Below are 44753 nucleotides of genomic sequence, written 5' to 3' on the forward strand. Positions count from 1 at the left end.
CCACCGGCGCCTCCACCTGCGATCTGGCCATCATCCTGATCGACGCCCGCAAAGGGGTGCTGGATCAGACCCGCCGCCACAGCTTTATCGCGAGCCTGCTCGGCATCAAGCAGTTCGTGGTGGCAGTGAACAAGATGGACCTGGTGGAGTTCAGCCAGGAGGTGTTCGATCGCATCAGCGCCGATTACCGCGAATTCGCCAAGAAACTCAGCGTCGACACCATCCACATCGTGCCGGTCTCGGCCCTGGACGGCGACAACGTGGTGAACCCGAGCGACAAGCTGGCCTGGTACCAGGGCGAGACCCTGCTCTCCTTGCTGGAGTCTGCCGAAGTGGAGCGCGAGCTGGAGCGTCACCCGGTGCGCCTGCCGGTGCAGTACGTCAACCGCCCCAACCTCGATTTTCGCGGCTTCGCGGGCACCCTGGCCTCCGGCATCCTGCGGGTGGGCGACAAGCTTGCCGTGCTGCCCTCCGGCAAGGAGAGCACGGTGACCCGCATCGTCACCTTCGACGGGGATCTGGAGTACGCCCTGCCGGGTCAGGCCATCACGGTCACCTTCGCAGACGAAATCGACATCAGCCGGGGCGACCTGCTGGTGGATGCGGCGAAAAAGCCCCAGGTGACCCAGAACGTGCTGGCTCACATCGTCTGGATGGGGGAAGAGTCCCTGCAACCGGGCCGGGTCTATGACGTCAAGCTGGCCACCAAGAAGAGTCGTGGCCAGGTGGAGGCCATCCGCCACCGCATCGAGATCAACAAGCTCGACGAGCTGCCCGCCTCCGAGCTCAAGCTCAACGAGATCGGCCTGTGCGAATTCAGCCTGACCGACCCGGTGGCGTTCGACCCCTACAAGGAGATCCGCGACACCGGCAGCTTCATCCTCATCGACCGGCTGACCAACGTCACCGTGGGCGCCGGCATGATAGTGGAAGGGCTGGCGGCCAAGGTGATGGCAGGGCAATACAGCGAGTTCGAAGTGGAGCTCAACGCCCTGGTGCGCAAGCACTTCCCCCACTGGCAGGCGCTGACCATCAGCAACGATTCCGGCAAGGAGTAAGCCCATGACCTGGCAACAATCCCTGGTGCTGGGTCTGCTGGCTGCCCTCGTCGCCCTGCTGATCCAGGGCAAACTCCGGCCGGCGCTGCTCTTCTCGGGCGCCGTGCTCATCACCTACCTGAGTGGCCTGGCGGACATCAACGCCGTGGTGGCGGGCTACACCAACAGCGCCCTGCTGACCCTGGTGTTGCTGCTGCTGGTGTCGCTCGCGGTGGAGAAGACCCGGGTCATGAGCTGGTTTGCCAACCTGGTGGGCACCGGCTCCTTCAACAAGGTGCTGGTGAAGGTGTGGTTTTCCACCGCCTTCCTGTCGGCGTTCGTCAACAACACCGCCGTGGTGGCGTCCATGCTGGGGGCGGTCAAACGCAACCCCAACCATGCGCCCTCCCGGCTGCTGTTGCCCATGTGCTTCGCGGCGACCTTTGGCGGCGTGCTGACCCTGATCGGCACCTCCACCAACCTCATCGTCAACAGCTTCCTCATCAAGATGGGGGCCAAGCCGCTTGGCATGTTCGACTTCTTCATGGTGGGGGCGGGGACCCTGCTGACCGGCCTCATCGCCGTGCTGCTGTTTGCCCGCCACCTGCCGGAGCAGGACACCGAGATGAGCCGGGAATCCGGCTATTTTCTCGAGGCCAAGGTGGGCCCCGGCTCGCCGATGGCCGGGCGCAGCGTCAAGGAGAACGGCCTGCGCAGCCTGAAAAGCCTCTATCTTGCCGAGATCATCCGGGGCAACCAGGTGATCTGCCCGGTGCAGCCGGAACACGAGCTGCACGAGGGGGACATGCTGCTGTTCTGCGGCGACGTGGAGAGCGTCGGCGTGTTGCAGGAGCTCAAGGGGCTGGATCTCTACGGCCAGCACCGCCTCAACGGCCAGCACTTGGTGGAGGTGATCGTCAGCCACAGCTCGCGCCTGGTGGGTCAGACCATCAAGGATGCGGAGTTTCGCACCCACTTCGATGCGGTGGTGCTGGCGGTGCGCCGGGGCGAGACCCAGCTCACCGGCGGCCTCGGCCAGATTGAACTGCACGCAGGGGATACCCTGCTGCTGGCCCCCGGCCCCAAGTTTGCGGGCAACAAGTCCCTCTCCCGGGAGTTCGTGGTGGTGAGCGGGCTGGAGGCCTCCACCCGGCTTGATGCCACACGCAGCGCCGCCGTGGTGGCGGGGTTCCTCGGGGTGCTGACCCTGTCGGTGCTCGACCTGGTGCCGCTCTTCAAGGGGCTGCTGGTGATGCTGGTGGTGCTGCTCTTCTCCCGCATCCTGACCCTGGACGAGATCCGCCGCCGCTTTCCGCTGGATATCTGGCTGGTGGTGGGCGGGGCGCTCGCCATCGCCGATCAGCTGGAGAAGAGCGGCCTGGCCAAGCTCATCGCCGACTGGCTGATGGGGGAGTTCAACGGGGCCAGTCCCTTTATCGCCTTCGTGGGGATCTATCTGTTTACCCTGGTGCTGACGGAGTTGATGAGCAACAACGCAGCGGCGGCGCTGGCCTTCCCCATGGGATTCCAGCTGGCGCTCAGCATGGACGTCTCCACCATGCCGTTCATTCTGGCGGTGCTGTTCGGGGCGAGTTCCAGCTTTATCCTGCCCTACGGCTACCAGACCAACCTGATGGTCTATGCGGCGGGCAACTACAAGATGCCGGATTATCTCAAGCTGGCCCTGCCTGTCTCCCTCGCCTACAGCATCGGGGTGATCGTCATGGTGCCCCTGCTGTTTCCGTTTTAAGGTCTGATACCGGGGAATGTGTTAAGGGCTGCTTATGTTAACGCGGCTTTTATCAAGGCTGCTTATGATACAGGGGAGTGCCAGGGCACTGGTATCCAGGCGTGAGCGCCAATCAGGGGGTGCTGCATGCGCAATAGCAGGGCATCAGCACCTTGCCGCCTCATGGTGCGAGGCGGCTCCCCGCTGTAGCGGACAGTTTTCAGTATTGCGGCGTGAGCGCCAATCAAGGAGTGTTGGATGAGCAATATCGTGTGGCATGCCCATGCCGTCGACAAACAGAGCCGGGCCGAGCAGAAGGGGCAAAAGCCCCTGGTGATCTGGTTCACCGGGCTCTCCGGGGCGGGCAAGTCCACCCTGGCGGGGGCACTGGAGCAGGCGCTGGCCGCCTCGGGCAAGCACACCTACCTGCTGGATGGGGACAATGTGCGCCACGGCCTGTGCGGCGATCTCGGCTTCGATGACGCCGCCCGCCAGGAGAATATCCGCCGGGTCGGCGAGGTGGCAAAACTCATGGTGGATGCGGGTCTTATCGTGCTCACCGCCTTTATCTCGCCGTTCCGTGCCGAGCGGGATCTGGTGCGCAATCTCCTGGGTGCCGACGAGTTCGTCGAGGTATTCGTGGATGCGCCGCTCGCCGTCTGTGAAGAGCGCGACCCCAAGGGGCTCTACAAGAAGGCGCGGGCGGGGGAAATTCGCAACTTTACCGGCATCGACTCCGCCTACGAGGCCCCGGAGCAACCCGAGGTCCATCTGCTGAACGCCGGCAAGCCGGTGGAAGCCTTGGTGGATGAGCTGCTGACGGCTCTGCGGCAGCGGGGGTTAATCGATTAAGGTCGATTGTCTGCGTTGAGTGTTGATAAACAAGGGGGGCGTTTGCCCCCTTGTTTATTGTCTACCAACTATGTAGTGGTCTAACCATCACGGACACCATTTTAGGTGGTACAGTCGCCACCATGACCTAACGTTGAGTTAATCGGCGCACGGAATACCGCGAAGCGATATGTAGGGCGTCGGTGTTGAGCGCAGTGTTCGGCGTCATAGGCGATGTGGGCCAGTGGCTAATCAAAAGGTCACCCTTGCGGGTCGCGTGATTTCAGGGTTTCCCAATTCCCGGCATGAAAGTGGGAGCCAACCTGTTTTCTGATCGCGGGAGAGAGGCGTTTGATAATGTCGGTAGCCTTTCGCTTGGCGGTGCTAAGACGGTCCTCTTCCGCTGTAGCGATCGGGACAGCTTCCCATGCTTGCGTCAGCACTCGTTCAATGCCAGCTTTGACTCGATCCTCAAAACTACTAGAAAGCTGCGCCAGTACGTGCCCCGCCTCAGCGATTGATCGGGCTTGTGGAGCAGGTGTCGGTACGTATGGCTTAGCGCGCGGTCTAGGCGGCGGGGCGGGGTTGAGGAATTCGCGGAGCATGTTGAAGGAGACTTGCTCAGGCCTGAGCAGGGCCTTCAGGAACGGGTCTTGTAGTTCGCGACCTGCTTGGACGACAGCGGTCGTCAGCCAAACGACAGCTTCTTCGAAGTTCTTCGGATGAGGCGTGCCGATCTTGTCGGCCTCGCGGTCATACTTTTCGAAGTAGCCGAGGGCTTTGGAGTCAGAGGTTGTGAGCCGGCCAAGATACGCAGCGGCACGCCGGGCGCGGGCAAACGGACAGTCGGGCAGAGGTTTCGAGAGCTTGCCGAAGGCGACACCGAGGCCCGCACAACTCAACTTGGTTTGCTCGGTGGTGATTGGCGCTGTCTTTAGGTGATCCGCGAGTGACAAGCCCTGTAGCCATGCATCAGCGGCGCGGCGTGTGGCATCGTTCCCGGCTGAGCCTTCAGCCACGCCCCACTCATACCAATAGCCTCGCACATCGGACTGAAAATCGACCTTGGACGAGAGGGAGCCGATGTTTTGCCGGAACATCTCCACGGCAGCCGGACGGTCGCCCGCATTTCGGTAGATCTTGCCGAGGTCAACAAGAGCGCAAAGCCGGTCAGGCTCCGCTGTGGTACGCGCCTTCGCCGCCGCGACGGCTATTTCCTTTCGGCGTTGCTCGGTGAACTGCTGCGGTAGTTCGCGTTGTAGCCGTGGGCCCGCGTGAACAATCTTGGCGTGTGTTTGACGACTGACTCCACCGTCCTTGCTCGTTTGCACAGTCTGCCTGACAATGGCACGCCAAACCTCCGCAATATCCACGCCGATATCTTGTTCTGCGGCTACCAAAATGGTGGCGGCCACCTTGGTATGTCGGGTCAGCACATGGCCCGCACTTCGGACGGCGGCGGCTTCTTCGCCGAGTGGAATGACGACAAGCGTCTGAACCCAATCCCGCTCAACACCAAGCAAGTCAGCGAGAACATTTTCATCAATGCCAGGGATACCGACCGCGTGACACGCAGCGACGTAAAGGAGTGCGTCGAACAAGCTGCGGTTGCTGTTCGCAATCTGAACTTCCCTCAATCGGCTAAGCAAGGCGACAACGTGATTCCTCAAACCGACTGGCCCGAAACGCACGGCGAGCAATCCACCAAAGAATGAGCCTTCGTCACGGGCGCCAGCGGCTCCATGAACAGCGGCAAGGAGTGCGGCAATCTGCCGCTCGGGACTCGAAAGGGTTGCGAGCTCGCGCAATCCGTCGTTGCCATATTTTCGCCACGCTTCAATCAGAATGTTCGCGTCGCCGTCCCGCAATTCACGAAGAAGGATGTCGGGATGCTGCTTCAGCAATGTGCCCCAAGACTGGCGGTCACCGTGGAAGTGGCGCCAGTCGGTGTCGCGGGAGGCGAGGAGGAAGTGGACATGGGAGCGTCCCGCTTCGTGGAGGAGGCGGGATGCTTCGCTGAGGTCATGAATTAGATTTTCAGCATCATCGGCGACGACGAGCCAGTGTTTGGTCGGATCCAAAGTGTGGATGTGCTCAGGGGGCAGGCCGACACGAGGAGTCGTGCGCCACAGGACATTCCACCCACCGTCCTTCGCCGCTGCGGCAGCCGATTGCAGGAGAAGCGTGGTCTTGCCTTCGCCTCCGGCGGCACGAATGAGTTGAAGCGAACAGGCGGCTTTGGAACTCCGGGCTTCCGCGAGGCGGCGTCCGATTTCTGCGACTGCGGCCCGGCTAGGAATGTCTGCGCAAGTCGCGTGCCGCCAAGTGGGTGTCGCGCCGTCGAAGTATCGGACGACCTCTTCAGGTCTGAGCGGTGGCAATATTCTCAGGTAAGCGGCATCTACGAGTTCCCATCCGGCTAGCGGCGAAACGACCGAGGGAACGGCGACAGCTGGCGTCATGCCCCGTAACGTCGAAAGGATTTCACCGAAGATGCTGTGGCAATCGATGCCTCCGAATGCCCGGAAACGATTCATGACGGTGGCGGGTTCGACGGCAGCGAGCAGCTTCCCGTATTTGGCCTTCACCTTGTCGACGTCGGACTCATAGAAGCACCAGATAACATCAAGCGGTGCCTGCTCGTCGTTCATGAGTTCGATGAGCGCCTGGGTGAAGACGTCATCCCAACCACCGTAGGCAGCGACGATGAGCGTGCGTCTTTGGAGGAGGCGTTGCAGGGATTTTGTCAGCTTTTGTCGAGGGTTGGTTAGTTGCGCCTGAGTATGTAGCGTGTCTGAGTCGCGCCAGTAGCCATGTAGATGAACGACAGTGCACATGCCGAGCTCATCCTCGGCAGCACCAGCTAAGGTTCCGTCAACAGCCAGAACGCGCCGACCAGATCGGCCGCCAGCGTTCCGAACTGCCAAGGATATGAGCGGATCGAAGTTGGTGGTCAGAATAGGACCAAGGAAGCGCTCGTTTGCTCTAGCCACCATCTCACCGAGGCTCGCCGTGCCCAAAGGAATACTCCATTCGTCTGGCTGTCCGTCCGTTCCCTTCGGTGGTTCGCCGACTCCAGCCTTTCGGGCTTTTAGGACAGCGGTCTGGATAACGTCGTTGATGGCATCTTGTCCTGCGTTCTTGCCGAGCCACTTCATCGCCTCTTGGTAAGCGTCACCACCCGTTTTGCCAGCCAGCGCAGTCTCAAAACGCGGTAGGGCAAAGGCAACTCGGTCACGAATCTCAGCTCGAACAAAATCGAGGATTTCGGTGACGCCCGGCACCCCGATACCGTCCTTCAGCGAAAGAGGCGATCCAACAAGAAACGCCACAGGACGCTTCGTAGCGAGGGCGGCGGTGAGCAGCTCCTCTTTTGTGAGTAAATCAAGTGACATCGACGTCCCCCGCGATTGGATATTGGTGTCTATTTGGTACAAGTTTGATTAACGCTACTTCAGTCGTATCTAGGCAACACGCGATGATTGGGCCAGACGACAGGCGCAGTGAGACGGTTCAAGCGAGCTTTCATTGATTCATTGGGGTTTGGCAGATACCTATGACGCCGAACAGTGATTAGATGGAGGATACGGTACTAACACATTAATACCGCCTTCCATCTAACTCCATTTCGCTCTGATAGGGAATATGAGAAATGACATTTTAAATCAATTGATTGCATGAGAGTCTTTGAAGCTGAACGTGTTCGCTTGACGTCCTCTATTTGCGTAACCATTGCCACTGTTTAGAAAGACAGCGAATGCATTGGCCTAGCTCATGGTTGACTCTAATGAGAGGCCTCCAAGCGGCTATGTTACCGAACGGAACTTGGTAAGGAAGGGGGAGATTGTAGCTTTCTGAGCAAGATCAATAAATTAATAAATAACGCACGGTGATATAACCGCTTAACCGCAGCGGCCCATCAACACAGAGGAAAATCGGACGTTGAAGCAGCAGTGTCGTCTCTTGTTGGCGGGCATTAAAAAAACCTATGGGCCTGCTGGTCCATAGGGTTTTGCTGCGGTGATGGTTTGTGTAGTGGTTATCTGGCTTGGCGCACCGGAACGGCACGGGTGGCAGCCACTTCGTAGCGGCTTTGGCTCGCCGGGGCGGTTTTCTGGAACTGGCGTACCAGCCGCTCCAGATCCCCGAGCTGCTTCACGAGCGCAATAATGCCCTGCACGGCGTGGCGGCTGCCCTGGCTGGAGTCGTCGGCCAGACGCTTGATGTCCAGCACACTGTGGTGGATGTCCTGGGTGACCAGGGATTGCTCCTGCACCGCCTGGGCTATCTGGTTGCTGCCTGCGGTCACCTGCAACAGGCGTTCGCTTATCTGTTGCAGGATATCACCGGTGGCGGCGGCCTTGAGGCGGCAACTGGCGGAGAGCTGCTCCCCTTGCGCCATGGCCTGCTGGGCATCGTCGGCGCTGGCCTGCAAGAGGCTTATCATCTGCTGGATCTCGCCGGTGGAGGATTGGGTCTTGATGGCCAGGGTGCGGATTTCGTCCGCCACCACCGAGAAGCCGCGACCGGACTCGCCTGCCCGGGCCGCTTCGATGGCCGCATTGAGGGCCAGCAGGTTGGTCTGGTTGGCGATGTTGTTGATGACGTCCAGGATGCCGTCGATGGCGCGGCACTGGCTGGCCAGCGCCTCTATCACGGCGCGGGAGGTGAGCAGCTCGCCGTGAACCCCTTCCACCGCCGCCACGGTATCGAGCACGCTGCGATTGCCCTCCCGAAACAGCACGGCGGTGTTGTCCAGGCTGTCCGAGGAAGCGCTCGAGCTGTGGGAGACTTCGCGAATGGACGCCGTCATCTCGGTGATGGCGGTCGCCACCTGGTTGGTCTGGGCCTGCTGTTGCTGCAGGTTGCCGGTGATGGACTCGGCATTGTTCAGATCCGTCTGCGCCGCCTGCACGATCTGCTGGCAGGTCTGCTGGGTGCGGGCCAGCACCGCATTGAACTCGGCCTGATTCATCTTCATGGCGAGCTCGACGGCAGCCAGACGATCGACCCGGCCGGTATACAGCAGTTGCATCAAGGGGTTGTCGAAACGGTGGCGGGCTAGGGTCTCCAGCCGGGCGAGGCGCCGGGAGAGGGTCTGGCAGATGACGAGCGCAACCACCAGGGGCAGGGCGCCGATGAGCAGAGGCCAGCCCGGGCCGTGCTGATAGCCGAGGGTGACCAGGCTGGCCAGCAGCGCCATCAGGCAGAGGTGGATCCCCAGGGTGTGGCAGCAGGGGGGCAGGCGCAGGGCCCGGGGGGTCTTGCCGCGGCGCATCTCGTCATAGACCCGCTCCGCACGCTGCTTGACCGCGTCGTCCGGCGCCGTGCGCACCGACTGGTACTCCACCACCTTGCCGCTTGCGTCCTGAATGGGGGTGACGAAGGCGTTGACCCAGTAGTGATCCCCGTTCTTGCAGCGGTTCTTGACCGGGCCCATCCAGCTTTTGCCTTCCCGCAGATGGCGCCACATGTCGGCAAACGCCTGGGGCGGCATGTCGGGGTGGCGGACCAGGTTGTGGGGTGCCCCTTGCAGCTCCTCCAGGGTGAAGCCGGCTATCTGGCAGAACTCGTCGTTGGCATAGGTGATGCGGCTCTCCAGATCCGTGGTGGAAATCAGGTTCTGGTGCGACGGGTAGAGGCGCTCACGCTGGGTAACGGGTTGATTGACTCTCATGGTACTTCCTGCCTGACAGGGGAAAGAGAGTCTGGTTGCAATTCGTACACCAGAGTGCCCCAAAACGCTTAAATTGCGTTCTATATGTCTCTTTTGCGCTCAAAACCCGCAGAGGGCCGTACATGGCCCGGGCTCGCGTCTGTCCCAGCCGTCAGGATTCGCTTTTTGGGAGCCGTTTTGGCAATGGCGGGGCGGGTTTCGCAATTTGGCAAGGCGGGGCCTGGGCCTCCGCCAGCCTCAGGCGGGCAGATCCGGCTCGCTGACCGGGGCCGGTATCTGGGTCTCTATCTGCAGGTGGGTGGAGAGCAGGGTCTTCAGATCCTGCAGGTACTCCTCCAGGGGGGGCTCGTCCAGCAGCAGGGCAAGCTCGTTGCCGATGGGGGTGAGCCGGTAATAGAGCAGGGTGAGGTTGCTCTGGCGTTGGCGCAGACGCCAGCGCTGGTTGCCAAAGGCCAGCTCGACCCCGTCGGCGGGCAGGGGACCGGATTCGAGCTCGCCACGGTGCAGCAGCCCGAGATCGCACAACAGCAGCAGGGCGCTGTAGGGCACCCGGTATTTGCCGAGCCCCATTCGGGTGACCTTGGCGCGACTGAGCAGGCTGGCCCCCTTGTGCATGCCCAGCAGCAGACGCTGCTCGTCGCTGCCCTCGTAGTGGCAGGAGAGGGCGCAGATGCGCTGGAACAGCTGGGCTTCGCGCTGGGTCATCTCCTTGAGGGTGTTGAGGGCTCGGATGGAGAAGCGGCCCGGGGTGGCGACTTCCAGGGCGAAGATGCGGCCCCACAACTGCTGCATGGGGGTCATGCTGATGTCTTCGGCCAGTTGCAGGAAGCGGGTGAGCCAGTCGCTGTCTATCTCGCCGCCGGCGGCGGTCTCTTCGCAGTGGCGCGCGGCCATCACCATGATGGATTCCAGATTGCGCTGGCGGGTAGCCTGCTCCGCCAACTGGCGAAAGGTGGCGCGCTGCTCGAAGGTGCTGTCGCTGTTGCGTGTGAGCATGCCATCGATGCCGCGGCTGCGGGCCAGGCGCAGGGTCTGCTCCTGGCTGCTCAGGATGGAACTCTCTTTCTTGGGGGGCAGGTCAGCCATGCTGGCTCCGTGATGGCAAGGTCTGGTAGTGAATGTTACTCCAACCAGATCCATGAACAATCCCTTTGCCGGGGTCGTCACGGGATAAAAAATGGCCTCCCGGGGGAGGCCATCAGGGGCTCACTCTTCGTAGACGCTGACCTCGACCGCGTCCATGGAGTAGGAAGCGGTGGCCATCTCGTGGCTGGAGCTGACGGTGTGCATCTTGCCCTTGACCCAGATGGCGTCCCAGAGGTCATCCACCGGCGCCCCCTTGGGGTAGCTCACGTAGATCACCTGGTTGGTGGGCGGGGGCGGCACGTGAATGCAGGCGCCAAAGTAGGGGACCAGCAGGAAGGCGGTGATGGTCTTGGCATCCCCTTCCAGGGGCACCACGAACCCGGGGATCCGTACCTCCTGATTATCCAGCTTCTTGTTGACGCCCCCCACCGGCTGTGGCACCGAGGAGAAGTCGCCATCATGGCTGACCTGGGGCGGTGGCAGCAGTTTTTCCCCCTCCGGGATGAGGATATCCCAGTCGATGGTCTTGTAATCTGCGGCCATGGCAGGCAGCACCAGCAGGCTGGCCAGCAGCGCCACTATTTTCCACTTCATCATCTGTTCTTCTCTCTTGGTCGGATGCGTCGGGTCAGACGCGAATGCTCATGCCGTCGCTCAGGCTGTAGCGGTAAGCGCGGGCGGCAGGCAGCAGCCCGATCACCATGCCCGCCAGCCAGACCAGGCCCAGCAGTTGCCACTCATAGGCGCTCGGCAGACCCAGGCTCATTTGCAGGCCATAGTGGCTGAGCAGCCAGGGGCTAGCAAGCCCCTGACCGAGATAGAGCGCGGCCACCCCGAGGGCGATGCCCGCCGTGGTGAGTGCCATCGCCTCCAGCGCCAGCAGCAGGAAGAGGTGGGCAGGGCCCGCCCCCAGCGAGCGCAGAATGGCGAGCTCGCGGCGCCGCTCGTTGAGGCCGGCGAGCAGGGTGGTCAGCATGCCGATGAGGCCCGCCACCACCACGAAGCCCGCGATCACCGACAGGGCGGTCTCCGCCACGCTCATCAGCCCCCAGAGCTCCTGCAGGGCGGCTCCCGGCAGGATGGCCATCAGGGGCTCCTTGGGATAGGTGTTGACGCTGCGCTGCAACTGGAACGCCAGGATCCGGTTGCTCAGCCCCACCATGAAGGCGGTGATGGTCTTGGGGGTGAGATCCAGCGCCATCGCCTGTTCCGGGGTCACGTTCTTGCTGTGACGACCGGTGTCCCAGCCCAGGTGGATCGCCTCTATGCCCGCCAGCGGCACATGAATGGTGCGATCGATGGGGGTGCCGGTGGGGGCCAGGATCCCCACCACTTTGAACGGCATGTTGTCATGCTGGCTGAACGAGGTGTTGCCGGCGCCATGGGCGATGACGATGGATTGATCCAGGTGATAGCCGAGCTTTTCGGCCACCTGGGCACCCAGCACCGCTTCAAACGGTGTTTCGAAGGGGCGACCTTCGCGCAGGACGAGCGCCTGCTGCTGGCCGTACTTCAGGTGGGTGAAGTAGTCCCCGTTGGTGCCGAGCACGCGAAACCCCTTGTGGGAGTCGCCAAGGGAGAGGGGGATGGTCCAGGCGACGCCTGGCTTTGTCTTGATCGCCTGGTAGGAGTCCCAGCCCACGTTGTTGGTGGGGTTGCCGATGCGAAACACCGAATAGAGCAGCAGGTTCACCTGACCGGAGCGGGCGCCGACGATGAGATCGGTGCCGGAGACGGTGTTGGCGAAGCTGTCCCGTGCCTGACTGCGCACCCGCTCCACCCCGAGCAGCAGGGTGACGCTGATGGCGACGGCCAGCAGGGTGAGCCCGGCGGTGAGGCGACGGGCCCAGAGACTTTGCAGGGCGAGTTTCAGCATGAAAGCCTCCGCAGTGAAGGGGAGATGGCTGGACGGGCTGCGAGATGATGGCGTGTGGTCATGCCGCGCTCCGGTTGAGCTGTTGCAGGTTCTCCACCCGGGGGAAGAGGGGCTCCAGATAGGGATCGTGACTGACGAAGACCAGGGTAGATCCCTGCTTGTCGCACTCCTCGAACAGCAGCCGGATGAAGGCGGCCCGGTTGTCGGTGTCCAGGGCCGAGGTGGGCTCGTCGGCGATCACCAGAGGAGGGGAGCCTATCAGGGCGCGGGCGGCGGCGACTCGCTGCTGCTGGCCGATGCTGAGGGCGTGGACGGGGCGATGGAGCGCCTCATCCGGCAGTTGCAGTTCTGCCAGCAGGCGGCGCGCCTCCTGCTCGGGGCTCCCTGTCAGGCGGGCCCGCTTGGTGGGTGAAAAGGTGAGGGCAGCGGTGACGTTGTCCTGCACCGAGAGAAACGGCAGCAGATTGAACTGCTGGAAGATGTACCCCAGATTGGCCGCCCGGAACTGGTCACGGGCGCGGCCGGAAAGCCGGGCCAGGGGCTGGCCCAGCACCTCCAGGGTGCCGTGGTTGGCGGTCTGGATACCGGCCAGCAACCCGAGCAGGGTGGACTTGCCACAACCCGATGGGCCCTTGATGAAGACGCGCTCACCCTCGTGGATGCGAAGGGCGGGCAGATCGAGGACTGCTTCGTGACCCGGCCAGGCAAAGGCCAGATCACGGATCTCAACCACGGCATGTTTCATGGTGTTACCAGCCCAGTTTGTTGGCGGACGGAGTCAGTTCGGCGGCGGTCTGGCCGGTGGGCAGTATGCCCTGCACGCTCAGCTTCTCCAGGCTCGGGTAGAGGCTGAACAGGGTGGCCTCGAGACCGGTGAGCTTGGCCGGGGTAGCGCAGGTGTAGGTGTACATGGCCCCCATGTCCGCATGGCCCGCGTCGTCGTGATGGTGTTCATCGTGAGCGCCATCAGCCTTGTCGTGCTCGTGCTCGTGCTCATGGTCATGGTCATGGTCATGGTCATGGTCATGATCTTCCTTGGCGGCCTGCAGCTCCTGCTGGGTCAGCTTGCAGCCGGCGGCCGGGTCGAAACGGAAGAGGGCGTCGGGCTGCTGGAGGCGGGCCACCGCCTTGGCATACTGTGCTTTCTCCTCATCGGTGTTGGCGGCATGCTCGAAGCCCACCAGATCGGCGGCAGGGGCCTGCAACTCGATCATCAGCTGGTTGCCGTCGAGTACCAGGTTGAGGTGGCCGTGACCGTGCTCATGGGCACCGTGGCTGTGGCTTTCGTGTTCGTCGTGATTGGCCTGGGCGCCGAAGGCGGCAGCGGCCAGCAACAGGGTGACTGCTTTCATCGTTAATCCTTTTGAATAAATAGAGAAAAGATTGGTTCAAAAAAAGAAACAATGAAGGGGCGGCGGGGCGCGGATACGGCGATGTCCCGTGGTGCCGGTGGCCGCCCTCGGTTGGGGAGTGCCGATATACCGGTCGATGCCAGAGGAGAGGGGAGGGAGAACGGGGGTCGGCGTCAGTGCCAGCTTGCCATCCAGATGCAGGATGCAGAGGGTGCAGGCATGACCGTGATCGGGCAGGGCAGCTTCAAGAGGGTGCTGTGCCAGCGCCGGTTGCATCCACAACCAGCCCAGCAGCAACACCCAGATTGTCAGTGTGGAACGACCCATAGACCCTTGTGGAAAGGGCGCCATCAGCGCCCTTCTCTCTGATTCAGAGATGGGACTGGATGAGCCCCATCACCTTGGTTATCTCGGCGGCATCGAGCTGGCCATCTTTGGCAAACAGCACCTTGCCCTCTTTATCCAGCAGTATGATGGCCGAACTTTCCGGGGTGAGCGCCCAGGCGTTGCGGGCCATCCCCTTGGCATCCAGCACCATGGCGGACCAGGGGAACTCCTTCTTGCTGTCCTCGGCACTGCTCTTCACGAAACCGGACGTGCCCCAGATGGCGTCATTGCTGTTGATGATGGTGACGGTCTGGTACTTGTCGTGGGGCAGCTTGGCCGCCTTGATCGCCTCGATCATGGGGGCATTGAGCTCCTTGGCGCTGGAGCGACCCGCAATGTGCTGGATCAGGAAGACCTTGCCGGTCAGGACCTTGCTCTGCCAGGGCTGATAGCTGATCTCCTTCTCCTTGAGCACCAGCTCCCCCTTGTCGCTGATGTTGACCAGCGGCACCTGGGTTGATTCCTTGATGTTGTGGGCCATGACCAGGGTTGGCAGCAGCGCCAGAGTAAGCACGAGATGTTTCATCCGGATGACACTCCTTTGTGATGTTATAACGATTTTTGGGTCGAGGGAATGGGACCCTGAACATCCTAAACTGATCGGATCTGTTTAAAAAGTGTTAAATAATGCAGGGTGCGACGGTGATCTTGTCAACATGGGCGCCATCCCCCAATGATGGCGGCAAGGATGGCATGTCATCCATCAAAAGCAAGTGATGGTCAGAAGAGGCTAGTAGAGCGGTTCGCTGATCAAGGGAATCTGGGCCATGGTCATCTGCTGGGCCAGCAGGGGAGAACCGGTGAGCAGCACGTGGCGCTGATTGCCGATCACCAGGGTGTCTCCCTCAAGGCCGCTGTCGGCCGTGATGGCGAGCCAGGCCGGCGAGACGCTGCCGATGCTGATGTTCGGATAGATGATGCTGAGACTGTACTGGGGCGCCAGCTCCGCCAGCAGACTGGCCATGAGCAGCGCCTTCTCGTCGCTGTCGGCCTTGTTGTCCTGCAGGGCCTGCAAGGGCGGAGCGAAGTGGTCCATCTGCTCGGGCGGGGTGGGGATGCCGCTCAGCCACTCCTGCAGCAGGGTGACGCTGGTGGCGAGATCCTTGGCCGAAAACTGCTGTGCCAGGGGTTTGAGGTCTCCCTTGAACTGATAGAACAGCTGGGAGTAGTTGGGGCGCACACAGGGCAGCTTCTGGTTGGCCGGGTGCACGCAGGGCTGGACCCGCATCTCGTAGAAGGCGTCCTCCTGATATTGCCGGTAGGCCTGCCAGAACTGGGCGGATTCGAGGCTGCTGTCGTGCAGGGTAAAGGCCTGTTCCAGGTTGCGGAACTTGGTGGCCGTCTCCGGGCTGTGCTGGTTGATCTGGTTGATGCTGTTGTAGAGGCGCGGACTGATGTAGGAGTAGAGTGTTTCCAGCGGGAAGTTGAGGGCGGTGTCGAGCTGTGTCATCTCGTGACGGCTGGCTGAAAAGGTGCGCTCATCCGCCGTCAATTGCAGGTGCTTTTGCTGACCATCCGCAGATTGCCACTGCCAGCTCAGGTTGATCTCGTTGGCCTGCGCCATGGTGCCGAAGAGCAGACTGCACAGAAAGCCTTGTGCCAGTTTCATGGTGCGCCTCCGCCTGGGTTGATAATAAACAACTAGGTGAGTGACCGGCATTTGGATTGGTCTGGTGACAGATATATTGGTAATTATCTGATCTGACTTTAAATTTAATTCAGGAAATAAGTCATGGGGGAAATCATCATGAAGCTTGTTTCACGGTTTCTGCTGATATTGGTGGCCACGCCGGCGCTGGCGGGGCAGGTCATCGTCAATCAGGGATTGTCCAGCGCGGATACCTTCGCCCTGCGGGATCAACTGGCCCGGGAGCATGAATGGCAGGAGTGGCTGCGCTTCCAGCAGGCCATCAAGTGGCTGGAGGTGCTGCCGGTCAACTGCGATCTGGTGGGAGGTGCCGGTCAGGAATATCGCTGCGGTGATGACTATTACCGCCCCTATCGGCAAAACGGGCGCGACCTCTATATCCAGGGGGATCCCCCCGGAGCGTCCCCGCAACGACCAATAAAAAAGGCGCCATAAGGCGCCTTTTTTGCGAGGAATACGCTTATTTTGCAGCGTAACGCTCGGCAGAGGTCTTGATTTCGGCTTCGGCAGCGACCTTGTCGCCCCAACCTTCCACCTTGACCCACTTGCCCGCCTCCAGCTCTTTGTAGCGCTCGAAGAAGTGCTGGATCTGGGCTTTCAGCAGCTCGGGCAGATCGTTCACATCCTGGATGTGATCGTACTGCTTGGTCAGCTTGGAGTGGGGAACGGCCACGATCTTGGCGTCTTCGCCAGATTCGTCGGTCATCTTCAGCACACCGACCGGGCGGCAGCGGATGACGGAGCCGGCCAGCAGCGGGTAGGGAGTCGGAACCAGCACGTCGACCGGATCCCCGTCCAGGGACAGAGTGGCGTTCACGTAACCGTAGTTGCACGGGTAGAACATCGGGGTGGACATGAAACGGTCAACGAAGATGGCGCCGCTGTCCTTGTCGACTTCGTATTTGATCGGGTCGGCGTTCTGCGGGATTTCGATGATGACGTAGATGTCGTCAGGCAGGCTCTTGCCGGCCGGTACCAGGTTCAGGCTCATGACGTTTCCTTTGAGTGTTGGAGTCAAGTTTGCAGGCCGACATTATAGCGATGTCCCGTCAAATGACCATATTTCAAGGGCCGGGTGGCGTGCTGGAGGGTGGCTTTTACCCGCGCTTGCCCGATTTCTGTCGTCTGCGGGCGCCGATGCCTTCGCTCCCCATGGGCGCGGCTTGTGCCACCGGGTCAACAGACCCTAGAATGCGCACTCCCTTTACTGGAAAAGGCAGCGGTATGCACATTCACATTCTCGGGATCTGCGGCACCTTCATGGGTGGTCTGGCGGTGTTGGCAAAACAGCTTGGCTATCGGGTGACCGGCTCCGACGCCAACGTCTATCCCCCCATGAGCACCCAGCTCGAGCAACAGGGCATCGAACTGACCGAAGGCTACGACCCCTCCCAGCTCGATCCGGCGCCGGATCTGGTGGTGATCGGCAATGCCATGAGCCGTGGCAACCCCTGTGTGGAATATGTGCTGGACCGCAATCTGCCCTATATCTCCGGCCCCCAGTGGCTGCTGGAGCACGTGCTGAAAGATCGCTGGGTGCTGGCCGTCGCGGGCACCCATGGCAAGACCACCACCGCCAGCATGCTGGCCTGGGTGCTGGAGTATGCCAAGCTGGAACCCGGTTTCCTCATCGGCGGCGTGCCGGGCAACTTCCCGGTTTCCGCCCGTCTCGGCTCGGCTCCCTTCTTTGTGATTGAAGCGGACGAATATGATTGCGCCTTCTTCGACAAGCGATCCAAGTTTGTCCACTATCACCCGCGCACCCTGGTGATGAACAACCTGGAGTTCGACCACGCGGACATCTTCCCGGATCTCGCCGCCATCCAGCGCCAGTTCCACCACCTGATGCGCACCGTGCCGAGCAACGGCCGGGTGCTCTTCCCCAAAGGCGATGACAACCTTACCGCCGTGCGCGAGATGGGCTGCTGGAGCGAGGTGGAGCTGGTTGGTCAGGACGACGCCAAGTGGAAGGCGGTCAAGCTGGCGGACGACGGCTCCGCCTTCGAGGTGTGGCTGGATGGGGTCAAGCAGGGGGAGGTGCACTGGGAGTGCATCGGAGAGCACAACGTCAACAACGGTCTGATGGCCATCGCCGCCGCCCGTCATGCCGGTGTCATGGTGGAGCACGGGATCAACGCCCTCTGCCAGTTCAAGTCCCCCAAGCGGCGCATGGAGCTGAAAGGGGAAGTGGCCGGCATCAGCGTCTATGACGACTTCGCCCACCACCCCACCGCCATCGAGACCACCCTGGGTGGACTGCGCGCCAAGGTGGGCAAGGCCCGCATCCTGGCAGTGCTGGAGCCCCGCTCCAACACCATGAAGCTCGGGGTTCACAAGGAGGAGCTGGCCGGTTGCTTCGACGGTGCCGACGAGGTGTTCTTCTTCCAGCCCCCCAACATCGGCTGGGATCTGGGGGAGGTGACGGCCCACATGACCCGGCCTGCCCGGGTATTCGAGGCCCTTGATGCCCTGATTGGCGCCCTGGTGGCCGAGAGCCGCCCAGGGGATCATATTCTGATCATGAGCAACGGCGGGTTCGGCGGCATTCACGACAAGCTGATCGCCCGCCTCAAGGAGCTGCAGAGCGCATCATGAACAAGGCCATCACCCTGGCGCTGACCGGCGCCTCCGGCGCCCCCTATGCCCTGCGCCTGCTGGAATGCCTGGTGCAGGCGGACTATCGGGTCTTCCTGCTCGCCTCCTCGGCGGCCAGGGTTGTGCTCAAGACCGAGCAGCAGCAGGATTGGCCGGGCTCTCCCAGGGAGCTGTCGGCGTACCTCTGTCGCCAATATGGTGCCAAAGAGGGTCAGATCGTCGCCTGCGGCAAGGAGGAGTGGTTCTCGCCGGTGGCTTCCGGCTCGGCGGCCCCCAAACAGATGGTGGTCTGCCCCTGCTCCATGGGCACCGTCTCGGCCATTGCCAACGGCACCTCGGACAACCTGCTGGAGCGCGCGGCGGACGTGGTGATCAAGGAGCGGGGCCAGCTGATTCTGGTGCCCCGGGAGAGCCCCTTCTCGGCGATCCATCTGGAGAACATGCTCAAGCTTGCCCGTCTTGGCGTGACCATCATGCCGGCGGCGCCAGGGTTCTACCATGAACCCAAAAGCATCGAAGATCTGGTGGACTTCATGGTCGCCCGCATCCTCGACCACTTGGGTGTCGAGCATGAGTTGACCAGTCGCTGGGGTTATGCAAACCACTGATACGGCGGGGAGCGGACAAAAAAGCGGCGCCGGGCTGNCGCCGCTTTGTCAACATCTGCACGAGTCAGCTGGCCTGGATGGGGGCCGTCACGTACTTGAACAGGAAATCCGTCACCTCTTCCCGGCTCGGACGCTGCGGCTGATTGATCATCTGCATCATCACATAGCCAAAACCGGTCAGGGAGCGGGCCAGATCCTGCGCCGACAGCACGCTCTGAATCTCGCCGTTGTCGATGGCCCGTTGCAGGTGGGGGGCAATGCGCTCCAGCGCCTTGTCCAGCAGCCGGGTGTAGCGAGGCCACACTTCTTCCCGCACCGAGGAGCTCCACTCCAGCCAGATGCTGGCGTGATCGGGCTTGTCATAGGCGGCGTCAACGAACAGCTTCACGTGGCGGTGAATGCTCTCCCTGGCGGAGCCCTGACCGTTGTAGGCCTGTTCGAGGATCTGCTGTACGAAGGCTTCGATTTCTGTCAGCACTTCGTCGACCAGATCTTCACGAGTATTGAAATAGTTAAAAACGGTCGCAACCGAGACCTTTGCCTGTTCGGCTATCTCGGCATGCCCCGCACGGCCGATGCCGCGACGGGAAAATACCTCGACGGCACACTCCATCAATTGATCACGGCGAGCCTCCGGCGAAAGCCGGGTTCGACGTCTTATTTCTGCGCGTGGTTCCATAGTTTTTTCATCTAATAGTTATTGATTATGGTGTTTATAGTATTGTCACCGATAATGCCCGAAGGCTTGCTAACTCTATCAATTAAAATAAGCCGATAAAAGCATCACGTATGCCTGACGCCCACTGGTTGGAGTGGTAGAATCCTCGGTTTTGACGTTAATGAACGGCCAATAACCCTTTGGTCTTTATTGGAGTATGTGATGAAACACATTGTCGAGGTGATGATCCCCGAGGCCGAGGTTGCAGCCCGGATCGCCACGCTGGGTGAAGAGATTACCGCCCGTTACCAGGGCTCCGAGGAAGTGGTCATGATCGGCCTGTTGCGCGGCTCCTGCGTCTTCCTGGCTGATCTCTGCCGTCAGTGCCAGTTGCCCATCACCCTGGACTTTATGACTGCCTCCAGCTATGGCTCCGGCATGCACAGCACCCGTGACGTGCGCATCCTCAAGGATCTGGATGACGACATCAAAGGCAAGGACGTGGTGATCGTCGAGGACATCATCGACACCGGTTACACCCTCAACAAGGTGCGCGAGATCCTCTCCCTGCGCGAGCCGAAATCCCTGGCCATCTGCACCCTGCTGGACAAACCGTCCCGCCGCGAGGTTCAGGTGCCGGTGGACTGGCTTGGCTTCTCCATCCCGGACGAGTTCGTGGTGGGCTGTGGCATTGACTACGCCCAGAAGTACCGTAACCTGCCTTTCATTGGCAAGGTGGTACCGCAAGAGTAAGCCGGGTCCGAAGTAGCAAGGCAGGCTGGCCGGCCCGCCATCGACTGTCTTCAGGCGGCGTCACAGCCGCCTTTTCTGTCTCGAGATGGGCTCATCCATCACAGGGGTTGCAATGAACGCATTGGAAATCAGCGGTCTGAAGAAGACCTATCAGGGGGGCGTCGAAGCCCTCAAGGGCATCGATCTCACCGTCAAACAGGGGGATTTCTTCGCCCTGCTCGGTCCCAACGGGGCGGGCAAATCCACCACCATCGGCGTGATCAGCTCACTGGTCAACAAGAGTGCCGGCAAGGTGAAGGTATTCGGTCATGACATCGATACCGATCTGGAGCTGGCCAAGTCCCAGCTCGGCCTGGTGCCCCAGGAGTTCAACTTCAGCCAGTTCGAGAAGGTGAGCCAGATAGTGACTCACCAGGCCGGTTTCTATGGAGTGCCGCGGGCCGAGGCCAAGGTGCGCGCCGAGAAGTACCTGCGCCAGCTCGATCTGTGGGACAAGCGCGACATGGCGGCCCGCACTCTCTCCGGTGGCATGAAGCGCCGGTTGATGATTGCCCGCGCCCTGATGCATGAGCCCAAGCTGCTGATCCTGGATGAGCCGACCGCCGGGGTGGACATCGAGATCCGCCGTTCCATGTGGAGTTTCCTCAAGGATCTCAACGAGCAGGGGGTGACCATCATCCTGACCACCCACTACCTGGAAGAGGCCGAGATGCTGTGCCGCAACATCGGCATCATCGACAAGGGCCGTCTCATCGAGAACACCAGCATGAAGAGCCTGCTCGGCAAGCTGGGTCGCGAGACCTTCCTGCTGGATCTGGTGCCGGGTTCCACCGTACCGGCCTTGCCCGAGTTCAACGGCCGGATGCAGGATGAGAACACCCTGGAAGTGGAGCTGGAGAAGAGCCAGTCCCTCAACAGCCTGTTCGAGCAGCTCTCCGCCCAGGGGGTGAAGGTGCTCAGCATGCGCAACAAGGCGAACCGGCTGGAAGAGCTGTTCGTCAATCTGGTAGAGGAGGGTCGCAAAGCATGAACCCCATGACCTATTACATCGCCTTCAAGAGCATTCTGGCCAAGGAAGTGAGCCGCTTCACCCGGATCTGGATCCAGACCCTGGTGCCGCCCGCCATCACCATGAGCCTCTACTTCGTCATCTTCGGCAACCTCATCGGCTCGCGCATCGGTGACATGGGTGGCTTCAGCTACATGGAGTTCATCGTGCCCGGCCTCATCATGATGTCGGTCATCACCAACTCCTACTCCAACGTCGCCTCCTCCTTCTACAGCGCCAAGTTCCAGCGCAACGTGGAGGAGCTGCTGGTGGCGCCGGTGCCCAACTACATCATCATCGCGGGGTATGTGGGCGGTGGTGTGGCGCGCGGCCTCTGTGTCGGCCTCATCGTCACCCTGGTGTCGCTGTTCTTCGTGCCGCTGCAGATCCATCACCTGTTCAGCGTCTGCGTGACCGTGCTGCTCACCTCCATCCTCTTCTCCCTGGGGGGACTCATCAACGCGGTGTTCGCGAAGTCGTTCGATGACATCAGCATCATCCCGACCTTCATCCTGACTCCCCTGACCTATCTGGGGGGCGTCTTCTACTCCATCACCCTGCTGCCGCCGTTCTGGCAGGGGGTTTCCCAGGTGAACCCCATCATCTACATGGTGAACGCGTTCCGCTACGGCTTCCTCGGGATCTCCGACGTGCCCCTCGGCACCGCCTATCTCATCATCATCGGCTTCATCCTGGTGCTCTACGGGATGGCCTGGTGGCTCATCTCCCGCGGCACCGGTCTGCGCCACTGAGGCGCACACCCGCCAGCAAAAAGGCGCCCTCGGGCGCCTTTTTATTTGCACGTTTCGGCCTCAGAGGGCCGGGGCATCGTAGTCCGCGGGCTCGTCGCTGTAGACGCAGACGTTCCACTTGGCCGCGAGGCCATCATCCGCGAGGCAGTAGCGCTCGAAGAAGGCCTTGATACCGGCGCGCTGGCAGTGGGCCTCGAAGCTCGCCATGTCGCGCCAGATCTCGTTGAAGACGATGGGGAAGCTCTCCCCCTCGGCAAAGGGGCTCTGGATGTGGCGGGTGACGATGTACTGCAGGCAGCCATCTTCACGCAGGGTGTCGGGTTCGAGCCCTTGCAGGACGCGGAACAGGGCCTGCTCCTGGCCCGGCTTGGGTTGGAACTGGGCGATGCAGTAAACCTTCTTGGACATCGTGGTCTCCTTGCCGTGTCTCAACCCCTCAGGGCGACGACCCGGTTGTCGATGAGGCGGGCCTTGCCCAGATAGGCGGCCATCAGGATCACCAGGCGCTGGCTCTCGGCGCTGGCGGATTCCAGGGTGTCGGCATCGACGATGTCGATGGCATCCGTCCTGAATCCCGCGTTGTCGAGGCGCTGGCTGGCCTGGGCAACCAGGGAGGGGAGGTGACTGTTCCCCGCTTCAATCTGCCCGGCAATCCAGTTCATGGTGCGCGCGAGCTCGGGGGCGATGGCCCGTTCGGCAGCGGTCAGATAGCCGTTGCGCGAAGAGAGGGCCAGCCCGTCTTCGGCCCGCACGGTCGGCACGCCCACGATCTCGATGGGCATGGCCATGTCGGCCACCATCTTGCGAATGAGCGCGAGCTGCTGGTAATCCTTCTCGCCAAAGCAGGCCACGTTCGGCTGTACCAGATTGAACAGCTTGGTGACCACGGTGCTGACCCCGCGAAAATGTCCCGGACGCAGTGCCCCTTCCAGCAGGCTGGAGATGCCGGGCACCTCGACGAAGGTCTGGCTGGCGAGCCCCTGGGGATACATGATCTCCGGCGTCGGGGTGAAGACCAGGTCCACACCGGCGTCCTCCAGGGCGGCGCAATCCTGCTCCAGGGTGCGGGGGTAGTTGGCGAGATCCTCGGCCTTGTCGAACTGCAAGGGGTTCACAAAGATGCTGACCACCACCTTGTCGCCATGGCGGCGGGCCTCCTCGACCAGGGTGAGATGACCCTGATGCAGATTGCCCATGGTGGGCACGAATGCGATGGCGCGGCCTTCGCGATGCCATTGACCGATCTGCTCGCGCAGCGCGGCGGGATTGTTCACAACCAACATCGTCAGTTCACCTTCAGATGAATCAATAAAAGAGGGGGTCGTCAGGGGGAGGGCGAGACGGGGGCACAGGCCCCCGCGCTCATGACGACAGAAAGTCAGTTGAAGCAGTGCTCGGGGCCGGGGAAGGTCCCCTCGCTCACCTGCTGCACGTAGAGACGAATGGCGGCACGCATGTCACCGGTCTCGGCCAGGAAGTTCTTGGTGAACTTGGGCACATAACCCGAGGTGATGCCGAAGGCATCGTGCATCACCAGGATCTGGCCGTCGGTGGCAGGGCCGGCACCGATGCCGATCACCGGAATGCGCAGCGCCTTGGTGATGCGCTCTGCCAGAGAGACGGGCACGCACTCGAGCACCAGCAACTGGATGCCGGCCGCTTGCAGCTCCAGTGCCTGGCGGTAGATCTCCTGGGCGTGGAATTCGTCGCGCCCCTGCACCTTGAAGCCGCCAAACACGTGGACGGATTGCGGGGTCAGGCCGAGATGGCCGCACACCGGCACCCCATTACGGGTCAGGTGGCGGATGGAGTCGCACAGCCAGTCCCCCCCTTCCATCTTCACCATGCGGGCACCGGCCGCCATCAGGCGCGCCGCGTTCTGGTAGGTCTGCTCTGGGGTGGCGTAGCTCATGAACGGCATGTCGGTCACCACCAGGGCATTGGTGGTACCGCGCACCACGCAGCGGGTGTGATAGACCATCTCGTCCATGCTGACCGCCAGGGTGTCGTCTCCGCCCTGCAATACCATGCCGAGGGAGTCGCCGATGAGCAGCACCTGGGCGCCCTCGTCGTCGAACAGCTTGGCGAAGGTGGCGTCATAGGCGGTGATGGCGGTGATTTTCTGTCCGTCCTGCTTCATCTTCTGCAGGTGGGTAATGGTGATCTTGCTCATTACGTTGTTCCTACTCTTCTCTACTCGCCTGCTGCACCAGTCAGGATCGCGAGTCCATTGCGCGGGCAGCGGGCAACCAGTTCGGTGAGCGGGGTGCCGCAGGGCAGCACCAGGGAGGGGGCTATCTCGGCAAGGGGCAGCAGGACGAACTCCCGCTCCTTCATGCCATAGTGAGGCACCGTCAGGCGCTCATGTCGGATGACTTCGTCACCGTACAGCAGCAGATCGAGATCCAGGGTACGAGGGCCCCAGCGCTCATCCTTGCGCACTCGCCCCTGTGCCTGCTCGATGCGCTGCAGTTCGTCCAGCAGCGCCAGGGGGCTGAGGCGGGTGGCAAGGTGCGCCACGGCATTGACGTAGTCCGGCTGATCCGCAGGGCCCATGGGGCGGCTGCCGTAAAGGTGGGAGGTCTGCAGCAGCTCGGACTCGGGCAGGGTTGCCAGCGCGGCGATGGCGCGACGAGCCTGGCCGAGGGGGTCGGCCAGGTTGGAGCCGATGGCGACGAAGACCTCGATCATCGGCGGATCCTTACTCTGCAGACTTCGGCTTGCGGCGACGGGGGCGACGGCGGTTGCGGCCATTGCCGCTGCGCTTCTCGCCATCACCGCTGCGGGAGTCGGCGCGCTCGCCGCTCGCCGGGCGGCGGGTCGCCTCCCGTTGCAGTTGCGGGCGCACATCCGGGTTGGAGGCCACATAGCGCTCCCACCAGCTCGCCAGCTCGCCGAGGCCGCGCTCGACCCGGTTGCGCAGCAACAGGAAGTCGAAGGCCGCACGGAATTTCGGGTGTTCCATGGCGCGCTCGGGGTGCTTGCCCTGGCGGCGGGTCAGGCGCTGTTGCAGGGCCCAGATGTCGCGCACGTCCGTGGTGAAGCGGCGCGGCACGGCGATGATCCGCACCTGGTTGTCCAGCACCTCGTTGATGGCCAGCATGAAGGCATCGTACCAGGGCAGGCCGCTCTCGTTTTCCAGCACGCGGCCGCGGGCCTCGACGGCACCCCACAGCAGGGTGGCGTAGAGGAAGGCGGGGGTGACGCGCTTCTCTTCACGGACCCGGGCATCGGTGTCCATCAGCGCCTGCTCGATGAACTGCTCGTAGGGCGAGTTGCCGTGGGGCGTGAACAGGGCGGCTACCTGGGGGAACAGCGGCTGGAACAGCCCGTATTCCCGCAGCAGCTTGTAGGTGGCCAGCCCATCCCCCGCCAGGAACAGCTTGAGGGTCTCCTCGAACAGGCGGGCGGCCGGGATGTCCTGCAGCAGCGGGGCCAGCTCCCGGATGGGCGCGGCGGTGCGCGGGCTGATGGTCATGTCGAGCTTGGCGGCGAAGCGCACGGCGCGCAGCATCCGCACCGGATCTTCCCGGTAGCGGGTCTCGGGGTCGCCAATCAGCTCCAGTCTGCGCGCGGCCAGGTCTTCCAGCCCACCCTCGAAATCGTGCAGGGTGAAATCCTTGGCGCTGTAGTAGAGGGCGTTGACGGTAAAGTCGCGACGCTCGGCATCCTCTTCGATGGTGCCGTAGACGTTGTCCCGCAGCAGCATGCCTTCATCGGACTGGGCCGACACATGCTTGCTGGTATTGACCTGATGGTGGTGACCCCGGAAGGTGGCCACTTCGATCACGTCACGACCAAAGACGATGTGGGCCAGGCGGAAACGGCGGCCAATCAGGCGGCAGTTGCTGAACAGTGCCTTGATCTGCTCCGGCGTTGCGTCAGTGGCGATGTCGAAATCCTTGGGGGTCTTCCCGAGCAGCAGGTCACGGACGCCGCCGCCGACCAGGTAGGCCTCATAGCCCCCCTTGTTCAGGCGATAGAGCACCTTGAGGGCATTCTCGCTGATCTCTTTGCGCGAAATCGGGTGCTGGTCACGGCTCAAGGTACGGCGCTGTCCGGCGACACGTGCCGGAATGGGGGACTCCACCGACTGCTCGCCGTCTTCCTTGCCGAGCACTTTGCGGCAAAAGTTTGCGATCTGGGAAAAAATGGTACACCTCGTTATGACTTCAAATTGACGGGAGGCCAAAAAAATAGCGGCCTATCATAGCTCAGCCCCAACCAAATGAGAAACGGTGTGGCCTGCTTCCCCTTGATTGGTCCTTTTGGGGCAAGAAATGCAGCCGGGGCTAGCTTTGCCCTTGCGGGATCTTCTGCTGGCGGGGCACCCGGACCAGCTGCCAGTGGGCGATGCCCCAGCCTATGATCTCGTCGATCCGACTCGCCATCAGCTCGGGCGGCGGGCACTGACCGAGAAAGTGCAGCGCCTGCCACAGGGCCGGTCGTACCTCGTCCTGCGACAGCGCCGGCGCATGGTTCTGCTTGGAGAGCTTGTTGCCATCCGCTTGCACCGCCAGCGGCAAGTGCACCCAGGCGGGCACCTCTGCCCCCAGGGTCTGGTAGAGGGCAATCTGGCGCACAGTGGGCTCCAGCAGATCGGCGCCGCGGACGATCTCGGTGATGCCGCTGTCCATGTCATCTACGACCACCGCCAGGTTGTAGGCGTAGAGCCCGTCCCGGCGGCGCACGATGAAGTCCTCCTCCGCCAGCGCCGCGGGGACGGTGATCTCTCCCTGAAGCGCATCCTCGAACCGATAGACCGGGTGGTGCTGGCGCAAACGGGCGGCACACCCCTCGGCGGTCAGCCCCAGGGTGCGGCAATGACCGTTGTAGAACCCCCCTGCGGCCATGATTTCGCGTCGGGTACAGTAGCACCAGTAGAGATCCCCGGCCCGATAGAGCTGATCGATGATCTCGTCATAGCGGCCATGGCGCGCGCTCTGGAACATCACCTCCCCATCCCAGCCAAGACCGTGTGCCTCCAGGGTGGTGAGGATAAGGTCAGCCGCTCCCGGCATCTCCCGCGGGGGGTCGATGTCTTCGATGCGCACCAGCCAGCGTCCCTGCTGCGCCCTGGCCTGCAAGAAGCTGCCAAGGGCGGCGACCAGGGAGCCGAAGTGGAGCGGGCCGGACGGTGAGGGGGCGAAGCGGCCCACATAGGGGCGTCGGGAGGGGGATGTCATGACCATGGCAATTCGGGTAGGCGATGCATTGAGGCTGCATTCTGGGACGGCCCGGCCAAAAGCTCAATAAAAAAGGGAGCCTGGGCTCCCTTTTCGTTTCTGTGGATGGGCGGCATCAGCCAGCCATCTGTTTTTCCTTGATCTCGGCCAGCGTCTTGCAGTCCACGCAGAGGTCTGCGGTCGGACGGGCTTCCAGACGGCGGATGCCGATCTCGATGCCGCAATGCTCGCAGTAACCGAAGTCATCTTCTTCGAGCAGCAGCAAGGTTTTCTCGATCTTCTTGATCAGCTTGCGTTCACGGTCGCGGGTGCGCAGTTCGAGAGCAAACTCTTCTTCTTGCGCGGCGCGATCCACGGGATCCGGGAAGTTGGCAGCCTCATCCTTCATGTGGTCGACGGTGCGGTCAACTTCCTGCATCAGTTGGTTGCGCCAGGCTCCCAGGATCTTGCGAAAATGTACCTTCTGTTGGTCATTCATGTACTCCTCACCGGCTTTCATCTGGTAAGGCTCTACACCCGCAATGGCCAGGGGGCCCAGAGATTTCCTGTTTTCGCCTGTTGGCATGCCCTGTCTCCTAATTCAGCACGCTACCCGTGCCATCCATAAATTGAGGGCGACATCTATAGCAGAAGGGTCAACGGGAGGCAAACAAGCCTTATCAATAATGTTACCCACTTCTGCATTTATTCTCTGCCCTCGGGTAGCATATGGTCAGATTCAAATGGGATAAAATCCTGAGCCACCATGCCCTGCACCCCAACATGGGGGCGATAGCATAAAATTTCAACCCCTGCCGCCATCGCCTGTTCAACAAGCTGACTATAGTGCGGATCGATATGGGCTGCAGGGCGCATTCTCGCGATGCCGGAGTGCAATACCATGAACAGCAGCACGGCCCGGTGCCCTGCCGCCTTCATGGCCATCAATTCACGCAAGTGCTTGGCGCCGCGGGTGGTGACCGCATCGGGGAAGTACCCCATGCCGGGTTGCTCCCGCTCGTCGAGCAGGGTGACGGATTTCACCTCGATGTAACAATCCGGTCTGTGGTCATCTTCCAGCAGCAGGTCGATGCGGCTGTTCTCTTCCCCGTATTTCACTTCGGTGCGCAGTCTGGCATAGCCTGCCAGGGGAGCGAGAGCGCCCTGTTCGATGAGCTCTCGGGCGATCTGGTTGGCACGGGCCGTGTTGACGCAGATGAAGTGACCCGCCGGGCTCTCGGCGATTTCCCAACTGTTTGGCAGCTTGCGCTTGGGGTTGTCGGATGTGGAGTACCAGACCCGGGTGCCCGGCAGGGCGCAGCCGGTCATGGCACCGGTATTGGCGCAGTGGATGGTGAGCACCTCGCCGTTGTCGAGCGCGACATCCGTCAGGAAGCGCTTGTAGCGGGAGATCAGCTGCCCGGACTGCAGGGGGGGATCGAAGATCATGGGGTGAGCTCCTCGCGGTGCGGGTTTTTGACGCGGGCCCGCAGGGGCCAGCAGGCGAGCGGTTCGTAGTGGACGCCGTCCGGCGTGCTGACGGATTGATAGAGGCAGAAGCGATCGGCCCTGAGCAGAAAATCCGGCGCAGGCAGCTCGCCGGGGGCCTCGCCCGCCTTGCGCGACAGGGTGACGTGGGGGCGATAGCCCTGCTCGCCGTTGCCCAGCCCGAGTTTTTCACCGTGGCGGCGCAGTGCCCTCGCGAGCACGGTCAGCTCGTTCGGCCACTCACCGGGTCCCACCCAGGCGGCTTTGGCGCGCTGAAACCAGCCGGTCTGATCCAGATGGACGCTGAAAGGGGGGCAGTGCTGTCGCTCGGCGGCCGCGATCAGGCGAGCCTGGGTCGTTTCGTCGGCCTCCCCGAGAAAGGCCAGGGTCAGGTGCAGGTTGCTCTCGGGCACCGGTTGGCCGGGCCAGGGGCGCTGGTCTCGCCAGGTCGCAAGCTCGGGGGCAAGCTCTGGCAGGGGCAGGGCAAAGAAGAGTTTGGGCATGCGGCGTGTTGGTCCTCGTGATGGGCATCGGATAAGGGCCATTCTATGGCAGCCGCTCCCGGGATGTCTTGCCGTGTTGCACCTGACGCTTCCTGCCCCTGCCCGGCAGGGGCGCTTACGATGGCCGGGAGGCTGTGGCAGAATGGACCCCTTTTCAGAAGTGTCACAGAAGGTGCCCATCGCTTTGTCTTCCCTCCCCATCGTCCCGGTGTTGCCCGAACTCTTTGCAGCCCTCGACAGCCATACCAGCGTGATCCTGCAGGCGCCCCCCGGCGCTGGCAAATCGACCCTGCTGCCCCTGGAGCTGGTGCGCCAGCACCGGCTGCCCGGGCGCATCATCATGCTGGAGCCCAGGCGCCTCGCGGCGCGCAACATCGCGAGCTTCCTCGCGCGTCAGCTGGGGGAGAAGGTGGGCGAGCGCATCGGCCTGCGAGTGCGCGGGGAGAGCCGCACCAGCAGCCAGACCCGGCTAGAGATCGTGACCGAGGGGGTGCTGACCCGGATGCTGCAGCAGGATCCTGAGCTCAGCGGCGTGTCGCTCGTCATCTTTGACGAGTTCCACGAGCGCAGCCTGCACGCCGATACCGCGCTGGCCTTCGCCATCGAAAGCCAGCAGGGGTTGCGCGATGATCTCAAGCTGCTGGTGATGTCCGCCACTCTGGATGGCATGGCCCTGGAGCGCCTGCTGCCAGGTGCCCCCGTGGTGCGCTCCGAGGGGCGCGGCTTTCCCATCGAGTACCACTATCGCCCCGCCAACCGTCAGCTGTGGCTGGAACCCCAGGTCGGCGCTGTGGTGCTGGAGGCGCTCGCCAGTCAGGCTGGCAGTGCCCTGGTGTTCCTGCCGGGACAGGGGGAGATAGAGCGGCTGGCACAGTGGTTGGAAGGGCGGTTGCCAGGGGATGTGACCCTGGCTCCCCTCTATGGCCGTCTTGACCTCGCGGCCCAGCAAGCGGCCATCGAGCCTGCGCCTGCGGGTCGCCGCAAGCTGGTGCTCACCACCAACGTGGCGGAGACCTCCCTCACCATCGAGGGGATCTCCGTGGTCATCGATAGCGGATTGGAGCGGCGCGCCACCTTCGATATCAAGAGCGGCGTTACCCGGCTGGAGACCCGGCCCATCGCCAAAGCCTCCGCCACCCAGCGGGCGGGGCGGGCAGGGCGGCTTGGCCCCGGCGTCTGCTACCGGCTCTGGAGCTGCGAGGTGCAGGAGCGCCTCGCCGAGCAGAGTCCCCCCGACATCCTGACGCAAGAGCTCACCGGCCTGCTGATGGACGCCGCCCAGTGGGGGGCCCGGGTGGAGGCGCTGCCCCTGCTGGACATGCCGCCCCCTGCCGCCGTGGCCAGCGCCCGGCGGTTGCTGGTGGCCCTGGGCGCCATGGCCCCGGAGGGTGAGCAACAACTTACCCCGGCAGGCCGTGCCATGGCGGCCTTCGGCACCCATCCCCGCCTCGCCCGCATGTTGCTGCGGGCCCGGGAGCTGGAATCCGAGGGTCTGACAGGGATTGTCGCCGATGCGGCTTTCCTGGTGGCGCTGCTGGAAGAAGATCTGCGAGGATCGGAGCGCCTGTCCGTGCTGTTCCACCGCCGTCAGGGCGCCCTGCGCCAGGGGGCGGCCCGCTGGTTCGAGCGGCTCGGCGTGCGGGCAAGCAGCCCGCAGGGTCAATGGCTGGGGTTGCTGTGCGCCCTCGCCTGGCCCGATCGCATCGGCAAGCTGCGCAGTGGCAGCCGTTATCAGCTCAGTGGCGGGGTGAGCTGCGATCTGGTAGAAGGGCATCCCTGCCAGGGGCAGGGGGCCATCGTGGCCGTCGAAATGGGTCAGAACGAGCGCGGCAGCCGTATCTTCATCGCCGAGCCGGTGGTGCTGGATGAGCTGGTGCGCCAGCTGCCCGAGCTGGTCGGCGAGCGCCAGTGGTTCGACTGGGACGATCGGGAGGAACGGGTGCGTGCGGAGCGCCAGCAGGTGCTCGGCGAGCTGGTGCTCGGCCAGCGGCCGTTGACGGATCTCTCCGATGAACAGAAGGGGCGCTGCCTGCTGCAAGGCATTCGGCGCAAGGGGCTGCACGTGCTGCCCTGGGACGAGAGCAGCGAGGGGCTGCTGGCCCGCTTGCGCTGCGCCCGCGACTGGCTGCCCGACGAAGCCTGGCCCGCCATGGATGAGGAGAGCCTGCTGGCCGACCTCGAGCAGTGGCTGCTGCCGGCGGTGAGCGGCATGACCCGGCTGGAGCAGTTGAAGCGGCTCGACATGAGCGACATCCTGCGCCAGTCTCTGCCCTGGCCCCTGCCAAGGCGGCTGGACGAGGCGCTGCCGAGCCACTTCACCGCACCGACCGGCAGCCGGGTGCGGATCCGCTACCAGCCGGGTCAGGCGCCGGCGATCCCGGTGCGCATCCAGGAGATGTTCGGGCTGGGCGCCACCCCATGCGTGGCCGATGGCCGGGTCCCCCTGGTGGTGGAGCTGCTCTCCCCGGCCCAGCGCCCCTTGCAGATCACCGCGGATCTCGCCGCCTTCTGGGCGGGATCCTATGAGCAGGTGAAAAAAGAGATGAAGGGGCGCTACCCCCGTCACTACTGGCCGGACAACCCGCTGGAGGCGATGCCGACCCGGGTGACCAAGAAGAAGATGGGATTGCAGGAGTAGCCGACGGGACAGTGATCGGTCGGTACGATCAGAACAAGATGGCGGTGGCACAGTCCCCCTCCACAACAGGCATCGCAGGCCGCTCGCATCAGCGGGATGGCGAAGAGAACGACAAGAGGATTTATGGCAACCCAACGACGCAAGCGCACGCCCAAGAAGGCGGCGCCCAAACGCACCATCTGGCGCACCCTGTTCTGGCTGGGCTTCAAGCTCTCTCTGGTGGTGGCGGCCTTCATGGTGGTGTTTGGCATCTATCTCGACACCAAGGTGCGCGAGCGCTTCGACGGCGAGAAGTGGCAGTTGCCGGTGATGGTCTACAGCCGCCCGCTGGAGCTCTATCCCAGCCAGCGGCTCTCCCAGACCCAGATGCTGCGCGAGCTCAACATGCTGAGCTACAAGCAGGTGCGTCAGCCCCATACCCCGGGTGAGTACGCGGTGAGCGGCAATCGCATCGAGCTGGTGCGCCGGCCGTTCGAGTTCCACGACGGTGCCGACGGTGCCCGTGGCCTGCGCCTCACCTTCAACGGGGCGCGCCTCGAGGGGATCCAGTCCCTGGAGAACCAGCGCCAGCTCGGCTATGCCCAGATGGACCCGGTGCTGCTCGATCGCCTCAACACCGAGGATCGGGAAGACCGCCTGCTGGTACGTCTTTCCGAGGTGCCGGACAGCCTGCTGGTGACGCTGCTCACCACGGAAGACAGGGACTTCTACCAGCACGGCGGCGTCTCGCCGGTGGCCATCATGCGCGCCATGGCAGCCAACCTGCTGGCGGGGCGCACCGTGCAGGGGGGCAGTACGCTCACCCAGCAGCTCGCCAAGAACTTCTTCCTGACCCGTGAGCGCAGCCTGTGGCGCAAACTGCAGGAAGCCTACATGGCGGTGCTCATCGACTACCGCTACAGCAAGGACGAGATCCTGGAGGCCTACCTCAACGAGGTCTATCTGGGGCAGAACTTCTCCCAGGGGGTCTACGGCTTCGGGCTCGCCTCCTACTTCTACTTCGGTATTCCGGTCAACGAGCTGGACATCGATCAGGTGGCCCTGCTGGTGGGCATGGTGAAGGGCCCCTCCTATTACGATCCCTGGCGCTTCCCGGACCGGGCCAAGGCGCGCCGGGATCTGGTGCTGAAACTGCTGGCGGATCACGGCAGCCTGACCCAGGCCGAGTATGACCTGGCCAGCAAGCAGCCCCTTGGCATCATCGCCCGCGGCCAGATGAGCTATGGCCGTACTCCGGCCTTCATGGGGCTGCTCAAGCGGGAGATCCAGAACCGCTTCGGCCCGGATCTGCTCAAGCAGTCCGGCCTCAAGATCTTCACCAGTCTGGATCCCATCGCCCAGCACGCCGCCGAGCAGGCGGTGGAGTCGGGTCTGGCCACCATCGAGAAGCAGCGTGGCAAGAAGAAGCTGGAGGCGGCCATGGTGGTCTCCGACTGGCACAAGGGCGAGGTGGTCGCCATGGTGGGGGGACGGGATCCCCGCTACGCGGGCTTCAACCGGGCGCTGGATGCCCGCCGTCAGATTGGCTCCCTGGTCAAACCGGCGGTCTACCTGACCGGCCTCTCCAACGGCCTGACCCTGGGCACGCCGCTTAAAGATCAGCCGATCCGGATTCGCGGCCAGGATGGCCAGATCTGGACGCCGCAGAACTACGACCGCAAGTTCCGCCAGAGCGTGCCCCTGATGGAGGCGCTCGCCAGCTCCCTCAACGTGCCGACCGTCAACCTCGGGATGCAGATAGGCCTGGACAAGGTGGTGGACACCCTGCACAAGCTGGGGGTGCAGCAGGAGATCCAGCCCTATCCGTCCCTGGTGCTGGGGGCGGTGGCGCTCTCGCCCATGGAGGTGAACCAGATGTACCTGCCCATTGCCAACCAGGGGTTGACCCAGCCCCTGTCGGCCATCCGGGCCGTGGTGAATGGCGAGGGGCGCCAGCTCTACCAGCATGACGAGGCGGCCAAGCGGGTGACGGATCCCCAGGCAAGCTGGCTGACTCTGTTCGCCATGACCAAGACGGTGAGCCAGGGGACGGCCCGTGCGCTCGGTGCCAAGTTCCCCGGGGCCACCATGGCCGCCAAGACCGGTACCACCAACGAGCTGCGTGACTCCTGGTTTGCCGGGATGGACAACAACGAGCTGGTGAGCGTCTGGGTCGGCCGTGACGACAACACCCCGGCCGGCTTGACCGGTGCCAGTGGCGCCTTGCAGCTGTTCAGCGGCTACATGAGCCAGCGAGGGGTCAACAGCCTGGGGCTGAAGATGCCCGAAGGGGTGAGCTGGGCCAACTTCTCCCGCTCGAGCGGTGCCCGGGTGGCCAGCGATTGTCCCGGCAGTCTCCAGGTGCCGGCCAAGCTGGCCGGTCTGGCCGAGCCCATGAGCTGTGCCAGCCCGGTCTCGGACCCGGCGAATGCCCTGGACAACTGGTTCAACGGTTTCTTCAACTGACGAAGACGGGCAGCGCAGGCTGCCCGTTTTGCAAGGATTGCCATGACCCATCCCCTGTTTGAGGCCATCCATCACGTGGCCATCATCGCCAGCGACTATCCGCGCTCGCGCCACTTCTATCACCAGGTGCTGGGGTTGCCCATCATTGCCGAGACCCTGCGGGCCGAGCGTCAGTCGTGGAAGCTGGATCTGGCGCTGCCGGACGGCAGCCAGCTGGAGCTGTTCAGCTTCCCGACGCCGCCACCGCGCCCCTCCCGGCCGGAGGCGTGCGGGTTGCGCCACCTGGCGTTTCGGGTGGCGGATCTCGACCGGGTCATCGCCCACCTGGAGCAGCACGGGGTGGAAGTGGAGCCGGTGCGGGTGGACGAGCTGACCAGCAAGCGCTTTACCTTCTTCGCCGACCCCGACGGCCTGCCGCTGGAGCTGTACGAGGCAGCGAGTTAGGCTGCCTGTTGCAATCTGGGTGATCGGTTTGACCATGAAAAGGCCGCCCTGGGAACAGGGCGGCTTTTTTCATGGGGTTGGAGAGGGGATCATGCTGTGGTCAGCAGGGCGACCGCCACCGCCATCACCACCATGCCGAGCCAGCCGACGGGTCTGAGGCGTTCGCCGAACAGCAGCAGGCCCCCGAGGGCGGTGCCCAGGATGCCGATGGCGCCCCAGGTGGCATAGGCCACGGCCAGATCGATCTTGCCGGTACTGACCGCCTCGCTGAGCAGAGTGAAGGCACAGAGCACCAGCAGAATGCCGAGGACGCCCCACCCCTTGTCACGAAAACCGATGGAGCGGTTGATTGCCATGTTGGCGCCGATATCCAGCAGGGCGGCGCCCAGTACGATGATCAACGGGTGCATGGGGCTTCGCTCCTCTGGCGGGTGGGGGCTGGTGCATCATGGGTCTCGCCCAGGGTCACCATGACAATCCCCACTATGGCCAGCGCCAGTCCGATCCACTCCTGAATGCTCAGCTCGTAGCCGAGGAACAGGACGGAGACGGCGGTGATGAGGGCGATCCCCAGCCCTTCCCACAGCGCAAACGCGATACCAATGGAGATTGTCCTGGCGGCCTTGGCGAGCAGCAGGTAGGAGAGGGTGATGAGGATCCACATCGGCAGATAGTGGATCCAGCCGCTCTCGCTCTTTGGGATCAGGGCCATGGAGGAGGTGCCGGCGACCTCGGTCAGGATGGCCCCCGTCAGGAAGAGGCGGGCCAAAAGCAGGGGACGGGATGACATGCAGTTTCCTTCTGTTGCTGCGACGAAGAGAGGATAACGGCACCCGAAACGGGCAAGGTTATCGCTGAGCGTCGAGAAAGCTGTCGCTGCCTGTTTGCCTTGGGGGCGGGCCAGGGGATAAGGTGGTGATGGAATAATCTGCCGCCAGTTTGAAGCCATGAAGCTAAATCAGATACAACTCTTTGTAGAAACAGCAGACAGTGGTTCGATAGCCAATGCCGCCAGACGACTTGGCAAGAGTCGCAGCGCCGTGAGCTCGGCGATAGCAACCCTGGAGGTGGAGCTTGGCGTCGAACTTTTCGAACGAGGGGCGAACCAGAGCCGGCTGACCGAAATCGGCGAGCAAGTGCTGGACGACTGTCGGCGGCTGTTGCAGGCCGCCAACAGCCTGAAGCTCAAGTGCGAGCACCATGCCTCCGGTGCCGAGGTGGCGCTGCGGGTAGCCCGGGACGACGCCATTCCCGAGGTGGTATGGCGCGAGATGCTGGGGGCGCTGCGTCGCCAGTTTCCGGGCACCAGCATCTCCCTGGTGCTGGCCTCACCGCCGGAGCTGCCGGCCCTGGTGGAAGAGGGGTTCGTGGATGCCGCCTTCGGCCTCATCACCGAGGAACAGGAGCGCAGCGGTCTTTGCATCGACGTGCTCAACCCGATCCGCACCCTGATGGTGGTGGCGCCAAGCCACCCGCTGGCTGGGCTTAAGCGGGTGTTGCAGCAGGATCTGACCGATCACACCCAGGTCACTCTCTCCTATGTGGACGCGTTTTCGGTCAAGAGCCTGCTGCCCATCGGAGGGCAGCATATCGGGTTGTCGAGTTTCGAACTGATGCGGGATGCGGTGCTGGATGGTCTGGGCTGGGCGGTGCTGCCTTCACCCCTTATCCAGAGCCAGCTGCGCCAGGGGGAGCTGCTGACCCTGAAGCACAAGTTCAGCCTGCAGTGGCGCGATTACGGAGTCTATCTGTCGGAGAACGCCCATCACGGCAAGGTGTTGGCCTGGCTGAAGAAGGCCATAGAAGCCTATCTCGAACCCTTCGAGTAGCCGCCAACCGGGGCGGGCACCCCGGTTGGCAGTGGGAGGGGATCAGCGCAGGCCGTGACGGGGGACACGCTGACGGGAGCGAAATGGCAGCAGCAGGAGGCCGAGCAGCAGATCCCCCGCCAGGGAGGTCAGCAGACCCGCCGCCACGCCGCAGAAAATGGCGGCCTGTTTGAGGGGGACCACATAGCCGTAGTTGCGCAGGGTATCCTGCCAGAGGGCGGGATCGGCGCGCAGCAACAGGTGGGAGAGCTGCTGGTACCAGGGGCTCTCCCGCACGGCGATCTCCCCCTGAAGGTGCTGCTGCTGGTTCACCAGTTGCTGGAGGCTGGTGGCATCCTGGGTGAAGACGGGATCCTGGCTGGCACCGTAATGGGCGACCAGCGCCTGCAGATCGCCATTGAAGTGCTGGTCCGCCGTGCGCTGGAAGGGGGCCAGCGCCAGACCTGCCTGCTGCAGCCGGGCATCCAGCCGCTGGAAGTAGAGATCGACCAGCCCGGGGATCTGTACACCTGCCAGCAAACCGAGGGCAAACAACATCATGCGAAGGTAGCTGCGCATCATCATCATCCTGAACGAAGGGAGCGCCCATACTAGCCGCAACCGGTGGGAGAGCCAAGGAGAGGGCGCGCTTGCCCACCTGGTCGGCGGCGCCAAAAGAAGAGCCGATGGAATACCTTTGTTACACGAATTCTTACACTTTTGTGATGCAAGTCATCTTGCGGCTGGCCTAGAATGAGCGTTTTTCGAAGGACACGTCGGCATGAGCAAGTTCATTCCTTTCTATCTGGCCGGGGGCCTCATCGCCTTCAGTTGGGGCGCCCTGCCTGAGCACGGCCCCTGGGATGGGTGGGATCTCGCCCTCTTCCAGCTGGTCAATGGCTGGATTGGCCACTCCCCCCGTTGGGCCGATCTGGTGGCCATCACCAACAACCGCCTGTTCGATCTGGTCGCGCTGGCCTGCATGGGCGGGATCCTTGCCAGTTGCTTCTTCCGTGCCGACGGGCAGGAGCGCCGTCGTCTGGTGGCCATGGGGGTCGTGATGCTGCTTGGAGCCCTGGTGATCAATCAGCTCGGGCATCTGTTGCCGGTCAGCCGTCCCAGCCCCACCTTGATGGTGGACGGGGCACTGCGCCTGACCGAGATCAGTGCGATTCCCACCAAGGACTCCGCCGGTGACAGCTTCCCCGGTGATCACGCCCTCTTCCTGATGATCTTCGCCGGTTTTGCCCTGCGCTATCTGCCGCGCTGGGCCGGGGTGATTGCGGTGGTGATGGTGCCCCTGTTTTCTGCGCCCCGCATCCTGGCTGGTGCGCACTGGATGACGGACGTCTATGTGGGCGCTCTTTGCCTCTCCCTGATCTGCCTGCCGCTGCTGTTGCTCACTCCCGTGTCGGATCGCCTGATCGACCGCCTGGCTCCCCGGCTGCCACGCTGGATTGCCTGACGGAGAATGAAAAAAGAAGGCGGGTTACCCCGCCTTCTTTCGTTTACGCCTCACCGGTGCTGTGGTCGTCGCGAAATGACCAGGACTACGCCCGATGAGCCCGGGCTGTCGCCCTCCCAACCAGTATGGATAGCCCCATTCGGGTTCTGCCAGCCAAAATAGTCGCGGCCAAACGTTTGCACCCGTCGTCTCATGATCCTGGCCAGGATTTTTTCCCTCCGCTGCCTTAGAATCGCCGCCCGTTGTTGGAGGTCTCCCCATGCTTGTCACTTTTCTGCGTCTCTTGTTTATCGGTTGTGCCCTGGTCTTTCTCTTTATGCTGGTCCGTGCCTGGTGGCACAAACGGCGTCATGGCCAGCTCGAAGCCACCCCTTTCTGGCCGGTGGCGGCCATCGGTTTTGTGGCCAATTTTCTCGATACCCTGGGGGTGGGGAGCTTTGCGGTGAAGACCGCCTGCTACAAGCAGTTCAGGTTGATCGATGATCGGGTGCTGCCCGGTACCCTCAACGGCCAGTGCGTGCTGCCGACCGTGACCCAGGCTCTCATCTTCATCGGCGTGGTCAACGTGGATCCCGTCACCCTCATCAGCATGATGGCGGCTGCGGCGGCCGGTGCGGCCTGGGGCGCCCGTTACGTGGCCTCCTTTGATCGCCAGACCATCCGGCTGGTGATGGCGGTCTCCCTGCTGGTGGTCGCCGGTCTCATCTTTGCCGGTCTGCTCGGGCTCTTCCCCCTCGGTGGCGAGGCCATGGGGCTGAGCGGTTACAAGCTGGGGATCGCCCTTGCCGGCAACTTCCTGTTCGGAGCTCTGATGAACGTCGGTATCGGCCTGTTCGCCCCCTGCATGACCCTGGTCTATCTGCTCGGCATGAACCCGCTGGTGGCCTTCCCCATCATGATGGGATCCACCGCCGTGCTCAGCGTCTTCTCGGCGGGGACCTTCATTCGCAAGGGGGCTTTCGATGCGCGGGCCGTGCTGGCGGTGGCCATCTTCGGCCCCATCGGCGTGGTGCTGGCGGCCATGCTGGTCAAATCCATGGAGATGGAGATGGAGATGCTCAAATGGCTGGTGGCCTTCATCGTCATCTATACCTCCTGGACCATGTACGCCTCCTGGCGGGCGGCGCGGCGACAGCCAGCGCCCGCGCTGGCAGAGGCGACGAGCTAGCTGGCGTCGGCGAGGCCCGCCTGCACGGGCACCCCGCGTTGGTATGTCATCCCGCTCGCCCGGTCCTGGCGCGTCTTCTGATGCCCCTGGCAGCCCCCTCCGAGTGGGCAGTCTGCTGGCTGGAGGCGACCAGTGCGGCTTCCGCCCTGGCACCGAGAAACACATAGAGCCCCAGCGCCAGCAGCAACCCCACGGCGCACCCCATCACCCCCACCGCAGGCCAGAGCAGTTCGCTCTGGCCGAGGGATCCCTTGAACAGCAGCAGCAACCCCTCGATGGAGACCGCGATCAGGATGGCGGCGATAAAGCGGGTAATGGTGCGCCGGATGGCGCTGTGGCGGAAGATGTCCTTATGCAGCAGCACCTCCTCTTCGAGGATGGTCTTGCCGAGATCGAACACCGCCAGGGCGAGCGTGAGGAAGATGATGGCGCTGAAGGCCCCCAGCCGGTTCTGCTGGGTGCCGCACAGGAGCAGATAGAGCTGTTCCAGCCCGTGCCAGATGAGGGTGCCGACGATGAGAAACAGGGCCAGACTCAGGACGACGTAGACGGCCCTGAACCAGGGAATGGCGCGCCGCCGCTCCCTGTCCCCCATCAGCCAGGCGATCAGCTGGTGCAGGTTGATCTCCAGCTCCCGGCCATGGCCCTGCACCAGCAGGCGCAGCTGCCCCTGGGCCGCCGGAACGGGCGCCAGTATGGCTGGCCTGATCTGGGGGGCCAGGCTCTTCACCTCCTCGACGAAGGCATAGGTCTTGAGAGACGCCTCGGGGAGGGTGAGCAGCCCCAACAGCAGGGGGGCCAGCTCGGTTTCGTACTCCTGATAGCGCCGCAGCACATCGATGGGGCTCATCTCTGCCATATACACCTCGGTCCAATGGGCTCCTGAAGCAGGGGCCTGCAAATTGTGGGCCCGATTTATGACAGCCCGTGTACGGCGCGGCGCACCAGCAGGTGGCAAGGTTCCGGTGAGGGACTTAAGGATGCACCACTATGGTGCCTTGTCGGGACGAGCAAACAAAAAAGGGCCCCATCGGGGCCCTCTGCACATCTTGCGGCTTGTCAGCCAGCCAGCTTGGCGAAGCTGCGCTCGGCGGCCGCCAGAGTGTGTTCGATCTCCTTGTCCCCGTGGGCAAGCGACAGGAAGCCCGCCTCGTAGGCGCTCGGAGCCAGATAGACGCCCTCTTCCAGCATCAGGTGATAGAAGCGCTTGAAGCGTTCCATATCGCAGCGAGTGACCTGCTCGTAGCGGGTGATCTCGGGCTCGTCGGTGAAGAAGAAGCCGAACATGCCGCCCACGTAGTTGATGGCAAGCGGGATGCCGTGCCTGGCGGCGGCGGCTTTCAGCCCCTCGGCGACACGGGCGGTCTTGGTGCTCAGCTGCTCATAGAGGCCCGGCTCCAGCAGCAGGTCCAGCATGGTGAGGCCGGCGGCCATGGCCACCGGGTTGCCGGAGAGGGTACCAGCCTGATAGACGGGGCCGGTCGGGGCGATGTGCTGCATCACCTTCTTCTTGCCGCCGAAGGCGCCTACCGGCATGCCGGCACCGATGATCTTGCCGAGGGTGGTGAGATCCGGATCGATGTTGTAGTGGCCCTGGGCACCGCGCAGGGAGACGCGGAAGCCGGTCATCACCTCGTCCAGGATCAGCAGGGCGCCGAATTCGTCACAAATGGCGCGCAGCCCTTCCAGGAAGCCGGGCACCGGCGGGATGCAGTTCATGTTGCCGGCTACCGGCTCGACGATGATACAGGCGATCTCGTTGCCGTACTGGGTGAAGGCTTCGCGCACCGAATCCAGATCGTTAAAGACACAGGTGAGCGTGTGTTTGGCGAAATCGGCGGGTACGCCCGGGCTGTTGGGCTGACCCAGGGTGAGGGCGCCGGAACCGGCCTTGACCAGTAGGGAGTCGGCGTGGCCGTGGTAGCAGCCTTCAAACTTGACGATCTTGTCGCGGCCGGTATAGCCGCGGGCCAACCGGATGGCGCTCATGGTCGCCTCGGTGCCGGAGTTGACCATCCGCACCTGCTCCATGGAGGGGACGATCTGGCGCACCTTCTCGGCCATCAGCACTTCGATCTCGGTCGGGGCACCGTAGCTCAGCCCTTTTTCCACCGCCTTGATGACAGCGGCCTTGATGGCCGGGTGGTTGTGACCGAGCAGCATGGGGCCCCAGGAGCCGATGTAATCCACATAGGCCTGGCCGTCCACGTCATAGAGGTAGGCGCCATCGGCGTGATCGATGAAGCGGGGTGTACCGCCGACCCCGTTGAAGGCGCGGACCGGTGAGTTGACGCCACCCGGAATGGTCTGGCGGGCCTGTTCAAACAGCTGATCTGATTTTGACATGGATCATCCTTAATGGGATTTTGGTCGTTACCCGGGCGCAGGCTGCCGATTGCGGCTCGGCAGGGGATGGCGGGAGGAGTATGCTTTGCGCTCTCGCCCCGGACTCTCGCCCGTGATACATGAAACGGGCCGACTATAGCAGAAAGGCCCAGAGCTGGGCAGCCGAGGCCGAGGTGTGTCTGGTCCTCGTTAGATGAGCGTGATTATCCATGGAGCAACAAGCCATTCCTTCCGCCGACGCGGCCTCGCTGCGTCGTCCTCCAGTCTTGCAGCGCCTGATACGGCGGGACAAGATGCCGCTGCTGGTGCTCCTGCTGGCGGCCCTGGTCGGCCTGCTGGCAGGCCTGGTGTGCGGACTGTTCGAGTCTTGCGTTCACTGGCTGGCCCAGCAGCGTGTCGACTTGCTGGCCGATCGCCCCTGGTGGCAGCTCGGCCTGCTCGGCTTTGGTTTCAGCGCCCTGCTGGGGTTGGTCGGCTATTTCCTCACTCATGCCTTTGCCCCAGAGGCGGGGGGATCCGGTATCCCGGAAATTGAAGGGGCCATGGACGACCTGCGTCCGGTACGCTGGTGGCGGGTGTTGCCGGTGAAGTTTTTTGGCGGGGTCTGTACCCTGAGTTCCGGCATGGTGCTGGGGCGGGAGGGGCCCTCGGTGCAGATAGGGGGCAACCTCGGCAAGATGGTGGCGGATATCTTCCGGTTGCCCAAGGAGCATGGCCACGCCCTGCTGGCTGCCGGTGCGGCGGGCGGTCTGGCCGCGGCCTTCAATGCCCCGCTGGCAGGGATACTGTTTGTCATGGAAGAGATGCGACCGCAATTTCGCTACTCCTTCCTCGCCATCAAGGCGGTCGGGATTTCGGCCGTCATGGCGACCCTGATGCTGCAGAACATGAAAGGGCAATCCCCCGTCATCATGCTGCCTCACTACGACGCGCCGGCCTTGAAGGCGCTCTGGCTGTTTCTCTTCATGGGGGGCTGCTTTGGTGTGCTGGGGTTCGTCTTCAACAAGCTGGTGCTCGCCTGTCAGGATGGCTACCTGGCATTGCATCAGAACAAGCGCCACCGCTTCGTCATCATCGGCATGGGGGTGGCTGGAACCTTTGGGATGCTGTCGCTGTTCGCCCCTTCGGTCACTGGAGGGGGAATCGAGCTCATCCCGCATCTGACGGGGGGAGACTATGCGATGGCGACGCTCTTCATCATCTTCTCGGTGCGACTGGTGGGTACCCTCATCTGCTTTTGCTCGGGGGCCCCTGGTGGTGTCTTTGCGCCGACCCTGGCGCTGGGTACCCTGTTCGGGGTGATCTTTGGTCACCTGTTCCACTCTGCATTTCCCGATCTCGGCATCGAACCGGGCGCCTTTGCCATCGCTGGCATGGGGGCGCTCTTCGCCGCCACCGTGCGTGCCCCCATTACCGGCATCGTGCTGGTGACAGAGATGACAGACAACTATCAGCTGATCCTGCCCATGATGATCACCACCATAGGGGCAACCCTGGTGGCGCAATGGTTGGGGGGGCGCCCTATCTATTCCCAGATCCTGGAGCGAACTTTACGGCTTGCTGCGCGTCAAAACCGGGGTGAAAGCAGCATCGCGACCGGTTAACTCTTTGTTTATCCGTATCAATCCGGCATGGTCGCGTATAGTGAAAAGAAACTGACCGTGTTGATGTCGGCATATAGAAGAGGCCTTATGTCCCAAATCGTGAAGTTATTGGTGGTGCTGGCCGTGGGGGCATGTATCGGTTATGTCGTCGGGAACAGACAGGAGCTGGCTCAGAGCAGCCTGATGACGGTGCAGCAAGAGACGTTGGAGCGTCAGAGCAAGGCCATTGCACAACTGAAGACGGATCTCGGCGTCAGGGAGACCCTGCTGGCGACCCAGAAGGCCGCCTTCGAGCAACTTCAGCAGACGCTCAAGGATCAGGAAGCTCAGGTACAGGAGCAGAAACGCCAGCTGGCCTTCTTCGAGCGCATCATGCGTCCCACCGGCGAACAGGTGGGGGTATCCATCGACAATCTGACATTGCAGGAGACGAGTGTGCCGGGTCGCTACCACTATCGTCTGGCGCTCACACAACCCGCCAAGAAGCGGGAGTTGTTTCGGGGGCAGGTGCAGATCCGGCTCGAAGGCAGTCTGGCTGACAAGCCCAGGATCCTCAGTGGCCGGGATCTTGGCATGAAGGTGGGGGAGGGACGCTACGCGTTGCGATACTTCCAGCTCTTGGAGGGCAATTGGCAGCTTCCCTCAGGCTTCATCCCGGACAGGGTGAGAATCCTCATCCCGAAGGAGGGTCGGCAACCGGCCCAGGAGCTGGTTGCTGAGTGGAACGAGGTGCTCAAGCCTCTGGTCGCTCAACCAGCCCCCTTGCCGGCAGCGCAGTAAGAGAGTGGTGAATACTTGAACTAAATGGTCGGGTATTGGATAATTTCGCGGTTTCCATGTTTGTGGATGTAACGGTTGTGAGGTCAGCAATGAGTGCAGTAGCAGAAGCCCCCTTGCCCATCCAGATGACGGATGCGGCAGCCAACAAGGTAAAGACCTTGATCACCGAAGAAGAGAATCCCGAACTCAAGTTGCGGGTCTACATCACTGGGGGGGGCTGCTCCGGTTTCCAGTACGGTTTCACGTTTGACGAGAAAATCAATGATGGCGATACCGTGGTCGAGAAGAGCGGCGTCACCATGGTGATCGATCCCATGAGCCTGCAATACCTGGTCGGCGGCAGCGTGGATTACACCGAAGGCTTGGAAGGTTCCCGTTTCACCGTGACCAACCCCAACGCCACGACGACCTGCGGTTGCGGTTCAAGTTTCTCCATCTGATCTATAGCAGCGTGATATGAAGGGCCCCGAGGGGCCCTTTTAATTTTTGTATGCCTGGCGTGGCTGGCATGTAGATCTTGATGTGGCGAAAACGGGTACCGATTGGTAGCGATAGAGAAGGTGTGCAGGCTCATTTAGATGAATCGTTGACGGCTTTTTAGTCTGATTGGTTGATGATTAAACACCTGAACGTCTTTTTCAAATAAACACGTAGTTTTCGCTTGTCAGTGAGAATCATATCCCTATAATGCGCCTCCATCAGCACGGCGCAGTGCGCGTCTGGTCCACCTTGCAAAGCAAGCTGGTGAGGGTTATAGTTTCAGGCCCTGCTCTTTAACAATTTGAATCAAGCAATCTGTGTGGGCACTCACAGCATCGAGCATCAAAAACAATTTTTGATTTTCAATGTCTGATGAAGTGAC

General features: G+C 62.6%; 44 protein-coding genes (1 of these 44 cut by a window edge). 18 read left to right on the top strand and 26 right to left on the bottom strand.

Translation table 11 applies throughout. The annotated features are described in order from the left end of the window. The 3 genes from cysN to cysC form a co-directional block, all read left to right on the top strand. Positions 1-1058, top strand: the 3' portion of a protein-coding gene (cysN, locus tag AB5Y93_RS20885) for a sulfate adenylyltransferase subunit CysN (protein ID WP_042864966.1). 370 nt of this gene lie to the left of the window's left edge; 1058 of the gene's 1428 nt are visible here — the last part of the coding sequence; the start codon falls outside the window, past its left edge; its stop codon occupies positions 1056-1058. A 4-nt stretch (positions 1059-1062) separates the two neighbouring features. After that, positions 1063-2787: an SLC13 family permease gene (locus tag AB5Y93_RS20890; RefSeq protein WP_042007068.1), complete on the top strand. Its 1725-nt coding sequence runs from the start codon at positions 1063-1065 to the stop codon at positions 2785-2787. A gap of 237 nt (positions 2788-3024) precedes the next feature. Beyond that, the gene (cysC, locus tag AB5Y93_RS20895; protein WP_368230372.1) at positions 3025-3618 is read left to right on the top strand and encodes an adenylyl-sulfate kinase; all 594 of its coding nucleotides are present in this window, start codon (positions 3025-3027) and stop codon (positions 3616-3618) included. Positions 3619-3857: 239 nt separating this feature from the next. Here the strand turns inward: cysC and AB5Y93_RS20900 are convergent, their stop codons facing one another. From AB5Y93_RS20900 to AB5Y93_RS20945, 10 genes are all read right to left on the bottom strand, one after another. Then, positions 3858-6992 (bottom strand): SIR2 family protein, encoded by a 3135-nt coding sequence (locus tag AB5Y93_RS20900; protein WP_368230374.1) that lies wholly within the window; start codon positions 6990-6992, stop codon positions 3858-3860. A gap of 644 nt (positions 6993-7636) precedes the next feature. Beyond that, positions 7637-9274, bottom strand: coding sequence for a PAS domain-containing methyl-accepting chemotaxis protein (locus AB5Y93_RS20905; protein ID WP_368230376.1), 1638 nt, complete (start codon positions 9272-9274; stop codon positions 7637-7639). Between the two features lie 237 nt (positions 9275-9511). Further along, positions 9512-10360: a TIGR03899 family protein gene (locus AB5Y93_RS20910; protein ID WP_041213881.1), complete on the bottom strand. Its 849-nt coding sequence runs from the start codon at positions 10358-10360 to the stop codon at positions 9512-9514. 120 nt (positions 10361-10480) lie between these two features. Then, positions 10481-10957 carry a DUF3299 domain-containing protein gene (locus tag AB5Y93_RS20915; protein ID WP_010675589.1) on the bottom strand — a complete coding sequence of 159 codons (477 nt, stop codon included), beginning with the start codon at positions 10955-10957 and terminating at the stop codon, positions 10481-10483. A gap of 31 nt (positions 10958-10988) precedes the next feature. Further along, entirely contained in the window at positions 10989-12236 is a 1248-nt protein-coding gene (locus AB5Y93_RS20920) for an ABC transporter permease (protein WP_368230378.1), read from the bottom strand. 58 nt (positions 12237-12294) lie between these two features. Continuing rightward, complete coding sequence (locus AB5Y93_RS20925) at positions 12295-12981, bottom strand: ABC transporter ATP-binding protein (RefSeq protein ID WP_368230380.1); 687 nt, start codon at positions 12979-12981, stop codon at positions 12295-12297. Positions 12982-12985: 4 nt separating this feature from the next. Next, positions 12986-13588, bottom strand: a complete 603-nt coding sequence (locus tag AB5Y93_RS20930) for a DUF2796 domain-containing protein (RefSeq protein ID WP_319882432.1) — start codon at positions 13586-13588, stop codon at positions 12986-12988. 36 nt (positions 13589-13624) lie between these two features. Next, a complete protein-coding gene (locus AB5Y93_RS20935; protein ID WP_368230382.1) occupies positions 13625-13915 on the bottom strand; it encodes a hypothetical protein in 291 nt (96 codons plus the stop codon). A gap of 43 nt (positions 13916-13958) precedes the next feature. Then, positions 13959-14501, bottom strand: coding sequence for a YtfJ family protein (locus tag AB5Y93_RS20940; protein WP_010675585.1), 543 nt, complete (start codon positions 14499-14501; stop codon positions 13959-13961). A gap of 204 nt (positions 14502-14705) precedes the next feature. Continuing rightward, complete coding sequence (locus tag AB5Y93_RS20945) at positions 14706-15584, bottom strand: hypothetical protein (RefSeq protein ID WP_010675584.1); 879 nt, start codon at positions 15582-15584, stop codon at positions 14706-14708. A 123-nt stretch (positions 15585-15707) separates the two neighbouring features. On the opposite strand from AB5Y93_RS20945, the gene AB5Y93_RS20950 reads away from it, so the two are divergent. Further along, on the top strand, positions 15708-16058 hold the full coding sequence (locus AB5Y93_RS20950; RefSeq protein WP_010675583.1) for a hypothetical protein: 351 nt from the start codon (positions 15708-15710) through the stop codon (positions 16056-16058). Positions 16059-16083: 25 nt separating this feature from the next. On the opposite strand, the gene ppa is transcribed toward AB5Y93_RS20950, so the two are convergent. Continuing rightward, on the bottom strand, positions 16084-16614 hold the full coding sequence (gene ppa / locus AB5Y93_RS20955; RefSeq protein WP_042656625.1) for an inorganic diphosphatase: 531 nt from the start codon (positions 16612-16614) through the stop codon (positions 16084-16086). A 233-nt stretch (positions 16615-16847) separates the two neighbouring features. On the opposite strand from ppa, the gene mpl reads away from it, so the two are divergent. Both mpl and AB5Y93_RS20965 read left to right on the top strand, forming a co-directional pair. Continuing rightward, complete coding sequence (mpl, locus tag AB5Y93_RS20960; RefSeq protein WP_039040843.1) at positions 16848-18218, top strand: UDP-N-acetylmuramate:L-alanyl-gamma-D-glutamyl-meso-diaminopimelate ligase; 1371 nt, start codon at positions 16848-16850, stop codon at positions 18216-18218. After that, positions 18215-18826, top strand: a complete 612-nt coding sequence (locus AB5Y93_RS20965; RefSeq protein ID WP_042016310.1) for a flavin prenyltransferase UbiX — start codon at positions 18215-18217, stop codon at positions 18824-18826. Before mpl ends, AB5Y93_RS20965 begins: the two co-directional genes overlap by 4 nt. Positions 18827-18890: 64 nt before the next feature. Here AB5Y93_RS20965 and AB5Y93_RS20970 read toward each other — a convergent pair whose 3' ends face one another. Next, positions 18891-19505: a TetR/AcrR family transcriptional regulator gene (locus AB5Y93_RS20970; RefSeq protein ID WP_029314803.1), complete on the bottom strand. Its 615-nt coding sequence runs from the start codon at positions 19503-19505 to the stop codon at positions 18891-18893. Positions 19506-19706: 201 nt separating this feature from the next. Here AB5Y93_RS20970 and hpt point away from each other — a divergent pair, with 201 nt between their 5' ends. The 3 genes from hpt to AB5Y93_RS20985 all read left to right on the top strand — a co-directional run bounded on the left by hpt (position 19707) and on the right by AB5Y93_RS20985 (position 22037). Beyond that, the gene (gene hpt, locus AB5Y93_RS20975) at positions 19707-20237 is read left to right on the top strand and encodes a hypoxanthine phosphoribosyltransferase (protein WP_010675579.1); all 531 of its coding nucleotides are present in this window, start codon (positions 19707-19709) and stop codon (positions 20235-20237) included. Between the two features lie 112 nt (positions 20238-20349). Next, positions 20350-21267 carry an ABC transporter ATP-binding protein gene (locus AB5Y93_RS20980; protein ID WP_039040845.1) on the top strand — a complete coding sequence of 306 codons (918 nt, stop codon included), beginning with the start codon at positions 20350-20352 and terminating at the stop codon, positions 21265-21267. Continuing rightward, positions 21264-22037 carry an ABC transporter permease gene (locus AB5Y93_RS20985; protein ID WP_010675577.1) on the top strand — a complete coding sequence of 258 codons (774 nt, stop codon included), beginning with the start codon at positions 21264-21266 and terminating at the stop codon, positions 22035-22037. The genes AB5Y93_RS20980 and AB5Y93_RS20985 overlap by 4 nt, the downstream gene beginning before the upstream one ends. A 60-nt stretch (positions 22038-22097) precedes the next feature. On the opposite strand, the gene AB5Y93_RS20990 is transcribed toward AB5Y93_RS20985, so the two are convergent. The 9 genes from AB5Y93_RS20990 to thpR form a co-directional block, all read right to left on the bottom strand. Then, complete coding sequence (locus AB5Y93_RS20990) at positions 22098-22445, bottom strand: putative quinol monooxygenase (protein ID WP_010675576.1); 348 nt, start codon at positions 22443-22445, stop codon at positions 22098-22100. 20 nt (positions 22446-22465) lie between these two features. Next, a complete protein-coding gene (gene panC, locus AB5Y93_RS20995) occupies positions 22466-23320 on the bottom strand; it encodes a pantoate--beta-alanine ligase (protein ID WP_319907602.1) in 855 nt (284 codons plus the stop codon). Between the two features lie 95 nt (positions 23321-23415). Further along, positions 23416-24210, bottom strand: a complete 795-nt coding sequence (gene panB, locus AB5Y93_RS21000) for a 3-methyl-2-oxobutanoate hydroxymethyltransferase (RefSeq protein WP_042864977.1) — start codon at positions 24208-24210, stop codon at positions 23416-23418. A gap of 20 nt (positions 24211-24230) precedes the next feature. Then, the gene (gene folK, locus AB5Y93_RS21005) at positions 24231-24728 is read right to left on the bottom strand and encodes a 2-amino-4-hydroxy-6-hydroxymethyldihydropteridine diphosphokinase (RefSeq protein WP_221436562.1); all 498 of its coding nucleotides are present in this window, start codon (positions 24726-24728) and stop codon (positions 24231-24233) included. Positions 24729-24738: 10 nt separating this feature from the next. After that, on the bottom strand, positions 24739-26229 hold the full coding sequence (pcnB, locus tag AB5Y93_RS21010) for a polynucleotide adenylyltransferase PcnB (RefSeq protein ID WP_041211098.1): 1491 nt from the start codon (positions 26227-26229) through the stop codon (positions 24739-24741). 100 nt (positions 26230-26329) lie between these two features. After that, positions 26330-27229 (bottom strand): tRNA glutamyl-Q(34) synthetase GluQRS, encoded by a 900-nt coding sequence (gluQRS, locus tag AB5Y93_RS21015; RefSeq protein ID WP_368230385.1) that lies wholly within the window; start codon positions 27227-27229, stop codon positions 26330-26332. A 109-nt stretch (positions 27230-27338) separates the two neighbouring features. Beyond that, positions 27339-27788 carry an RNA polymerase-binding protein DksA gene (gene dksA, locus AB5Y93_RS21020; RefSeq protein WP_029314801.1) on the bottom strand — a complete coding sequence of 150 codons (450 nt, stop codon included), beginning with the start codon at positions 27786-27788 and terminating at the stop codon, positions 27339-27341. A gap of 119 nt (positions 27789-27907) precedes the next feature. Further along, positions 27908-28651: a DNA/RNA nuclease SfsA gene (sfsA, locus tag AB5Y93_RS21025; protein ID WP_368230387.1), complete on the bottom strand. Its 744-nt coding sequence runs from the start codon at positions 28649-28651 to the stop codon at positions 27908-27910. Then, positions 28648-29193, bottom strand: coding sequence for an RNA 2',3'-cyclic phosphodiesterase (thpR, locus tag AB5Y93_RS21030; RefSeq protein ID WP_039040852.1), 546 nt, complete (start codon positions 29191-29193; stop codon positions 28648-28650). Before thpR ends, sfsA begins: the two co-directional genes overlap by 4 nt. A gap of 184 nt (positions 29194-29377) precedes the next feature. On the opposite strand from thpR, the gene hrpB reads away from it, so the two are divergent. The 3 genes from hrpB (at position 29378) to AB5Y93_RS21045 (ending at position 34720) form a co-directional block, all read left to right on the top strand. Beyond that, positions 29378-31831 carry an ATP-dependent helicase HrpB gene (gene hrpB, locus AB5Y93_RS21035; RefSeq protein ID WP_368230402.1) on the top strand — a complete coding sequence of 818 codons (2454 nt, stop codon included), beginning with the start codon at positions 29378-29380 and terminating at the stop codon, positions 31829-31831. A 123-nt stretch (positions 31832-31954) separates the two neighbouring features. After that, positions 31955-34276 (top strand): penicillin-binding protein 1B, encoded by a 2322-nt coding sequence (mrcB, locus tag AB5Y93_RS21040; protein ID WP_010675566.1) that lies wholly within the window; start codon positions 31955-31957, stop codon positions 34274-34276. Positions 34277-34318: 42 nt separating this feature from the next. Further along, positions 34319-34720: a VOC family protein gene (locus AB5Y93_RS21045; protein ID WP_201969761.1), complete on the top strand. Its 402-nt coding sequence runs from the start codon at positions 34319-34321 to the stop codon at positions 34718-34720. Between the two features lie 89 nt (positions 34721-34809). Here the strand turns inward: AB5Y93_RS21045 and AB5Y93_RS21050 are convergent, their stop codons facing one another. Together AB5Y93_RS21050 and AB5Y93_RS21055 are read right to left on the bottom strand one after the other, a co-directional pair. Further along, the gene (locus AB5Y93_RS21050) at positions 34810-35130 is read right to left on the bottom strand and encodes an SMR family transporter (protein WP_052815233.1); all 321 of its coding nucleotides are present in this window, start codon (positions 35128-35130) and stop codon (positions 34810-34812) included. Continuing rightward, complete coding sequence (locus tag AB5Y93_RS21055) at positions 35118-35510, bottom strand: multidrug efflux SMR transporter (protein ID WP_368230389.1); 393 nt, start codon at positions 35508-35510, stop codon at positions 35118-35120. The genes AB5Y93_RS21050 and AB5Y93_RS21055 overlap by 13 nt, the downstream gene beginning before the upstream one ends. 157 nt (positions 35511-35667) lie before the next feature. Here AB5Y93_RS21055 and AB5Y93_RS21060 point away from each other — a divergent pair, with 157 nt between their 5' ends. Continuing rightward, positions 35668-36549: a LysR family transcriptional regulator gene (locus tag AB5Y93_RS21060; RefSeq protein ID WP_039040858.1), complete on the top strand. Its 882-nt coding sequence runs from the start codon at positions 35668-35670 to the stop codon at positions 36547-36549. A gap of 42 nt (positions 36550-36591) precedes the next feature. Here AB5Y93_RS21060 and AB5Y93_RS21065 read toward each other — a convergent pair whose 3' ends face one another. Then, entirely contained in the window at positions 36592-37107 is a 516-nt protein-coding gene (locus tag AB5Y93_RS21065; protein ID WP_139737269.1) for a DUF2937 family protein, read from the bottom strand. A gap of 202 nt (positions 37108-37309) precedes the next feature. Between AB5Y93_RS21065 and AB5Y93_RS21070 the strand changes: the two genes are divergently transcribed. Continuing rightward, entirely contained in the window at positions 37310-37993 is a 684-nt protein-coding gene (locus AB5Y93_RS21070; RefSeq protein WP_368180913.1) for a phosphatase PAP2 family protein, read from the top strand. Positions 37994-38252: 259 nt separating this feature from the next. Then, positions 38253-39161, top strand: a complete 909-nt coding sequence (locus tag AB5Y93_RS21075; protein WP_368230391.1) for a TSUP family transporter — start codon at positions 38253-38255, stop codon at positions 39159-39161. Between the two features lie 46 nt (positions 39162-39207). Here the strand turns inward: AB5Y93_RS21075 and AB5Y93_RS21080 are convergent, their stop codons facing one another. After that, positions 39208-40020, bottom strand: coding sequence for a hypothetical protein (locus AB5Y93_RS21080; RefSeq protein ID WP_042016292.1), 813 nt, complete (start codon positions 40018-40020; stop codon positions 39208-39210). Positions 40021-40220: 200 nt separating this feature from the next. After that, positions 40221-41507 carry a glutamate-1-semialdehyde 2,1-aminomutase gene (gene hemL, locus AB5Y93_RS21085; protein WP_124244766.1) on the bottom strand — a complete coding sequence of 429 codons (1287 nt, stop codon included), beginning with the start codon at positions 41505-41507 and terminating at the stop codon, positions 40221-40223. 209 nt (positions 41508-41716) lie between these two features. On the opposite strand from hemL, the gene clcA reads away from it, so the two are divergent. The 3 genes from clcA (at position 41717) to erpA (ending at position 44331) form a co-directional block, all read left to right on the top strand. Continuing rightward, positions 41717-43111 (top strand): H(+)/Cl(-) exchange transporter ClcA, encoded by a 1395-nt coding sequence (clcA, locus tag AB5Y93_RS21090; protein ID WP_039040862.1) that lies wholly within the window; start codon positions 41717-41719, stop codon positions 43109-43111. A gap of 87 nt (positions 43112-43198) precedes the next feature. Further along, the gene (locus AB5Y93_RS21095; RefSeq protein WP_039040863.1) at positions 43199-43891 is read left to right on the top strand and encodes a DUF6776 family protein; all 693 of its coding nucleotides are present in this window, start codon (positions 43199-43201) and stop codon (positions 43889-43891) included. A gap of 89 nt (positions 43892-43980) precedes the next feature. Then, positions 43981-44331: an iron-sulfur cluster insertion protein ErpA gene (gene erpA / locus AB5Y93_RS21100; protein ID WP_010675554.1), complete on the top strand. Its 351-nt coding sequence runs from the start codon at positions 43981-43983 to the stop codon at positions 44329-44331. Positions 44332-44753 lie beyond the last annotated feature (422 nt).

It is taken from the genome of Aeromonas sp. R10-1 (genome assembly GCF_040908465.1).
In the GTDB taxonomy this organism is placed as follows: Bacteria; Pseudomonadota; Gammaproteobacteria; order Enterobacterales; family Aeromonadaceae; genus Aeromonas; species Aeromonas caviae.

Bases quoted from the DNA above. Each gene is read 5' to 3' on its own strand.
- AB5Y93_RS20890 (WP_042007068.1), top strand. From the start codon at position 1,063: ATGACCTGGCAACAATCCCTGGTGCTGGGTCTGCTGGCTGCCCTCGTC.
- cysC (WP_368230372.1), top strand. From the start codon at position 3,025: ATGAGCAATATCGTGTGGCATGCCCATGCCGTCGACAAACAGAGCCGG.
- AB5Y93_RS20900 (WP_368230374.1), bottom strand. From the start codon at position 6,992: ATGTCACTTGATTTACTCACAAAAGAGGAGCTGCTCACCGCCGCCCTC.
- AB5Y93_RS20905 (WP_368230376.1), bottom strand. From the start codon at position 9,274: ATGAGAGTCAATCAACCCGTTACCCAGCGTGAGCGCCTCTACCCGTCG.
- AB5Y93_RS20910 (WP_041213881.1), bottom strand. From the start codon at position 10,360: ATGGCTGACCTGCCCCCCAAGAAAGAGAGTTCCATCCTGAGCAGCCAG.
- AB5Y93_RS20915 (WP_010675589.1), bottom strand. From the start codon at position 10,957: ATGATGAAGTGGAAAATAGTGGCGCTGCTGGCCAGCCTGCTGGTGCTG.
- AB5Y93_RS20920 (WP_368230378.1), bottom strand. From the start codon at position 12,236: ATGCTGAAACTCGCCCTGCAAAGTCTCTGGGCCCGTCGCCTCACCGCC.
- AB5Y93_RS20925 (WP_368230380.1), bottom strand. From the start codon at position 12,981: ATGAAACATGCCGTGGTTGAGATCCGTGATCTGGCCTTTGCCTGGCCG.
- AB5Y93_RS20930 (WP_319882432.1), bottom strand. From the start codon at position 13,588: ATGAAAGCAGTCACCCTGTTGCTGGCCGCTGCCGCCTTCGGCGCCCAG.
- AB5Y93_RS20935 (WP_368230382.1), bottom strand. From the start codon at position 13,915: ATGGGTCGTTCCACACTGACAATCTGGGTGTTGCTGCTGGGCTGGTTG.
- AB5Y93_RS20940 (WP_010675585.1), bottom strand. From the start codon at position 14,501: ATGAAACATCTCGTGCTTACTCTGGCGCTGCTGCCAACCCTGGTCATG.
- AB5Y93_RS20945 (WP_010675584.1), bottom strand. From the start codon at position 15,584: ATGAAACTGGCACAAGGCTTTCTGTGCAGTCTGCTCTTCGGCACCATG.
- AB5Y93_RS20950 (WP_010675583.1), top strand. From the start codon at position 15,708: ATGGGGGAAATCATCATGAAGCTTGTTTCACGGTTTCTGCTGATATTG.
- ppa (WP_042656625.1), bottom strand. From the start codon at position 16,614: ATGAGCCTGAACCTGGTACCGGCCGGCAAGAGCCTGCCTGACGACATC.
- mpl (WP_039040843.1), top strand. From the start codon at position 16,848: ATGCACATTCACATTCTCGGGATCTGCGGCACCTTCATGGGTGGTCTG.
- AB5Y93_RS20965 (WP_042016310.1), top strand. From the start codon at position 18,215: ATGAACAAGGCCATCACCCTGGCGCTGACCGGCGCCTCCGGCGCCCCC.
- AB5Y93_RS20970 (WP_029314803.1), bottom strand. From the start codon at position 19,505: ATGGAACCACGCGCAGAAATAAGACGTCGAACCCGGCTTTCGCCGGAG.
- hpt (WP_010675579.1), top strand. From the start codon at position 19,707: ATGAAACACATTGTCGAGGTGATGATCCCCGAGGCCGAGGTTGCAGCC.
- AB5Y93_RS20980 (WP_039040845.1), top strand. From the start codon at position 20,350: ATGAACGCATTGGAAATCAGCGGTCTGAAGAAGACCTATCAGGGGGGC.
- AB5Y93_RS20985 (WP_010675577.1), top strand. From the start codon at position 21,264: ATGAACCCCATGACCTATTACATCGCCTTCAAGAGCATTCTGGCCAAG.
- AB5Y93_RS20990 (WP_010675576.1), bottom strand. From the start codon at position 22,445: ATGTCCAAGAAGGTTTACTGCATCGCCCAGTTCCAACCCAAGCCGGGC.
- panC (WP_319907602.1), bottom strand. From the start codon at position 23,320: ATGTTGGTTGTGAACAATCCCGCCGCGCTGCGCGAGCAGATCGGTCAA.
- panB (WP_042864977.1), bottom strand. From the start codon at position 24,210: ATGAGCAAGATCACCATTACCCACCTGCAGAAGATGAAGCAGGACGGA.
- folK (WP_221436562.1), bottom strand. From the start codon at position 24,728: ATGATCGAGGTCTTCGTCGCCATCGGCTCCAACCTGGCCGACCCCCTC.
- gluQRS (WP_368230385.1), bottom strand. From the start codon at position 27,229: ATGGTCATGACATCCCCCTCCCGACGCCCCTATGTGGGCCGCTTCGCC.
- dksA (WP_029314801.1), bottom strand. From the start codon at position 27,788: ATGCCAACAGGCGAAAACAGGAAATCTCTGGGCCCCCTGGCCATTGCG.
- sfsA (WP_368230387.1), bottom strand. From the start codon at position 28,651: ATGATCTTCGATCCCCCCCTGCAGTCCGGGCAGCTGATCTCCCGCTAC.
- thpR (WP_039040852.1), bottom strand. From the start codon at position 29,193: ATGCCCAAACTCTTCTTTGCCCTGCCCCTGCCAGAGCTTGCCCCCGAG.
- mrcB (WP_010675566.1), top strand. From the start codon at position 31,955: ATGGCAACCCAACGACGCAAGCGCACGCCCAAGAAGGCGGCGCCCAAA.
- AB5Y93_RS21045 (WP_201969761.1), top strand. From the start codon at position 34,319: ATGACCCATCCCCTGTTTGAGGCCATCCATCACGTGGCCATCATCGCC.
- AB5Y93_RS21050 (WP_052815233.1), bottom strand. From the start codon at position 35,130: ATGCACCCGTTGATCATCGTACTGGGCGCCGCCCTGCTGGATATCGGC.
- AB5Y93_RS21055 (WP_368230389.1), bottom strand. From the start codon at position 35,510: ATGTCATCCCGTCCCCTGCTTTTGGCCCGCCTCTTCCTGACGGGGGCC.
- AB5Y93_RS21060 (WP_039040858.1), top strand. From the start codon at position 35,668: ATGAAGCTAAATCAGATACAACTCTTTGTAGAAACAGCAGACAGTGGT.
- AB5Y93_RS21065 (WP_139737269.1), bottom strand. From the start codon at position 37,107: ATGCGCAGCTACCTTCGCATGATGTTGTTTGCCCTCGGTTTGCTGGCA.
- AB5Y93_RS21070 (WP_368180913.1), top strand. From the start codon at position 37,310: ATGAGCAAGTTCATTCCTTTCTATCTGGCCGGGGGCCTCATCGCCTTC.
- AB5Y93_RS21075 (WP_368230391.1), top strand. From the start codon at position 38,253: ATGCTTGTCACTTTTCTGCGTCTCTTGTTTATCGGTTGTGCCCTGGTC.
- AB5Y93_RS21080 (WP_042016292.1), bottom strand. From the start codon at position 40,020: ATGGCAGAGATGAGCCCCATCGATGTGCTGCGGCGCTATCAGGAGTAC.
- hemL (WP_124244766.1), bottom strand. From the start codon at position 41,507: ATGTCAAAATCAGATCAGCTGTTTGAACAGGCCCGCCAGACCATTCCG.
- clcA (WP_039040862.1), top strand. From the start codon at position 41,717: ATGGAGCAACAAGCCATTCCTTCCGCCGACGCGGCCTCGCTGCGTCGT.
- AB5Y93_RS21095 (WP_039040863.1), top strand. From the start codon at position 43,199: ATGTCCCAAATCGTGAAGTTATTGGTGGTGCTGGCCGTGGGGGCATGT.
- erpA (WP_010675554.1), top strand. From the start codon at position 43,981: ATGAGTGCAGTAGCAGAAGCCCCCTTGCCCATCCAGATGACGGATGCG.